The 42,925-nt window shown below is 73.6% G+C and carries 22 protein-coding genes, 1 tRNA gene and 1 rRNA gene; 20 read left to right on the forward strand and 4 right to left on the reverse strand.

Annotation, left to right across the window (positions count from 1 at the left end; all coding sequences use genetic code 11):
• The first annotated feature begins 147 nt into the window (after positions 1-147).
• From rrf to ACFWWQ_RS02590, 10 genes are all read left to right on the forward strand, one after another.
• Positions 148-264, forward strand: a 5S ribosomal RNA gene (rrf, locus tag ACFWWQ_RS02545).
• A 328-nt stretch (positions 265-592) separates the two neighbouring features.
• The gene (locus ACFWWQ_RS02550) at positions 593-2,767 is read left to right on the forward strand and encodes a tetratricopeptide repeat protein (protein ID WP_384588877.1); all 2,175 of its coding nucleotides are present in this window, start codon (positions 593-595) and stop codon (positions 2,765-2,767) included.
• A gap of 83 nt (positions 2,768-2,850) precedes the next feature.
• Complete coding sequence (locus ACFWWQ_RS02555) at positions 2,851-4,557, forward strand: hypothetical protein (protein ID WP_384589492.1); 1,707 nt, start codon at positions 2,851-2,853, stop codon at positions 4,555-4,557.
• A gap of 635 nt (positions 4,558-5,192) precedes the next feature.
• Positions 5,193-6,998, forward strand: a complete 1,806-nt coding sequence (locus ACFWWQ_RS02560; RefSeq protein ID WP_384588880.1) for an ATP-binding protein — start codon at positions 5,193-5,195, stop codon at positions 6,996-6,998.
• A complete protein-coding gene (locus tag ACFWWQ_RS02565; RefSeq protein WP_384588883.1) occupies positions 6,988-7,461 on the forward strand; it encodes a roadblock/LC7 domain-containing protein in 474 nt (157 codons plus the stop codon). Before ACFWWQ_RS02560 ends, ACFWWQ_RS02565 begins: the two co-directional genes overlap by 11 nt.
• A gap of 2 nt (positions 7,462-7,463) precedes the next feature.
• Complete coding sequence (locus tag ACFWWQ_RS02570; RefSeq protein ID WP_384588886.1) at positions 7,464-7,859, forward strand: DUF742 domain-containing protein; 396 nt, start codon at positions 7,464-7,466, stop codon at positions 7,857-7,859.
• Positions 7,837-8,454, forward strand: a complete 618-nt coding sequence (locus ACFWWQ_RS02575) for an ATP/GTP-binding protein (RefSeq protein ID WP_384588889.1) — start codon at positions 7,837-7,839, stop codon at positions 8,452-8,454. Before ACFWWQ_RS02570 ends, ACFWWQ_RS02575 begins: the two co-directional genes overlap by 23 nt.
• Entirely contained in the window at positions 8,451-9,029 is a 579-nt protein-coding gene (locus ACFWWQ_RS02580) for a GAF domain-containing protein (RefSeq protein ID WP_384588892.1), read from the forward strand. The genes ACFWWQ_RS02575 and ACFWWQ_RS02580 overlap by 4 nt, the downstream gene beginning before the upstream one ends.
• A 207-nt stretch (positions 9,030-9,236) precedes the next feature.
• Positions 9,237-10,160: an alpha/beta fold hydrolase gene (locus ACFWWQ_RS02585; RefSeq protein ID WP_384588895.1), complete on the forward strand. Its 924-nt coding sequence runs from the start codon at positions 9,237-9,239 to the stop codon at positions 10,158-10,160.
• A 156-nt stretch (positions 10,161-10,316) separates the two neighbouring features.
• Positions 10,317-10,390 (forward strand) — tRNA-Pro (locus ACFWWQ_RS02590).
• A gap of 170 nt (positions 10,391-10,560) precedes the next feature.
• Here ACFWWQ_RS02590 and ACFWWQ_RS02595 read toward each other — a convergent pair.
• The 4 genes from ACFWWQ_RS02595 to ACFWWQ_RS02610 form a co-directional block, all read right to left on the reverse strand.
• Positions 10,561-13,518 carry an AAA family ATPase gene (locus ACFWWQ_RS02595; protein ID WP_384588898.1) on the reverse strand — a complete coding sequence of 986 codons (2,958 nt, stop codon included), beginning with the start codon at positions 13,516-13,518 and terminating at the stop codon, positions 10,561-10,563.
• A 197-nt stretch (positions 13,519-13,715) separates the two neighbouring features.
• Positions 13,716-14,582, reverse strand: a complete 867-nt coding sequence (locus tag ACFWWQ_RS02600) for a LuxR C-terminal-related transcriptional regulator (RefSeq protein ID WP_384588900.1) — start codon at positions 14,580-14,582, stop codon at positions 13,716-13,718.
• Positions 14,579-15,598, reverse strand: a complete 1,020-nt coding sequence (locus ACFWWQ_RS02605) for a 2-phospho-L-lactate transferase CofD family protein (RefSeq protein WP_384588903.1) — start codon at positions 15,596-15,598, stop codon at positions 14,579-14,581. Before ACFWWQ_RS02605 ends, ACFWWQ_RS02600 begins: the two co-directional genes overlap by 4 nt.
• A 1-nt stretch (position 15,599) precedes the next feature.
• The gene (locus tag ACFWWQ_RS02610) at positions 15,600-16,838 is read right to left on the reverse strand and encodes an AMP-binding protein (RefSeq protein WP_384588906.1); all 1,239 of its coding nucleotides are present in this window, start codon (positions 16,836-16,838) and stop codon (positions 15,600-15,602) included.
• A 158-nt stretch (positions 16,839-16,996) separates the two neighbouring features.
• Between ACFWWQ_RS02610 and ACFWWQ_RS02615 the strand changes: the two genes are divergently transcribed.
• The 10 genes from ACFWWQ_RS02615 to ACFWWQ_RS02660 form a co-directional block, all read left to right on the forward strand.
• Complete coding sequence (locus tag ACFWWQ_RS02615; RefSeq protein WP_384588909.1) at positions 16,997-17,719, forward strand: response regulator transcription factor; 723 nt, start codon at positions 16,997-16,999, stop codon at positions 17,717-17,719.
• A 19-nt stretch (positions 17,720-17,738) separates the two neighbouring features.
• On the forward strand, positions 17,739-19,460 hold the full coding sequence (locus ACFWWQ_RS02620) for an ATP-binding protein (RefSeq protein ID WP_384588912.1): 1,722 nt from the start codon (positions 17,739-17,741) through the stop codon (positions 19,458-19,460).
• Between the two features lie 433 nt (positions 19,461-19,893).
• Positions 19,894-23,187, forward strand: a complete 3,294-nt coding sequence (locus ACFWWQ_RS02625) for a right-handed parallel beta-helix repeat-containing protein (protein WP_384588915.1) — start codon at positions 19,894-19,896, stop codon at positions 23,185-23,187.
• A gap of 239 nt (positions 23,188-23,426) precedes the next feature.
• Positions 23,427-24,770, forward strand: coding sequence for a S8 family serine peptidase (locus ACFWWQ_RS02630; protein ID WP_384588918.1), 1,344 nt, complete (start codon positions 23,427-23,429; stop codon positions 24,768-24,770).
• 600 nt (positions 24,771-25,370) lie between these two features.
• Positions 25,371-26,759, forward strand: coding sequence for a type VII secretion integral membrane protein EccD (gene eccD / locus ACFWWQ_RS02635; protein ID WP_384588921.1), 1,389 nt, complete (start codon positions 25,371-25,373; stop codon positions 26,757-26,759).
• 56 nt (positions 26,760-26,815) lie between these two features.
• Complete coding sequence (gene eccB, locus ACFWWQ_RS02640) at positions 26,816-28,285, forward strand: type VII secretion protein EccB (RefSeq protein ID WP_384588923.1); 1,470 nt, start codon at positions 26,816-26,818, stop codon at positions 28,283-28,285.
• 154 nt (positions 28,286-28,439) lie between these two features.
• Complete coding sequence (locus ACFWWQ_RS02645) at positions 28,440-28,820, forward strand: hypothetical protein (RefSeq protein ID WP_384588926.1); 381 nt, start codon at positions 28,440-28,442, stop codon at positions 28,818-28,820.
• Positions 28,821-29,019: 199 nt separating this feature from the next.
• Positions 29,020-40,752 (forward strand): hypothetical protein, encoded by an 11,733-nt coding sequence (locus ACFWWQ_RS02650; protein ID WP_384588928.1) that lies wholly within the window; start codon positions 29,020-29,022, stop codon positions 40,750-40,752.
• Between the two features lie 212 nt (positions 40,753-40,964).
• A complete protein-coding gene (locus ACFWWQ_RS02655) occupies positions 40,965-42,104 on the forward strand; it encodes a hypothetical protein (RefSeq protein WP_384588931.1) in 1,140 nt (379 codons plus the stop codon).
• Between the two features lie 565 nt (positions 42,105-42,669).
• On the forward strand, positions 42,670-42,925 hold a 256-nt coding region (locus ACFWWQ_RS02660), incomplete at its 3' end, for a beta-ketoacyl synthase N-terminal-like domain-containing protein (RefSeq protein ID WP_384589495.1).

A 42,925-nucleotide genomic window follows, 5' to 3' on the forward strand; every position in this document is an offset into this window, starting at 1 on the left:
GGTTGATAGGCCAGATATGGAAGCCGGGCAACCGGTGGAGTTGACTGGTACTAATAGGCCGAGGGCTTGTCCTCAGTTGCTCGCGTCCACTGTGTAGGTTCTGAAGTAACGACCTGTGTTTTGCCGGGTTGGTTAACTTCATAGTGTTTCGGTGGTCATTGCGTTAGGGAAACGCCCGGTTACATTTCGAACCCGGAAGCTAAGCCTTTCAGCGCCGATGGTACTGCAGAGGGGACTCTGTGGGAGAGTAGGACGCCGCCGAACAATTTTTGAGCTCCGGTCTCCGGAAACCAGTCAGTGGTTTCCGGAGACCGGAGCATTTTTGCGTTCAGGGTCCGGATTTCACTGGTCACTGGGCGGTGCCTGTTCAGGGCTTCTGCCCGTGGCCAGAGTGCACTTGATGCCGGCCGCACGGCAGCTCGTCGCGGAGCAGTAGGACGCCGCGCCGACTCACCCTGAGCAATGGGCACTTGGCGGGTCCGCCGCCCGCCGTTCGTCGTTCGTCGTCGACTTCGAGGGAAACCCGTACCCGTGTCCCCGGAGGGAATACGCTGGAGTCACAGGGGTGTGGGAGCGGCAGGAGGGAACGCCGGTGAACGACCGCCGGACGCGGGAGCCCGCGGACGTACGCAACACGGTGGCGGGGGACGCGGTGGTCAGCGGGCCGATCATCCAGGCGGGGCGCATCGAACAGCTCGCCGTGGCGGCCGCCGTGCCGTTCTGGGTGCCCCGGCAGGTGCCGCCGCCGCACCAGGGCTTCGTCAACCGCAGCAGCGAGCTGGCGCAGTTGCGCCGCGCCGCGGCCGTCCGGGAGAACGACGCGGGGCGGCCGGTGGAGCCCGCGCCGGTGATCGTGGTGACGGGGCTGGGCGGCGTCGGCAAGACCCAGCTCGTCTCCCAGTGGGTCGCCCGGGACCTCAGTGAGCACTGCCCCGGCCCGCAGCTCTACGTCGATCTCGCGGACCTGCGGCGGGACGGCGGCGTCCATGTCGCCGACGTTCTCGGCGGCTTTCTGCACGCGCTCGGCGTCCCGCACGACCTGATCCCCGCCGGGCTCGGCCCCCGTACCGTGTTGTTCCGCAGCGCCACCGCCGGGGGCCGGGTCCTGGTGGTGATCGACAACGCACAGCACGCAGCCGAGGTCCGCCCGCTCGTGCCCGCCTCCGGGCTGGCCGTGGTCACCAGCCGCACCCGCATGCCGGGCCTCCAGATGGACGGCGCCGCGCACGTCGTCGTCGACCCGTTGGACGAGGCGGCCGGTATTCAGCTGATCCGTGGCTGGCGGATCGCCGCGTCCGAGAGCGCGGCCGCCGAACTGGTGCGCCGGTGCGGCGGGTTGCCGCTCGCCCTGCGCGCCGCGGGGGAGTGGCTGGCGGGCCGCCCCCACCTCCAGGTCGGCGATGCCGTACGCCGCCTCGGCACGACCGGACCGCAGGGCGCCCGGCCCGCCGGCGCCGGGCAGGAACCGCCCACCGGCCCGGGCGGTGACGACGGCGCGTCCGCGGCCGGAGATCTGACGAGGACGGTGGGCAGGGTGTTCGACTCCGTACTGACCGAGCTGTCCGAGGACACCCGGCGGGTCTACCAGCTGCTCGGCTGTCTGCCAGGGACGACGTTCGTCCGCGCCGTTGTCACCGCCACCGGCACCCACGGCGTCGACGACGCGCTGGGGTCCCTCCTCACCTCCCATCTCGTCGTCCCCGCCGACCCGGACGGGGACGCCGCCGGGCCGCGCCGCTTCCGCATGCACGACCTGGCCCGCAGCCACGCCCGTGGGCTGGCCCAAGAGCTGCCCGCCGAGGAGGCGCGCGCGGTCCGCAGGGCGGTGACGGACTTCTACGTCGCCGCGGCCGCTCACGCCGACCGGGTCGCGTCGCCCGGCCGGTTCCGGATCCAGGAGGCCCCCGGCCGGACGCCAGAGGAACTGGCCGACGGCGTACCGCTGTTCACCGGCAAGGCGGAGGCGCTGGACTGGCTGGACGCCGAGCGCGGCAATCTGCTGGCCGTGATGCGGATGGCCGAGCAGGAGCGGTGGCACGACGCCGTGTGGCGCCTGTGCGAATCGCTGTGGCCGCTCTACCACGACCGCAAGCACCACGCCGACTCCATCGAGGCGCACCACCTGGGCATCGAGGCCGCCCAGTGGGAGCAGCGCCCCGGCGTCGAGGTACGGATGCGCAATCAGCTGGCGCGCGCCCAGTACCAGTTGGGGGAGTACGAGGAGGCCGAGCGGGAGCTGGCCCGCGCGCTGCCGCTGGCGGACGCGGTCGACGACAGCCGGGTGCGTGGCGTGATCCTGGAGAGCCAGGGGCTGGTGGCGCTCGCCCGCGGCCGTTGGGAGGACGCCCTCGGCCTGTTCCGCGAGGCGCTGGCGACCAACGCCGACGACCCGCACGGCACCGTCGTCCAGCGCTACAACATCGCCCAGGCGCACCTCGCGGGGGAGCGGTGGAAGCAGGCCCTCGACGTGCTCGTACGGGCCTGGGAGACCGCCGTGGCCACCGATGACGCCCTGATGCTGCCCGGTCTCGCGCTCGTGCGTTCCCGGGCCCACGAAGGGCTCGGGCGTCTCGACCGGGCGGTGGACGACGCGGTGTTCGCCGCCGAAACGGCCCTGAAGGCGGGGCGCACCGCCAAGCTGAACGGCGCGCTGGAACGGCTCGCCGTCCTCGCCGAGCGGACCGGTGACACCCGGCTGCGGACCGCCTGCCGTGACCAGCTGGCGCGGCTGCACCGCCGGGCTGACGTCCGCCCGCCGACAGGCTGACCCGCCGCCACCACCTGCCCCGACCCGCGCCCGCCGTAGCCCCGGAGTATCCGTTGTCCCTGCTGCCCAGACGTCTGCTGCCCGTGCCCTCGCACCGGTCCCGGCACCACGCACGGCGTCTGCTGCCCCGCTGGAACACGCTCTCCCCGGCCCGCGCCCACGTCCTCGGGGTCGCCCGCACCCTGACCTCCGCGACCAGGCTGCTGGACGTCCTCCCGCTGCTGCTGCGCGAGGACGGCATCGAGACGTACTACACCGTCAACCCCGGCTCGGCCTTCGACGCGGGACTGGACGCCTACCTGGAGACCCTCGGTCTCGGTGACCGCCTGCTGACCTGGGAGGAGGCGCTGCGGCGCCCCTTCGACCTGGCCGTGGCCTGCTCGCTGCACCGCTCCATGCGCCGCCTGGACGCCCCGCTGATGGTGATGCCGCACGGCGCCGGGTACAACCGCCTGGTGACCGAGTCGACCGGCGATCACGCCTCGCCGGTCGGCCTGTCCCGGTACGAACTCATGGCGCGCGGCAAGCTCGTTCCGGCCGCCATCGGCGTCTCCCACGAGGAGCAGCTGACCCGCCTCGCCCGGACCTGCCCCGAGGCGCTGCCGCGCGCCGCCGTCATCGGCGACCGCTGCATGGACCGGATCCGCCGCAGCCTCCCGCTGCGCGACCAGTACCGTGCCCGGCTCGGCGTCAGCGGCGGCCGCCGGCTGGTCGCCCTCCACTCCACCTGGAGCGAACACTCCCTCCTGGGCCGCCACCCCGACCTCCCGCTCCGGCTGGTCACCGCGCTCCCGGCGGACGAGTTCGCCGTCGCCGCCGTGCTGCACCCCAACGTCTGGGCCCGGCACAGCCACGCGGGCGTCCTCGCGCACCTCGAACCGGCGATGGCCGCCGGGCTCCTCGTCATCCCGCCGCAGGAGGGCTGGCGCGCGGCTATCGTGGCCAGCGATCTGGTCGTCGGGGACCACGGCAGCACCTCCCTGTACTCCGCGGCCGCGGAACGCGCCGTCCTCCTCGCCGCCACCGGTCTCGACGAGCTGGACCCGGACTCCCCGACGGCGGAGTTCGGCCGCCGCGCCGTCCGCCTCGACCCCACCGGCGACCTCCACGCCCAGCTGCGGGAGGCCGCGGAGAGCTACGACCCCGCGCTGCTGCAGCCCGTCATCGAACGGCAGTTGGGCGCGCCCCACCGCTCCGGCGAGCTGCTGCAACGGCAGATGTACGCCTTCTTCGCGCACCGCGGCATCGAGGGGCCGAGCCATACCCCCGCGCCCGCGCCGGTGCCCGCGCCGGAGCCGGTCCCGTACCGGCCGCCGACCACGTTCGACGTGACGGGGACGGCCCATCCGGACGGCGCGGTGGACCTGCGGCGGCGCCCGGTCGTCGCCCGCCATCACGACGCGGCCCGCGGCTTCTACGCCGTCGCGATGGAGGAGACCAATCTCCGCTGGCGGCAGAGCGCGGAGGTGCTGGCCCGCGCCACCGTCGATGCCGAACTCGACCCGCTCGACTGGGCCCGGCAGCAGACCGAACAGCTTCCGGGCCTCGGCGTGCTCGCCGCCGCGCTGGCCGAGGACCGGTGCCTGGTGCGGCTGCGGAACGGGTTCCTGCTGGAGGCGGTGGCCGAACGCCCCTGGGGCACCCCGCGCCCCCGCCTCGACCCGCTGCTGCTGGGCGCCGCCGTGAACCTCTGGCTGACCAGCGGCGTGGACCCGACGAGCCTGAAGAACGGCCTGCTGATCCGCACCGGCCACCGCCACGTCCGGGTGAACTTCGACCCCGGCCCGTAGAACACGCCACCGGATGCCCGCCTGCCATCCGGGCTGACGTTCCGTTACGAAGAGTTCCCGTGCGGCTGTCGGGTGCCCGCGTGTCCGGTTTATATGACGCTACGTCACATTGCTTTGCTCTTGCGGTGGTTCGGATTCGGTGAAACGGCGTGGCCGGGGGCTTCGCCCTCCGCCGAATGCCCCCGGTTCCTCGCGTGTGCGGACGGTCGCCGTCCGCCCTCCAGGCGCGGTGAGTGCCCTCTAGGCCCGGTCACCGTAAGGAATGTTTTCACCGCCCTTATACGAACGACGGTTCGTGTCGATTCGGGCTGGCGTGCGGGTGACGCCCTCGTAGGGAGGTGGCGAGGGGTGGCGAAAGGGGCAAGGTGGTCCGGACCCCACCCCGACAACAACTACCGTGCGTGCTTTGCGAACTGCCGATGGCCGATCCGGAGGGCACGATGCCTACCGCACTTCCCCAGGGGCACCCGATGTCTCAGGAAACGGGGTCCCACGGACCCGAGCCTTCCCCGGGGGCCGCCGCCGTACCCACCGGGGCGCGACGGAGGGACCGCGAGGGTGGCCGACACGGACGGGCCGCCTTCCCGGGCTCGGCCGCCGATGCGGTGATACGGGCCAGGCTGGTCCGCATCGCCGTGGTTCCCTGCGCCGTCGCCACCGCGGTCTGCGCGGCGGCCGTCGTCTGCCTCGTCCAGACCGGCGGCGCCACGTTCTCCGCGCCTGCCTGGCCGGTGCTGGCCGCCGGTCTGGTGCTGGTCTGCGGGGTCGCCGTCACCGCGGGCGCCGCGGCCAACTCCGAGGCGCGTGCCACTGCGGCCCGCTGCGCCTCGCTGCGCCGCCTCAGCGCCCGCAACCAGGCGGACCTCCAGGCGCTCGTGGACCGGGTGCGCCGGGGCGACCACCCCGAACACCACGGGCCCGAGCCGGAGTCCGCGCCGGACGGGGACGCCCTCGACCTGCTCGCCCACGAGATGGCGGTGGCCGGGCACGCCGCCTCGGCGGCCGTCGTCGAGGCGATCGACCTCACCCGGAGCGCCGCCGCCGGGGAGCAGAAGGTCGAGGTCTTCGTCAACCTCGCCCGGCGCCTGCAGTCCCTGGTGCACCGCGAGATCGAGCTGCTGGACGACCTGGAGGACCAGGTCGAGGACCCGGACCTGCTCAAGGGCCTGTTCCACGTCGACCACCTCGCCACCCGCACCCGGCGGCACGCGGAGAACCTCGCCGTCCTCGGCGGCGCGATCTCCCGCCGCCAGTGGAGCCGCCCGGTCGCCATGACGGAGGTGCTGCGGTCGGCCATCGCGGAGGTCGAGCAGTATCCGCGGATCAAGCTCGTCCCGCAGATCGAGGGCACGCTGCGCGGCCACGCCGTCGCCGACGTCATCCACCTCCTCGCCGAACTCGTCGAGAACGCCTCCGTCTACTCCGACCCGCAGACCCACGTCCTGCTGCGCGCCCAGCTCGTCACCTCCGGGCTCGCCGTCGAGGTCGAGGACCGGGGCCTGGGCATGACGCCGGACGAGCGGAAGCGGATGAACGGGCTGCTCGCCGACCCCGAACACGTCGACATGGACGAGCTGCTGGCCGACGGCCGGATCGGCCTGTTCGTCGTCTCCTCGCTCGCCCGGCGGCACGGCATCGTGGTCCGCCTGGAGAGCAACATCTACGGCGGCGTGCAGGCCGTCCTCGTCCTGCCCCGGGACCTGCTCGGACCGGAGTGCCAGGACGCCGGGGCGCTCGGCGACGGTACGCCCGACGTCCACGGCGACTCCCCGCTCGGCGTGCCCGACGGCGAACGCCCCGCCCTGGCGGCCGGACCCGGCCCGGGCCGCGGGTACGCGGCGAGAGGCCCGGGGCAGCCGTACCTCGCTGGGCCGGACGCTCTGCCCGGACCGGCCACGGGGTTCCCGGCCGCCATCCCGGCGGCGCGTGGACCGCTCCCCGCGCCGGGGGCGGCGCCCCGTACAGGACGGCCGCGCCCGGCCGGACCGAGAGGTTCCGCCGTGCCGCCGCCGGGTGACGTCCCGGCCGCCGGGAACGGCGAGCCGCGGACGGCCGGGCCCGCTGGACCGGCCGCACCGGAGAACGACGCCGCCGGGGCGCCGTCCGAGGAGCGGGCCGGCGGGCCCCGGCCCCGGCTGCCGCGCCGTCGGCGCCAGGAACATCTGGTGCCCGAATTGCGCGGTGAACCGATCCTGCGGCACACCGCCGGAGGCGGCGCGCCCGAACCGGAGCACGACCCGGGCCTGATGGCCGCGTTCCGGCGTGGCATCAGCCTCTCCGACGACGCCTTCGAGGCCGGGCACTCGGCCGGGGGCGACGCCTTCCGCCCCGCCCTGCACCCGGCCCTCGACGGGCCGGACACCACCGACCCCCGCCCCATCACCGACCCCGAGGCCCCGACGGCCCGCCCCCGAGGAGACGAGCCCCATCATGGTGAGTGATCTGCGCACACCGACCCACGCACCGACGCACACCCCGGCGCATGCCCCGCTGCACGCCGGTCCGCAGCCGGACCTCTCGTGGCTGCTGACCGGTCTCGTCCAGCGCGTCCCGCACGCCCGCAGCGCGCTCCTGCTGTCCTCCGACGGTCTGGTCAAGGCCGCCCACGGCTTCGACCCCGACAGCGCCGACCACCTGGCGGCCCTCTCCTGCGGCCTCTACTCGCTGGCCCGCAGCGCCGGGGTCCGCTTCGGCGAGGGCGACGACGTCCTCCAGGTCGTCGTCGAGCTGGAGTCCGCCTTCCTCTTCGTCTCCACCGCCGGATCGGGCACCTGCCTGGCCGTCCTGGCCGGTCGCGAGGCCGATGTGGCGGTGCTCGGTTACGAGATGGGGATGCTGGTCAAAAGCGTCCGCCCGTACCTGATCACCCCCGCGCGGCGGCAGGCTCCGGCGGGTGGACGCTGACGATGGCGCTGCGCCACCGCAGCCGCGACGGCGGCCGGGAGCCCGCGTGGTACGACGACGCGGCGGGCCGTCTGGTCCGCCCGTACACCGTCAGCAACGGACGGACCCGGCCCACCGCCCCGTTCGATCTGCTGACGCTGGTCCGGGCAACCGGGCGGCGGGCCGACGCGCAGGGGCCGGAGCACGCCCGGGCGCTCGTGCTGTGCCGGGTGCCGGTCTCCGTCGCCGAGATCGCCGGCCAGCTGCGGCTGCCCGTCGTGGTCACCAAGGTGCTCCTCGCCGACCTCGTCGACTGCGGTGCGCTCACCGCCCACGCCCCCGCGACCGCGGGACCCGCACCCCGGACCGACCGAGCCCTTCTGGAGGCGGTGCTGCATGGACTGCGCACCCGACTGTGAATCCCCGACCCCGACCGACGACGGGGCCGTCTTCCCGACCGCCGTGAAAGTCCTGGTCGCGGGCGGCTTCGGGGTCGGCAAGACCACCTTCGTCGGAGCGGTCAGCGAGATCGAACCGCTCAGCACCGAGGAGCTGCTCACCCAGATCAGTGTGGGTTACGACGACCTGCTCGGCGTCGAGGACAAGGACACCACCACCGTCGCCATGGACTTCGGCCGGATCACCCTCGACCGGTCGCACATCCTCTACCTCTTCGGCACGCCTGGCCAGGAACGCTTCTGGTTCATGTGGGACGAGCTGTCGCACGGCGCGCTCGGCGCGGTGGTCCTCGCCGACACCCGGCGCCTGGACCACTGCTTCGCCGCCGTCGACTTCTTCGAACGCCGCTCCATCCCGTTCGTCGTCGCCGTCAACGAGTTCGAGGGCTCCCACCACTACGCCCCCGAGGAGGTGCGCACCGCCGTCGACCTGGGGCCGGACGTGCCCGTCGTGGTCTGCGACGCCCGGCGCTGCGCCTCGGCCACCCATGTCCTGGTCGCCCTCGTCCAGCACCTGCTCACCCCCGTGCCCGCCGCGACCTGGGAGCTGCCGTGAGCCGGTCCGCCGGGTACGCCCCGAACCGGCATCTGCTGCGGACCCCGGTCGACACCGAGGCGCCGCGGCGCGCGGCCCGGCTGCGGGAGCTGGGCATCGGCGACGCCCCGGTGCCCGCCTTCGACACGTACGCCCACGAGGTGGCCCGCACGCTGCGGGCGCCGTACGGCGTGGTGAACCTCCTCGACGAGGACCGGCAGTACCTCGCCGGGCTGTTCACCCCCCGCGGCCGGGTGCCGGGCGCGCCGCGCGCCTGCGGCGGAGACCTCCGGGTGATCGCCCGCGACCACGGCTACTGCCCGCACGTCGTCGTCCGTCGCAAGGCCCTGGTCCTGGAGGACGTCCGCGACTATCCGCGGTTCGCCGGGAATCCGGTCGTCGATGCGTCCGGCATCCGCGCCTACCTCGGCGCACCGCTGATCGACCGTACGGGCCTGGCGCTGGGCACGGTCTGTGTGGTGGACCTCGAACCGCGGCGGTGGGGCCGGGAGGGCCTGGAGATGATCAAGAAGGCGGCCTCCGATCTGGTCGCCCGCATCCACCGCAGGGAGGACGAGCTGAGCGACACCTTCTGACCTGGGGCGTCCCGCACCCGGCGCACCCCGGTGGCCGGGGACACGCACCGGGCCGGGGCCCTTGGCGGGGTGCGGCCGGGGAGGGGAGAGTGGCGACCGGCGGGGCCCCGGTCCGGTGGCCGGAATCCGGCGCGGTCGGCACGGGCGCCCCGCCGACGCGGCCGCCGGACCGGGCGGCCCCGCCCCGCAGTCAGGAGACGATGCCCCATGCAGGCCCCCCAGCCGGAGTTCCACGAGGCCCCCGACGGCGCCCGGATCGCCGCGTACACCTGGCTGCCGGAGACCGGGCGGCCCCGGGCCCTGGTCCAGATCGTGCACGGCGCGGCGGAACACGCCCGGCGCTACGACCGGTTCGCCCGTTTCCTGGCCGCCCGCGGCTACGGCGTCCTCGCCTCGGACCACCGCGGGCACGGCGCCACCGCCGCGTCCACCGGCGGCCGCGGGGTGGTGGGCGAGGACGCCTGGCGGGCGATCGTCGCCGACCTCAAGCGCCTCGGCGACCACACGGCCGCCGAGCACCCCGGCGTCCCGCTGGTGCTGCTGGGCCACAGCCTGGGCTCGATGCTCGCCCGCGACTACGCTCAGGAGTACGGCGCCGACCTCGCCGGGCTGATCCTCTCCGGTACGTTCCGGACCCTGCCCGGCATGGAAATCGACTCCACCATCGCGGAGTTGGAGGCCGAGATCGCCGAGAAGGGCCGCACCGCGCCGTCCGCCTTCCTCCCACGCGCCTTCAGCTCCTTCAACGACGCCTTCACCCACCGCACCGGCTACGAATGGCTCTCCCGCGACACCGCCGAGGTCGACCGGTACGCCGCAGACGAGGACTGTGGCTTCCCGTTCTGCGCCGGGCTCGTCCTGGACTGGGTACGCGCGGTCCGCAAGGTCAACGACCCGGCGCACCTCGCCCGGGTGCCCCGCGGCCTGCCGGTGCACCTCGCGGTCGGCGCCGAGGACCCCTGCAACCAGAGCCTGACGCAGGTCAGCGAGATGCTGGAGGACTACCGCTACCACGGCGTCCAGGACCTGACCTGGCACGCGTACCCGGGCGCCCGCCACGAGATCCTCAACGAGACGAACCGCGACGAGGTCCAGCGGGACCTGCTGGCCTGGCTCGACGCCCGTGTCTGAGCGACCGGGGCGCCACGGACCGGCGGGCGGTCGTCGGCCTGGTCGCGGCGGTCCGCCCGGGGCATGCGCCACCGTCCGGAATATGGCAACGCGCACCCTCTGACATGCGGTATTGTTCTCGTGCGCGGTCAGCCGGGGAACCGGCCGGGCGAGCATCGGGACGTGGCGCAGCTTGGTAGCGCACTTGACTGGGGGTCAAGGGGTCGCAGGTTCAAATCCTGTCGTCCCGACAGTTGTCGGAAAGCCCGTCGATCAGGGGAAACCTGGATCGACGGGCTTTTTCGCATGTTCAGTGTCCGGAATGCGGGGGACGGGGCGGCTGGTCGCGACAGGGGCCGCCGCACGCGGGATCACACCCGTCGTGCGGCGTCCCTCCCGGCACGTGACGCCGGTGTGCCGCTCAGTGCGCGGCTGAGTCCTGCCCTTGCGGAGCATGCCCGTTCGCCGCGTGGGCGAGGGCCGCAGTGCGGGGGCGCAGCATCGCCGCGAGGTCGGTGCGGCGCTTGACGTGGAGTTTGCGGTAGACGCGGGTCAGGTGCTGTTCAACGGTGCTGACGGTGATGTAGAGCCGGGCCGCGATCTGGCGGTTGCTGTGGCCGCCGGCCGCGAGTTCGGCCACCCGGCGCTCCGCGTCGCTCAGGTTCGCCTGTATAAGGGACTCGCCGTCCGGCCGGGCGCCGTGCGGGGGGCGCACGGTGGGGACGAACGGCTGCTGCCGCGGCGCGGTGGCCGTGGTGCGGGGCGAGGGCGCCGTCTGCCCGGGGCGGGGTCTGCTCCGCTGCGCGGACGTCGTCGCGGAGCGGCCGCGCGGTGCCGCCTCCGACTCCTTTGGCTCGACTTCCTGACGCTCCATCACCGTCTGCCACTCTCCCAACGTGCTCAGCTCTTTCCGTTGCTCGATTCCGTCCAGTTCCCTCTGCACAGCCGCCCGGTCGTGCAGTGCCCCGCACTCCGCGAACGCCGTCGCGGCCTCCTCCAGCAGGGCGGTCCGCCGCTCCGCCGGGCCGCAGGCGGCGAGCGCATGCAGCGCCTCGCCGCGCGCCCGGGCCTGGAGCGCGGTGCACCGCCCCAGCTGCGCCTGCGCCAGGGCGCGGGCGCGGGTCCGGTCGCCGAGGGCCAGGCACGCCCACGCGGCCTCGCTGCGCCACGGCACCAGCGCCGGGACGTCCATCGCCCACTCCGCCATCAGCGCGCCGATGGCGGTGAACTCGTCCAGCGCCGCCTGCGGCTGCCCCGTCGCGAGATGGTGGCGGCCGCGGGCCCGCAGATAGTGCAGCCCGATCGGCGTTTCGAAGAGCGTGTCCGGCACCGGCACCCGCAGCGCCCGCCGAGCGATCTCCAGCTGCCCCGACGCGATCCCCGCCATGATCAGGGTGCCCAGCGGCATCCCGATGCCCACGCCCCAGCTGTCCTGCGAGATCGTCGACAGGGCGGTGTGCGCCAGCTGGATGGTGTCAGCCAACTTGCCTCGTTTCAGGGCGAGTTCGGCGCGTACGGCGGTGAAGAGTGCCTGCCAGTTCTGTGCCGGGATGCGCTGCGCCTCGGCGGTCAGCCGACGGCAGGCCGCGTCGGCGGCGTCCAGCCGGTCCGAGTAGAGCAGCGTGATCAGCGCGGAGAGCAGGACCGCGAAGCTGCGCTCGTTGAGCCGGTAGCGCCGCAGCAGCCGCTCGGCCTCGTCGGCGAGGGCCGTGTCGGGGCCGGTCCCGCTCAACCGGCTCAGCAGCACCGCCCCTTGGACCTCCGGGCTCAGCGGATCGGCGAAGGGCGTCGTGGGGGCCGGGCCCTCCGTTACGTCGACCGTCTCCCACCGGCCCGTCGCGGACGGGTAGCCCAGCCGCAGCCACTGCAACGACGCCTGGACATGGGCCGCCGCGCCCGGCGCGTACACCTCCGGCGCGGCGTTGATCCGCTGGAGTCCCGCGACGGCCGACTCCACATCGTCCAGCCAGAGGGGGACGGCGGCCCGCAGGCCCTCGTCCGTCCCGTCCAGGCCGTCGGGGGCGGGCGCCAGCGCCGGGAGGCCGCGGACGGCGGCGCACGGATCGGTCCGCCACTCGATGTCGAACAGCGTGGCCGTGATGGAGGCCCGCAGCTTCTCGTCGGACGGCTCCAGCTCCCGGGCGCGCACCAGGCAGTCGTGCGCCAGGTCCGGTTCGCCGCCGCGCAGCGCCGTCCGGGCGGCCTCGTCGAGGATCTCCGCCGCCCAGTCGCCGTCCGGTACGGGCGAGGCGGCCAGCAGCTGACGGGCGATGGTGACGGGCGCCGCGCCGCCGCGGTACAGCACCTCCGCGACCCGGCCGCGCAGCGCGGCCCGCAGCGACGGAGCGGTGTTGTCCAGCACCGCGGCCCGTGCCTTCGCGTGCCGGAAGCGGCTGCCCGACAAGACCCCCGCGTTGTTGAGGGTGTTGACGGTCCGCATCAGCGTGGTGGTGTCGACACCGGCGAGCTGGGTGAGGACGCGGGTACTGGCCGGGTCGTCGAGGAGGGCGATGTGCCGGGCCAGCGCCTGCGCCTCGTCGCCGCAGCGGTGCAGACACGACAGGACGGCCGCGGTGTACCCGGAATCGACGGCCGGTGCCCCGTCCGCCGGGTCCGACCACCGGTTGTCGGCGATCAGCCCGTGGACCTGGAGCGGGTTGCCCGCCGTGATGTCGTAGCAGGCGTCGGAGAGCCGTTCGGCCGCCGCCGCGCCCAGGTGTTCGGTCAGCAGATCCCGTACGGCCGGACGGGACAGCGGCCGCAGCCGCAGCCGCCGGGAGTGCGGCTCCAGGGGCAGTTCGGCCTGGAGCACGGCCTGCGCCGACGGGAGGTCGGGGGCCTCGCCCAGGACGATCAGCACGGGCTTCGCGCCGAGCCGCCGGGCCACCGCCGCCAGGCACTGGAGGGACACCGCGTCGGCGTGCTGGAAGTCGTCGATGCCGAGCACGACCGGGCCGGGCAGTCGCTCGACGGCGTCCAGCAGCGGCAGGCAGAGGGTGTTGACGACCTGCGCCGACAGCGGGACGGTGCCGTCGCCCGGGGCCTCGCCCGCCGCGGCGTGGCGCTGCGCACCGTCCAGCAGGCCGGCCGCGTCGCCGTTGCCGGGCAGCAGGAAGGCCGCGCCGCGGAAGAGCTGCGCCCAGACGCCGAACGGCACCAGATGCTCGGTCCGCGACGCCGTCGCGCCGAGGTAGGTACCGCCGTCGTGGGTGACCTGGCGGGCGAAGGTGCGCAGCAGCTCCGACTTACCGCAGCCGGTCGGCCCGGAGAGGAAGGCGAACCGCGCCGGGCCCAGCCGGTCGTCCGTCAGCAGCTGCCGGAGCGCCGCGAGGTCATCCGCGCGCTCCTGCAGGACGGGGAAGACGGCCTGGGCGTTCATCGCTGCTCACTCAGTCGTTGCGAAAAACCGGGATATTCCTTCACGTTTCTTCCTGGACGTCCTGGCGGCGCGCGCCCTGCCGATGGCGCCGACGCTCCGGGGGAGGGAGGGCGGGGAGGTGTTCCGCACCGGTGCGTGCCCGCGGGGGCCCGCCGGGCCGGTACGGACGTGCCCTAAGCCGGGCGCGGAGGCCGTGTTCACAGCGGGATTCCCAGCTCACGGGCGCGGGCGATGGCCTCCACGCGGTTGCGGGCGTTCAGCTTCTGCAGCACGTTCTGCAGATAGCTCTTGACGGTGTTGCGGGAGATGTACATGGCGGTGGCGATCTCCGGATTGCTCTGGCCGAGCGCGACCCGGCGCAGCACCTCGTGTTCGCGGGGGGTGAGGAAACCCTCCCCGGCGGACGCGGCGGGCTGCCGGGCCGGAGCCTCGGCGGGGCGGGGGGCGGCCGTGGCGGGCGTCACCCGTTCGACGACTATGCCGTACCGGGCGACCGGCGCCGCCCAGTCCGGATGGCAGGTCAGCAACGCGATCCGGGAGAGGCCGAGCGCGATCAGCATCTCGGCGACGACCCGGCTGCCGTTCTCCCGCTCCGCGCGGTACTGCGGGGCGGCCACCGACGACTGCCGCCGGGCACAGGTGTCGAGGGCGCCGACGGCACCGAAGTCCCGGCCGGTCTGCCGCAGATAGAGCAGGACACCGCCGGCGTCGTGCACGGCACGGATGGTCTGCTGGAGGCGGGCCGCGCAGTCGCAGTGCAGCGCGCCCAGCACCTGCCCGCTGAGGCATTCGCTGTGCACGCCGACCAGCGGCACCCGGCCGCCCGCCGGTACCGCGCCGAAGCCGAGCGCCACATGCTCGCCGCCGTGCGACAGACCGCTGAAGGTGAACGACGTGCCGACCGCGGTGCCGCCGCCCTGCAGGCCGACCTGGAGGTCACCGGTGGCCCGCACCCGCGGCCGCGGCGGCGGCGTGGGCAGCGGCCGCTCCCGCTCACCGCGCGGCCGTCCGTCGGGCCGCTGTCGCCGCGTGGCCGCCGGGTTCTCCGGGCTGACGAGGGTCATCGCCGCACGCCCCCGATCGCAGCGCCGCGGACGGGGCGGCCGGCGTTCACCGTGTCGAGCACGGCGTCGGCCAGCGACCTCGGGACCCGGCCGCCGTGCGCCAGCGTCGGGGTGACCAGCACCTCGGGGCCGAGCGCCCGGATCGCGTCCGCCTCCTGGGCGTCGGCGGTGTCCAGGACGAAGACGTCGCACACGTCGCGGATCAGTTCCGCCGCGCCGGTGGCGGTGGCGGTCATGCCCCGGGACTCCATGAGGCGTTGCCTGCTGTCCGCCCGTCGCGCTTCGCCCGGATCCTCGAACGGCACCCGGCTGACGGTGGGGGTGACCGCCACCACCGGACAGCGCACGTCCCGCAGCGCCTCCCGCATCCCCGGCACCGCCAGCACCGGGCCGAGGCTCGCCACCGGGTTGCTCGGGCCCAGGACGACCAGGTCGGCGGCGGCCAGCGCGTCCAGCACACCGGGCGCCGGGCGGGACGCGGAGATGCCCGCGTACGTCACCTCGTGCACTCGCGGCGCGGCGGCGTCCCGGACCAGGAACTCCTGGTAGCTGCGGCGCTCGCCGTCGGTGCACAACAGCTGGGTGCCGACGGGCTGTTCGGTGGCGGGCAGCACCCGGCAGCGCAGGCCCATGCCCGCCGCCAGCCGCCGCGTCACCTCGGCCAGGCCCACGCCGTCGCGCAGCCACGAGGTCCGCAGCAGATGGGTGGCGAGATCGGTGTCGCCGAGGTTGAACCACACGTCGTTGCCGAGCTCGCGCAGGGTCTCCATGCACCGCCAGGTCTCGCCCCTGGTGCCCCAGCCGCGTTCCACGTCCTGGCGGCCGCTGAGCGCGTACAGCGTGGTGTCGAGGTCCGGACAGACCCGCACGCCGTGTGCCCAGAGATCGTCCCCGGTGTTGACCACCAGGGTCAGGGGGGAGGGCAGCCCCGGTGTCGCCTCGTCCAGTGCCTCGTTCAGGGTGAGCCACAGGCGCGATGCACCGATGCCGCCGCCGATACCCACAACGTTGACCATGTCACTCCGCCTCAGCGCGCTCATTCGGCCGCCGGCAGCCGGCGGCACTCAGGGACGACAGCAGGTCGGCGCGGGAGTCCGCCGACCGGATCTCACATGATCTTCCCGGTAGCCCGCCCACTGCCGGAGGGCGGCCCACCCGGACGTGCCCTAACCGGGCACCGGCTCGCCGGGCCCCGTCCGGACCGGTGCGGCCGCCCAGCCCCCGCCGCGTGGGGGCGCCGCGCTCCCGCTTACGGCGTCTGGCCTGCGCGGACGCCAGCACCGGGGCGACGGTCTCCTGCATTCCGTACAGCTGGAGCAGGGAGACCTGGAACCGCTTCTCGAACGAGGTGGTCCGCTCCTCGGACACCTTCTGCGTGGCGATCACCGCCCGCAGACCGTGCGCGGTGTCCCAAACGCTCTCCTCCCGCGCCAGCAGCATGCACAGCGGCGCGGGCAGCAGCCCGGCGAGCGTCGCCCGCAGCGTGGCGGCCTGACCGGCCCAGCGCGCGGCGGTGAAGCTCGGCGTGAGCGCGATCGAACCGCCGCTGACCAGCGCCGACATCGACGCGTACTGCTGGGAGTTGCCGCGGAACAGCGGCAGCACGATCAGCTGACGGTCGTCGGGCCGCATCCGCAGCCGGCCGGCGATGTTCCGCCCGGCGCCCAGATACGCGGCGTGGCTGAGCCGCACCTCCTCGGCGGGACCCGGGCCCGACGCGGCGTGCAGCACCCCGAGGAGGTCGTGCGGACCGGGGCCCGCGCCGTCCCGCTCCGGGTCCCACGGCGCGTCCGACTGCGCGTCGCGCGCGGTGTGGAACGCGTCGTGCCCGTCCCCGCCGATGACCAGCAGATGGCGGCTGTCCGGCGCCTGGACGCAGGCGCGTGCGGTGGTGTCCCGCAAAGAAGCCTGGGCGACGGTGACATGGCAGCGGGAGCGGGCGAGCAGATACCCCAGCTCGTCCGGGGTGTGCAGCGGATCGCTCGGGACGAGTACGGCACCCATCCGCGCCGCGCCGAACCACAGGTCGTAGAACTCCGGGCAGTTGGCCGTGTGCGCGTTGAGCCGGTCGCCGATCCGCAGCCCGAGCGAGCGCAGCAGCCGCGCCGTCCGGGTCGCCCGTGCGTCCATCTCGGCCCAGCTGACCGACAGTTGACCGCCCTCCGGGGTCTCGGCGACGAGGAAGGTCTCGGCGCCGTGGCGGGCGGCTCCCTGGGCCAGTGCGGCTGCGACGGTATCCGCGGTTCTCGTACTCACGGCAGTGACTCTTGTGCGGCCACCTCACTTGGACCGCAACGGTTCATCAAATATTGCTTAACTGCTCGCTCAAGGTGATCGCGTGGTGACGCGAAGGGGTGAACAATGAGATGATCGACACCCCGCGCAGTGCGGTTCGATCGATGCGGGGAGGCGCTTTGCCGAGCACTGGCACGCATGCTCACGTCCTGGTGGTGGACGACGACGAGGATGTCCGGACGCTGGCCAGATGGCAACTGGAATCCGAGGGCTTCGAGGTGCTGACGGCCGCCGACGGCCAGGCGGCGCTCGACGCCGTCGCGGAGGGACGGCCCGACGTCGTCCTCCTCGACCTCACCCTCCCGCTCGTCGCGGGCCTGGACGTCCTCACCCACATCCGGCGCTGCTCCGCCGACCTCCCGGTGATCGTCGTCTCCGGCAGGTCCGGCGAGACGGACCGCATCATCGGCCTCGACCTCGGCGCCGACGACTACGTCGTCAAACCCTTCTCCCCGGCCGAACTCGCCGCGCGGGTCCGCTCGGTGCTGCGCCGCAGCCGCCGGGCCGAGACCGCGCCCGTCCAGAAACCGGTCGCCGAACCGTCGCGCGCCCGCAGGGGCCTGGTCATCGACCGGGTGACGCGGACGGTCACGGTGCGTGGCGACGCGGTGGAGCTGACCGCCCGCGAGTTCGACCTGCTGGCCTTCCTCGCCGCTTCGCCCCGCCACGTCTACACCCGCGACCAACTCCTCGAACACGTCTGGCAGTCCTCCAGCGACTGGCAGGAGCCGGCCACGGTGACCCAGCATGTCCACCGGCTGCGACGCAAGCTGGAACGCGACCCGGACCGCCCGCACTGGCTGCGCACGGTCCGTGGTGTCGGCTACCGCTTCGAGCCCTGAAAACCGAGAAGGTGTCACGTTGCGCGAATTCGACCGGCGCGCCTCCCTCGGGGCGGGCCCGGGCGCCGAGGCCATGCCGCAGCTGCTCGTCCACCACGCCCAGGTGCTGGAGATGATGGCGGAGGGCGCACCGCTGCGGCCCGTCCTGGACGCCGTCACCGGCGCCCTGGAGGACCTGCTGCCCGGCACGAAGTGTTCGGTGCTGCTCCTCGACGAGCGTTCCGGGCGGCTGCACCACGGCGCGGCCCCCAGCATGCCGCAGGAGTACATCGAGCTGATCGACGGCATGGACACCGGCCCCAGCGCGGGCTCGTGCGGCACCGCCGCGTACACCGCGGTGCCCGTCGTGGTACCCGACATCCACCGCAGTGCCCTGTGGGACGACTTCCGTCCGGCCGCCGCCGTCGCCGGGGTCCGGGCCTGCTGGTCGACGCCCATACCCGGCAAGGACGGCCAGGTGCTCGGCACGTTCGCGGTCTACCACGACACCCCGCACACCCCCACCGAGTACGAACGCCATCTCGTCGAACGCTTCACCCACCTCGCCGCCGTCGCCATCGACCACGACCGGCTCTTCGGCAGCCTGGCGCAGAGTGAGGAACGCTTCCGCCGCGCCTTCGACGACAACGCCGCCGGGATGGCGCTGCTCGGCCTCGACGGGCGGGTGCTGCGGGTCAACCGCGCCCTGTGCGCCCTGCTGCGCAGGGAGGCGTCCGACCTGGTCGGACGCTACTTCCAGGATCTGGTGGAGGCCGAGGACCGTGCCTCCCTGCTGCACGGCGTCGCCGCCGAGACCGACGACCGGCACCGCTTCGAACTCCGCTTCCGCCGCCTCGACGACGAGCCGATCGTCACCTCGACGACGTACTCCGGTGTCCGCGACGCCTACGGCAACATCGCCTCCTGGTGCGTCAACCTCGTCGACGAGACCGACCGCAAGGCCGCCGAGGAGGAGCGGCGGGCGCGCGCCGAGGCGGAGATCGCGCAGCGCCACGCGGAGGAGAACAGCCGCACCAAGTCGCAGTTCATGACCGCGCTGGGGCACGAGATCCGCACCCCGCTGCACGCCGTGGTCGGCTTCGGGGAGATGCTGCGCTCCGGCAATCTCACTCCGGAGCGCAGCGCGGAGGCGCTGGAGCGGATGAGCTCCGCCGCCAGGCACCTCGTGGATCTCGTCGACGACCTCAGCGACGTCGCCGCCATCGAGGCCCGCGCGCTGCGGCTGCGGGCCGAGCCGGTGCCGGTCGGACCGCTCCTCGCCGATGTGCACGGGCTGCTGGCCACCGCGGCGGACGAGGCGTCGGTGACGTTCGACGCCGAGCTGCCGGAGGGCGCACCGGCCGTCATAGGCGACGAACGGCGACTGCGGCAGGTCCTGTTGAACCTCGCCACCAACGCCATCAAGTACAACCACCCCGGCGGCCGCGTCGTCCTGGGCACCGCCCGGGCCGACGGCGACCGGCTCTCCCTGGTCGTCACCGACGACGGCCCCGGCATCCCCCGCCATCTCCAGCACCGGCTGTTCGTCCCGTTCGACCGGCTGGGCGCGGAACGCGGGAAGAACCCGGGCTCGGGCCTCGGTCTGCACGTCACCAAGGGACTGGTCGACGGCATGGGCGGCGAACTCGCCATCGAGAGCGGGGGACCGGTCCCCGGCACCGTGGCCCGCGTCACCCTGCCGACCCCCGGCGACACCGCGTCCCGGCCACCCGGGGGCCGTTCCGCACCCCGGGACGTATGACGGGACGGAACGGGTCAATTCCCTGCGTACGGCGCTCAGCGCCCGTTCCCCGTAAGGGAATTGCGCGTACACTTCGCGGCGGCAGCAGCGCGGCGCACCCGGTGCGCCCGCTGCACAGGCCGTCGGGGCAGCCCCCGGCGCGCCGGGGCCGGGCGGGCCCGCTGCCGCAGTCTCATCAGGGAACAACACCGGCCCACGGCCGCACCCTTGGGGTGTGCCGTGCCGGGGTTTCGTCAGCACGGCGGAGCCCGGACGGTACGCCGCACCCGGCGCCGCTCCGGAGCCCTCCGCCGCCACCGGCCGACGCGCCGCCCGGCCTCCCCGGCCCCGGGCGCGGACGGCCCGAACACATCACACCGAATCAGGGAGCCGACCCGCCCCGGTGCACGACCGGTACGGTCGCCGACCCGATCCAGACGAAGGGGGAGCGGCGTTGGCCCGCCACCTGCTGATCGTGGACCCGGACGGGGTCGACGGACACCGCACCATCGCAGAAGCCATCCAGGCGGCCCGCAGCGGCGCCGTCATCAGTGTGCGGGCCGGGCGCTACGAGGAGAATCTCGTGGTGACCAAGATGGTCACGCTCGTCGCCCACGAGGCCGGGGCGGCCGTCGACATCGCGCCCCGCACCGGCAGCGCCGTCCAGGTGCTGGCCGAGGCCGTCAAACTCTCCGGACTGCGGCTGCGCAGCGACGACACGGAACTGCCGGTCGTCGATGTGCCGCGCGGTCAGGCCGCCCTGGACGACTGCGAGATCACCGGCGCGTCCTGGACGGCGCTGCTCTCCCGCGAGGAGGGCTCCCTGGCGATGCGCAACTGCCATGTCGTCAACCAGGCGGGCGCCGGGATCGTCGACATCTCCCGCGCCCCCAGCATCATCGAGAACTGCCTCCTCGAACGCCTCGGCAGCTCCGGCGTGGTGATCGGCGAGGACGCCGACCCGGTCGTGCGGGGCTGCACCGTGCGCGACGCCCGCGGCAACGGCGTCCTCGCCAACGGCCGGGCCCGCGGCACCGTCGAGGACTGCACCCTGATCACCACCGGCAAACCGGCCGTCGCGCTGGAGGAGGACAGTGCCACCCGCATCGCCCGGTGCCACCTGCGCGACACCGTCATCGGCCTGCATCTGTCCACCACCTCCCAGGCCACGGTCGAGGAGTGCACGGTCAGCGGCACCTCCAGCCACGGCGTGACGCTCGGCGGCGACACCGACCCCGTTCTGCGCGGCGTACGCGTCGAGCGCAGCGACGGCCACGGCATCGTCGTCACCGGGCACGCCCGCGGCACCTTCACCGACTGCGCCGTCGAGGACGCCGCGGGCTCCGGCGTGGTGGCCGAGGAGTCCGCCGCGCCGGTCCTCACCGGTCTCACGCTCCGCGGCTGCGCGGCGGAGAGCCTGTTGCTCGCCGGGGACGGCGCGGCCCGCGTGGACCGCGCCGAGATCACCGCCGCGAAGGGCACCGGCATCCTCATCGACGGACAGGCCGCGCCGGTGCTGCGCCGGGTGACCGTCACCGACCCGGAGGGCCATGCCCTGGAGGTGCGGTCCACCGGCCGTGCCCAGATCGAGGACGGCGAGCTGACCGGCGCGGGCCGGTGCGGCGTCTCCCTCGCCGAGGGCGCCCGGCCCACCCTCCAGGCCACCGCCGTACGCGGCGCCAAACGCGCCGGTGTCCTCGTCGGGCCGCGGGCCTCCGCCACCCTTCTCGACTGCGAGATCGCCGCCGCCGGGGAGGACGGCGTCGCCCTGGAGGAGGAGGCCGAACTGACCGCCGTCCGCACCTGGGTGCACGACGCCAAGGCCAACGGCGTACGGGTCGGCCCGAAGGCGCGCGGCGCGCTCAACGGCTGCCGCCTCACCGACAACGCCGGGGACGGCGCCCGCGTCGAGACCGACAAGCGGGTCCGGGTGACCGGCTGCACCGCCACCGGCAACGGCGGCGCGGGCGTCCGCCAGACCTCACCCGACGGCGAGATCAGCGTCGAGGACCTGACCAGCGGCGACAACGCCGACCCGGACATCTGGGGCGCGGCCGTGGCGGCCGCGGGCCCGGGCGGCGGCGCCGACACCCGGGGGCCGCTGGCCAAGCTCGACGCACTGGTCGGCCTCCAGGGCGTCAAGGAGCAGGTCACCATGCTCGTCAACCTCAACCGGCTGGCCCGCCGCCGCCGCGAGGCCGGGCTGCCGGTGCCGAACAACTCCCGCCATGTGGTCTTCGCGGGCCCGCCCGGCACCGGCAAGACCACCGTCGCCCGGCTCTACGGCTCGATCCTCGCCGCGCTCGGCGTGCTGCGCTCCGGCCATCTGGTGGAGGTCTCCCGCGCCGACCTGGTCGCCAAGATCGTCGGCGGTACGGCGCTGAAGACCACCGAGGTCTTCGAGAAGGCGATGGGCGGCGTCCTCTTCATCGACGAGGCGTACACCCTCACCGCCCAGGAGGGCAGCGGCGCCAACTTCGGCCAGGAGGCCGTCGACACCCTCGTCAAGCTGATGGAGGACCACCGCGACGACGTGGTGGTCATCGCCGCCGGATACACCTCCCAGATGAGCAACTTCCTCGACTCCAACCCGGGCCTGGGCTCGCGCTTCAGCCGCACCATCGAGTTCGAGAACTACACCGTCCCCGAGCTGGTCACCATCGTGCGCAACCAGTGCGAGGCGCACCGCTACACCCTCGCGGAGGAGACGGAGAAGGCGCTCGCGGTGCACTTCGAGCGGATGCACAAGGACGAGTCGTTCGGCAATGCGCGCGCCGCCCGCAAGGTGTTCGAGGAGATGGTGGACCGGCAGGCGTTCCGGCTCGCGGAGATGGCCGAGGTGTCCCAGGACGATCTGACGACCTTCGTCCCGTCCGACGTCGGCAAGCAGGCGGCCGCCGCGGTCGGCGCGGGCACCGTCCAGCACGACAACGAGGCACTGGACGACGTGCTGGGACGGCTGCGCGCCATGACCGGCCTGGAAGCGGTCAAGAACGAGGTCGAGGACCTGGTCAACCTCCTCGGCACGGCGCGCCGGAGGCAGGCGGCCGGACTGCCCGCCACGTCCGTCGGCCACCACCTGATCTTCGCCGGACCGCCCGGCACGGGAAAGACCACCGTCGCCCGGCTCTACGGTGAACTCCTCGGCTCCCTCGGCGTGTTGCCACGCGGCCAGCTCGTGGAGGTGGCCCGCGCCGACCTCGTCGGCCGGTACGTGGGCCACACCGCACAACTGACCCGCGACGTCTTCTCCCGGGCCCGCGGCGGCGTCCTCTTCATCGACGAGGCGTACACCCTCACCCCGTCCGGCGGCGCCTCCAACGACTTCGGGCAGGAGGCGGTGGACACCCTCGTCAAGCTGATGGAGGACCACCGCGGTGACGTCGCGGTGGTCGCCGCCGGATACTCCGGCGAGATGGAGCGCTTCCTCGCCTCCAACCCGGGCCTGGCGTCCCGCTTCTCCCGTACCGTCCACTTCGAGGACTACACCACCGACGAACTCCTCTCCATCGTCCTCGGCACCTGCGAACGGGACGGCTACGCATGCGTCCCCGAAACGGTGGAGGGCCTGCGCCGCCACTTCGAGCTGGTCGAACGCGGCGAGGACTTCGGCAACGCCCGCTACGCCCGCAAGGTGATGGAGGCGATGGTCACCCGGCAGGCGGGCCGGCTGAGCCGGATGCCGGAGGCGGGGGTGGAGGAGCTGCGGCGACTGCTGCCGGAGGATTTGGCGAGTGCCCATCTCTGAACCGCCGGGTTCGCTGTCACCTCCGGTGCCCGCCCGCCGTCCACCGCGGGCGGGCACCGGACACCCCGACCGGAAATCGCCGCTCCATACCCCCCACTTGTAGGTGGTGGCGGGCGGCCCGGAACTGGGTGAATGGGGGTCCGTGGCGGACGGGGACCGCGTCCCGCCCACGGTCACGACCGCGCGCCTCGCGCAGGGATGCGCGGCGACGGGTGACGACTACGTAGGGAACACCGCTGGTGGACAACTGCCGCGAGAGCACTGCCCGGTTCACCGCCCGCGGGGGCATCCGCCCCCGGCTCACGGGCGGGCGACGGGCCCTGACGCTCCTCGCCGCCTTCGGCCTGCTGGCCGCAGCCGCCGCCCCGGCTGCGGCCGACGGGCCCGGAGACGTCTCGCTGCCGCCCATCCCCCGGGGACTGGAGGGCAGCTCCTGCACCAAGCCCTCCGCCAAGAAGATCTCGGGGCGTCCATGGGCGCAGAACGTGCTCCGCCCCGAACTGGCCTGGGACCTGACCGAGGGCGACGGCGCGACCGTCGCCGTCATCGACACCGGCGTCGACGCGCACGGCACGCCCGCGCTGGCCGGCCGGGTCGAGGCCGGTCCCGATGTCGCCGGAGGCGGTTCGGCCGGCAAGGACTGCGTCGGCCACGGCACGTTCGTCGCGGGGCTGATCGCCGCCGCGAAACCGGACGACGCGGGCTTCGCCGGGATCGCACCCAGTACGCACATCCTGTCCGTCCGCGCGACCGCCGACAACGGCACCACCACCCCCGACCACCTCGCCGCCGGGATCGACGCCGCCGTCGCGGGCGGCGCGCAGGTGATCGAGGTGCCGGTGGCGCTGGCGTCCGGCAGCGCCGAGCTGACGGCGTCGGTGCAGGCGGCCCGCGCCAAGGACGTCCTGATCGTCGCCCCGGCCTACGGGAACCAGCAGCTCGACAGCGGCAAGGCGGCGCCCGCCGCCTACCCGGCACAGCTGCCCGGCGTGGTGGCCGTGGCCGCCCTCGCCCCGCCCGACGGCCTGCCCGACCAGCAACAGCCGCCGCGTACCGCGCCGGACCTCGCGGCCCCTGGCGACAACGTCGTGAGCGTCGGGCCGCGCGGCGGGGGCCACTTCACCGGCAGCGGAGCCGACTACGCCTCGGCCGTCGTGGCGGGTGCCGCTGCGCTGGTCCGGTCCTACCGGCCGGATCTGACGGCGCCACAGGTCCTGTCGCGGCTGCAGCGGACGGCGTACCACTACCAGGGCGCGGTCTCCCTGGTCGGCTCGGGCACCGTGGACCCCGGCTCGGCGGTCACCGCCAGCCTCGGCGCGGGCCGCGACGACGGCGCCGATCCCGCCATGGCGCTGCGGCTGCCCGCACCGCCCTCGCGCGACGCCGAGCACCGCGCCTGGACGATCGCCGGGGTGTCGGCGGGGCTGATCGCGCTGCTGGGCCTCGCCGCCGCCGCCGTTCCGCGCGGGCAGCGGCGCGGCTGGCGCCCTGGCAGGCTGTCGGCCCCCGCTCCGGACGCCACCACCGGCGACACGGGCCCGGCCTCCGCAGGTGACACGGGCCTGGCCTCCGCAGGTGCCTGACCGCCATGGCCCGGACACCGGGTACGGTCCCCGGCCCTGCCCGCCCCCGCGGCATCTCCCGTGGGGGCGCTTTTCTGCAGCATGTCTATTCCCCGCCCTCTCTTCACGCCATTTCTTGCCCCTTCGTGCCGAGAATTCGCCACCCCAAACCCTCCATCTGGGGGTGGTGCACAGCGGCTTTTCTCACCCGTCTTCCCGTGCGGCGCAGGAAAGGTTTCCCCTTTCGATGTCAGTGGGGCTGGGGGAGCGGAAGGAAAGGGGTCTCTGTGTGCTTGAGCAAAGAGGTGGAGGAGTGTCGCTCCGGGGGTGAGGGGGATGGTGCGGGAGTGAGTGGGGCCGGTGTGAACGGCGTTGTGGCGCCTGATGTCGGAGGGGATGGGTGTACTCCACCTCGCCTCGATGCGGGAGAATTCGCATACGCACCTTTACGAAAAGCCCGCTCCCGGTGGAGTTCCTCATGTGGTGGAACGGGGCCTCGCGAATTTCCTTGCACCCCCCGGGAGTACCCTCTGTAGCCGCTCAACCGATAACCAGTAGCGATAGTCTTCCCTCAATCCGTGCCGGCCCGGAGGGTTTTCCGGGCGAAGAGAGCGAGCCGCCGTGAGCGACACCACTGTCGGCCTGTGCCGACTCACCGTCCGATCCTCCGACAGGGCCTTCGACATCGGCGTCCCCGTCGATGTGCCCGTCGCCGACCTGCTGCCGGTGCTCGTCGACTACGCGGGCGACGACCTCCACGAAAAGGGCCTGGAGCAGGGGGGTTGGGCCGTCCAGCGTCTGGGCGGGCCCCCGCTGGACGACGAGGGCACCCCGCGCACCCTGGAACTGCGCGACGGCGAGACCCTCTACCTCCGCCCGCGCAACGAGACGCTGCCCGAGGTCGCCTACGACGACCTCGTCGACGGGGTGGGCGAGGCGCTGCGTAAGCGCTCCGACTCCTGGCGGCCCGAACTCACCCGCCGACTGCTCCTCGGCTTCGCCGCGACCGCGCTCGCCGTCGGCCTGGTCATCCTCGCGCTGCCCGGAACGGGCGTGCTGCGTGCCGTGATCGGCGCCGGTCTGGCGCTGCTGCTCATCGTCTGCGCCGGTGCCGCCTCCCGTGCCGTCGGCGACGCCGCCGCGGGCGCGGTGCTCGGCATCATGGCCGTGCCCTACATGACGCTCGCCGGGGCACTGGTGCCGTCCGGTGGCGAGCCCGAAGTCCTGCTGGGCGCACGGTTGCTGGCGGCGGGCGCGGCCGGGGCCGGTGCCTCCGTGCTGGCACTGTCGGCGGTCGCGGCGTGCGCCCCGCTGTTCCTCGGCGCGCTGACCACCACCCTCTTCGTCGCCGTCGGCGGTGCCGGAGTCGTCGCCGGGCTGCCGCTCGCGCACGCCGCCGGTATCGCCGTCCTCTGCGTCCTGGTCTGCGGTGGCCTGGTGCCCGGCCTCGGCTTCCGGCTGTCGGGGCTGCGGCTGCCGGTCCTGCCCTCCAACGCCGACCAGCTCCAGGAGGGCATCGCCCCGCACCCCGCCGAGCAGGTCGCCTCCCGGGCCGTCCTCGCCGACAGCTACATGACCGGTCTCTACGCGGCCCTGGGCCTGGTCTCCGTCGCCTGCCTGACGACCCTCCTCACCGCCCCGGCCGCGGACGGCTGGCCGCCCCGGGCCTGTGCCTGCGTGCTGAGCGTGCTTCTGCTGCTGCACTCCCGCCACTTCGGCAGCCTGTGGCAGCGGCTGGCGATGGTGGTGCCCGGTGTCTACGGACTCGCCCTGGCCGCCACCCTCACCGCGGCGGGCGTCGCCCTTCCCGCGCGGCTCATGCTGGCCGCGGCGCTGCTCACTGCGGGCGCCGTCTCCGCCGTCGCCGCCTGGACGGTGCCGGGCCGCCGCCTGGTGCCGTACTGGGGCCGCATCGGCGATGTGCTGCACACCCTGACCGCCGTCGTCCTCGTTCCGCTGACGATCCTCGTCGCCGGCATCTACCAGCAACTGCGCGCCATCAAGGGCTGATCCGGCCGCATCGGCGACCGCCGGCCGCGCCATGCGGCCGGGGAAGGGGAAATGACATGCAATCCAGGCGGGACCAGGTCCAGGCCCACCTGTTCGTGAGGAGTCGGCTCTCGGCGGGCATGCTCCGCGTCGAACCCGACGCCCCGGACGCGCCCAGCGCCCGCACCAAGCGCGGTCTGCTCGGCGGCGCCGTCGTCGCGGTGCTCGCCGCCATCGGCGTCACCCTCTACGGGGTCGTCTCCCCGGGCGGTGCCACCGCGTGGAAGACACCGGGCACCCTCGTCCTCGTCGACGATTCCACCAGCCGCTACCTCTACGCGAACGGCGCCCTGCACCCGGTGCTCAATGAGGCGTCGGCGAAGCTCATCGCCGGCACCCGGATGACCGTGCAGCACGTCAGCGCCGCCTCCCTCGGCGGCACCCCGCACGGCGCCCCCGTCGGCATCGTCGGCGCACCCGACTCCGTCCCCGCACCCGACGCCCTGGACACCGGTGCCTGGCTGGCGTGCTCCGGGAGCGCCACCGACGCGTACGGCAAGAAACGGACGCTGCTGAGCGTCGCCGTCGGCGGCACGGAAACGGGCCAGGCCCTCGATGACGGCACCGGGACCCTCGTGACGGCGCCGTCGGGCGGCGTGCAGCTCCTCTGGCACGGCACGCGGCACCGCATCGACACCGAGCACGGTGCGCACTCCGCCCTGGGCTGGGCCGACGAGGACCCCCTGCCGGTCAAGGACGACTTCCTCAACACCTTGACCGCGGGCACCGACGTCGCGTCGCCCCCGGTGCCGGGCCGCGGCGGCGACGGCCCTGAGCTGGCCGGTGCGCCCAGCCGCGTCGGCCAGCTCTTCACCGGCTCCGGCGGCCAGCGCTACCTGCTGCGCGAGGAAGGGCTCGTGCCGCTGACACCGCTCCTCTTCGACCTGCTGCGCGGCGACCCCCGTACGCAGAAGGAGGCGTACGACGGCGCCACCGTCGAGGTGCGTGGCATCGGCCCCGCCGATCTCCAGGCCCACCAGGCGTCCTCCGGCCTGGGCAACGCGCTCGCCCAGGGCCTGCCCGCGACGGCGCCGCGCCTGGCGGTGGCGGACCGTACGCAGGACGTCTGCGCCAAGGTCACCCCGGGCGACGGCACCAAGGGCCCGACGACCGGCATCGCCGTCCTGGACGCGAAGGACGTCCCGGCCGGTGCCCCCAACGACCAGCCCGGTGTCCAGGCGGGCTGCCTGCCGTCGGACCGGGTCTGGGTGCGGCCGGGCGGCGGCGCACTGGTGCGGGCGCTGTCCTCGGCGGGTGCCGGGGCCTCCGACTACCTCGTCACCGACTCCGGCACGGTCTACCCGCTTCCCCCGGCGGCGGCCAAGCAGCTGGGCTACGACAACGCCCGGCCGGTAACCGTCCCGGGCCCGCTGGTGCAGCTGCTGCCCACCGGGCCGAGCCTGGACCCGGCCGGTCTCGCCAAGGGCGGCGTCGTGCCCGCAGCGGCGTCCGCGTCCGCGAACTGCCCTGCCGGAAGCGGCACATGAGCACGGCGCGCCGGGGACGGCGGCGCCGCCCGGCGGGCCCCCCGGGGCGGTCGCGGTGCAGACCCGCGCCCGCCCCGAGCCGGTGCGACGACCACGAGGACGGAACCCGTGACGGAGAGAGGACGGAACCCGTGACGGAGAGAGGACGGAACCCGTGACAGAGATCAGGACCACCCGGGATCTCCGGCGGATCTTCGCCGAGTACCCGGAACTGGCCGCGCAGATCGACACCCTGCGCGCCGACGTCGAGCAGATCGCCACGCTGAACAAGAACGGGGCGGGGACGAACGACGAGATCCACGACCAGTACACGAAGATCGCCGACCCGGCCACGGAGGTGCTGCGGAAGGTCGTCTCGCTGATGTCCGACGTCTCGGCCAAGACCGGCGAGGACGGCGACGACGTCATGCGGCTCTTCGAAGCGGCCGAGAACGACAGTCAGCAGCTCGCCAAGGCGTGGGACGTGCTGGAGGCGGCTCAGGACGACGGGCGGCGCGCGGACCCTCGCCTCGCGGCAGGTGACGCGGAGACGTGACCCGGGGGTGCCTGCACCTCGGCTCCGTTCGTCCGGCGCCGCCCCGATCCGGACGGCCGGAGCGAGCGGCGCGGGCGCCCCCTGACGCACCGTCCGAAGCGTTCCCCGACGCGCCCTCTCCCGCACTCCTGCCGCGTTCCGCCATGCTCCACGCGGCGGGCCCCGCCCGCGACACAGCAGCACCAGAAAGGGATCCGCTGTGGCCCTCATGCCGTCCCAGGACGTCATCGACTTCCTCAACGCCATCGGCATGAAATGGCCGCAGGCCGACGAGGACGTGCTCCGCGAGGCCGAGGCCGCCTACCGGAAGACGGCGGGGGACTTCCGGCAGGCCGGGGAGTACTTCATCGAGGTCGCCCAGCGGATCAACGGGGAGTTCAGCGGGGCGAGCGCGGACCAGTTCGGCAACTGGGTGGAGTACCTCTCCTCCGGAGACCACCCGATCCTCGCGGCCGCCGCGGCACAGTGCGAGCAGCTCGCCACGAACGCCGGTGACACCGCCACGGACGTGGAGCACACGAAGTGGTCGATCATCGGCCAGGCCATCGCGATGATCGCGATCCAGGCCGCGATGGCCGCTCTCAGCTTCTTCTTCGGCCCCGGCGTGATGCTCGGTCTGAGCTTCGAGTACGCGATGGTCCAGGAATTCATCATGAACGCGATCGCGGCGTTGCTGCGCTCCATCGCGGCGCAGGCCGTGATCGGTGCCGGAGTGGGCGGCGCGGTCGACCTCGTGATCCAGGGCATCCAGATCGGCCAGGGCCACCGCGACGCCATCGACACGGACCTCCTGAGCCAGGCCACGGTGGCCGGGGCCATCGGCGGCGCCGTCGCCGCGCCGTTCGACCTGATCGGCGTCGGCATCGGCAAGTGGATCGGCAACCGCATCGGCACCGGCGTCAAGGGCGCGCTCGGCAAGGAGTTCGGCCACCTCTTCGAGGGCGCGACCGTCACCCCCGTCGGCCGGCTCGGCAAGGCCGAACGGCAGGCGTTCGCCAAGGACTTCGCCGGTCTCGTCGGCAACACCCAGAACGAACTGGCCAACGGTTTCGGGAAGGGCCTGTTCAGCAAGGGCCCCCTCGGCAGGGGCACCGAGGGCGGCAAGGGCAGCATCGCGCACGCCTTCACCGAGAAGACCGGTGATCTGTTCGCCAAGCACCTCGGCGGCACACCCGTGTCGGCCGGGGGCAGGGCGATGACCGCGGACGAGGCCAGGGCATTCGGCAAGGAGTGGGCGCAGGCATATATCGGCGAGGTGCGCGGGGGCGCCGCCAAGGGCGTGGGCAAGGGCGTGGAGCCCGGCGCGGCCACGGGACTCGGGGCGGGCGCCGGGAAGGAGCTGCCGCTCTCGGCGGAAGAGGTGGCCGCCAAGCACCTCGGCGCCGAGGGCAAGGCGCTCTTCGGCGAGGGCGTCCCCCAGGCCATCCGCGACGTGCTCGGCACCCACCTCGAAGGTGATCTCCGCTACCGCCTCGCCGGACTGGCCGCGGGCACCATGACCGACGGCGCCAACAACGCGCTCTCCGACGCCGTGGTCAACTACACCTACAACGGCACGTTCGAGACGACGGGCGGGGCGTTCCTCGGCGGCATGGTGACGGGCGCCGCGGGCCGTGGCCTGGGTGAGTACGTCATGCCGCCGATCACCCAGCACGCCATCCACCCGGCGATGGCGGCGGTCGGCGGCGGTCTGAAGGCCGTCCACGACCAGGTCGTCAACCCGGCGGTGACGGCCGTGGGCGGGGGCCTGAAGGCCGCCAAGGAGAGCCTGTTCGGCTCGCCTGTGGTGAACGACGAGACCGCTCCGCTGCTGTCGGACACGGGCAGCATCGCCACGACCAGTACCTCGGACTCCGTCACCCTGACCGGGGCGGAGGACGGCAAGGAGTTCTTCGGCAAGGACTCCGGGGGAGACAAGGACGACTCCGGTGCCGGGTTCCCGGGCGCGGGCACGGGCGGTTCCGCCGACAGCGACACCTTCAGCACGGTCTCCCACACCGACACGGTCTTCACCACCCACAGTTCGGACGACGGCTTCACCGGACCGGACGGTGACACTCCCGCGACGCACCTCACCGGCGCCGCGGGGGCGCCCCCGTCGGAGCAGCACGTCGGCGCCCCCGGCCGGAGCGCCGCACCGTCGGCGAACACTCCGCAGAGCGGCGCACCGCACCCGCAGCGGACCGCTTCGCAGGCCGACGCGGGCCACGACCCTGTCCGCACCGGCGCCACGCCCAGGCCGGGCCAGGACGCCGCGGCGGTGCCGTCACCCAAGAAGGTCGCCACCACCGGCAGCAGCACGCAGGGGAAGCCCCCCACCACCGGCGACCACACCCCGCCCACCGCCGCCACCACGCCGCAGCCGCCCACGGCTCACGCCACGGAAAGCGGCACATCGGCGCCCACCGCCGGGAACAACGTCACACCGGCCCAGGGCACCGCGCAGCACACGCCGTCCACGCGCGTCCCGCACCCCGTCACCACCGACTCCGGCACGCCCCTGCCGGCCACCGGGCACCCCACCGCCACCGGACCCGGCACCGAGGTCCTGCCGGACCCCGCCACCGACCTGGTGGACCGGATGATCCGGATCCGCGCGGCCCGGCACACCGCCGGCGTCACCGACGCCCCGGGCGGCGAACCGCACGGCTCCGGGACCTTGTGGGAGGCGGTGTTCGGCGCCGACGGCCCGCTCGCCGGTCACTTCGGCGGCGACACCTCGCCGACCGGCCTGCCGCACGACGACAGCGGCCCGCTGCGCCCGCTGACCGACGGGGAGCGGCAGGAGTGGGTCCAGGAGCAGCTGCTGGCCGCCCAGCGGCCGCTGCCCGCGCCCGAAGAGGTCCTCCGCCGGCATCTGGACGACTTCCTCACCACGCTCCACTCCGACCTGCTGACGGAGTTCACCGCGTCCGAGGAGGCCGCGCGCCACTTCACCCCGGCACCGACGTGGGCGGAGCATTCCGATGCCGCGAAGCGCGCCGGCGACTGGCGCGCGGAGCAGCGCCGGATGGCCGGCGCGTACGAGGGCGAACTGTCGCAGGCGCAGCGGGCCGAGGCCCGGGCGGAGTTCTTCACGAGCGTCTTCGACCAGTGGGCCGGCGACCGGTTCGGCTCCGCCCGGAGCGGGGGCGGAGCCGTCCCCACCGACGCACACCGGCTGATCCCGCACCAGCGGCAGGGCCGGGGCGGCGCGTCGCAGGCCGAGGCCGAGCAGCACTCCGCCGTCCTCCGGCGCCTCCACGACCAGGTGCGGGAACTCGCCGCACGCCACCTCACCCTCGACCGCCACGACCCGCTGTCCTCCCCCGAGAACCTCCGTGCCCACCTCGACCGCGCCTGGGTGATCGAGCACGGCGTGGAGCACCTGAGCACCTGGTCCGAGGCGGCGTTCGGCAACTGGCGCGACGGCCTCACCCCGGAGTCCCGGGCCCTGCTGGACGAGACCGAAACCGGTGCCGCCACCTCGCACCCCGACGACGCCCACCTCCTGCACCTGCCGCAGACCCGAGGGGAGACCCTGCTCACCGAGGCACAGCACGCCTTCGAGCAGCAGGCCCGCGCCCTCCTGGAACAACTCCTCGGCACCGGACCGCTGCGTACCGGCCCGCAGCAGCTGATCGCCACCCTTGACGCACTGAGCGAGGGCGCGTTCCGTGCCGAGGTACTGACCGAACACCTGGGGGCACAGGCGGAGCCGGTGGGCGCGGCGCTCGACACGGCCCTGACCACACTGCACCACACCCTCGACGAGACCCTTCGGGACGCCGTCCACCGCCGGGGCGCGGAGGAGTACGTCGAGCGGACGCTCCGGTCCGTCACCCGTAGCGCCGGGCCCGTGGCCCGGGAGACGGAGTCGGACGCGCCGTCGCCGCTCTCCGACGGCGGCCGCGAACGGCTCCGCCGCCGGTGGTGGGACGCGTACGACCGGGACCGGCAGGAGCTGTACGGCCCTCCGGGCAGCAGGAAGCGGCCCACCGAGGGCGACCCGGAGCAGGACAGCTGGTACGCCCGACGCCGGGCCCGCGAGGTGGAGCTGCACCGCGAGGTGGAGCTGCAGATCGCCAAGGAGACCGCGGCGAAGGACGCCGTCACGGCGGTCGAGCAGGCCGCGGACACCTGGCAGCAGGCCCTGGAGGTGGTACCCGAGGAGATCAAGGCGAAGTTCGGGGGAGCGTTTGCGCTGCACGGACAGCAGCCCGCCTCGATGGAGGCACGGCGCACCGCCGCGCGCACGCTCGGCGCCGCGCTCCACCAGCGACTCGACGCCTGGGCCCAGGACAAGAACCGCGACCCCGCAGAGATCGGCCACCTGCTGGAGGAGTACACCCGGCCGGAGACGGTACGGCGCCGGATCGCGCTCGCGACGGCCCGCGCCGAGGCGGCCCGCGCCGCCCGCGCGGAGGCCGAACAGCTCGCCGCCGACGAGGCCGAGTACCTGGCACCGGACGCCCGGGACCGCTTCGTCACCGAGCACGTCGACCGCGTCACCGCACAGTTCGACGCCCTCTTCACCCCCGACACGGTCTTCGGCACGGCTCGGCAGACACCCTCCCGGCTGCTGACGGACCCGACCGCCGCCGGCCCTGACGGCCCTGACGGCCCTGACGGCACGAACGGTACGAACGGCACGACGGGTACGGAGAGCGGGGCCGCGGACACCGCCTCCGAGGGGCCGGGAGCGAAGTACGGCACGGCGGGGACGGAGCACGGTGCGCCGGAGGCGGAGCGCGACGCGCGCTCCTTCCACGAGGCGTTCGCCGCTTGGACGGACGGCCACGGCAGCCTCAGCGGTGAGCTGAAGACCCGGCTGCTCTTCGAGGTCAGCGCCACCGACGGCCTGGGGGCCTGGGCCGATGGCTTCGGCGGCGCGGCAGCCGGACGCGCCGTCCCCCAGGACGAGTTGCGGCACATCGGGTCCCGCACCCGCGAGGACTGGTTCACCACGTTCCGGAAGACCTGGGGCCCCGACGACCTCGACGCCGCACGTTGGCTCGCCCACGAACGCGCACACAAGGACCGCTTCGGCGTCGCCACCGCCTCCGCCCAGGAGACGGGGGCCGCCCTCACCCACGCCGGCCCCCACCCGGACCCCGATGAGATCTTCGGGCTGCTCACCGAGCAGAACCGGACGGACGACGGCACACGCACCACGGAGCCCGGGGCCCGGGACACCGAGCCCCGGAGCGAGGAGGAACAGGAGGCGCTGCGCGAGCTGCACGGGCAGGTGGCCCGGCCCGGAGAAGTCCTCGACCGCGCGCGCAGGACCGGGATGTCCGCACAGGAGCTGGTGGAGCAGATCATGAGCCGGCGCCGGGCGCCGGACGACCCGGCCCACGCGCAGCTGCTCTCCCTGGCGGACGCCCTCCTGAAATGGCCGCCGGTGATCGTCGAGGGCGGTGTGGGGACGCCCGAGACCCGTGCCCGGCGCGAGGCCACACGCCTGGCACGCCAAGAGGTGCTGGACGCTCTGCTCGACGAGGGGGCGGAGGCCGCACGGCAGCGTGCCTACGAACTTTCCGAGCGCGAACGGGAGAGGGCGCTGGCGCTGCTCCCGAAGGAGCGGCAGGACGAACTGGCCACAGCCCGCGGCGGAGAGACGGAGCAGGAGCAGCAGGAGCGGCGGCGGGCCGCGACGTGGATCGACTCGGAGGGGCGCCGCCTGACCCGCGTGCCGGGCGGCATGTCGCAGCGGCCTTCCGGGGGTGGTGGTTCCCAGGGCCCCGGGCCGGGGGAAGCGGGGCCGTCGTCCTCGCGGTCGGCACCGGTGCCGCGCGTCACCGAGGGCTTTCTGCATCGCCTCCGGCACGGTGATGCGGCCCGCGGCGTCCCCGCCCGGACGCTCCCGAACGCCGACGACCGGGACAGCGGCGGCTTCGCGTACCAGCCGCGCAAGAAGGGGGACCCGGCAACGCGGCAGTGGGTGCCCTGGGAGGACGCGAACGGCGTGGTGAAGGTCCGGGTGCGGCAGCTGCCCCCGCCGGCCGCGGCCGCGGAACCGTCCGGCTCGGAGAGCGCCCCGGTCGGGGAGCACGCCCCCGACCGGGGGGAGCTGATCGAGTTCTTCCCGGTGCGGTGGTCGTCCGAAGAGCTGGAATCGGCTCTGGAACGGGGACATGCCCATGCGCTGGAGACGGGGGAGGTCACCCCGCACCACGGCGGCTACCTCTGGCGCGGTATCGGAAACGGCGTGCGCATCGACGGGTTCGTGCGCGACGGGGAACACGTCTGGGCCCGGCCGTCCCGCCACGCCCTGCAGCCGACCGGCCGGTGGGACGCCCGCAACGCCGCCGCGAACAGTGCCCCGACGCGGGTGTGGCTGTCGCCGCACCGCGACGTGCCCGGCGCGATCCGGTATGTGCTGTCGCCGGACGGCGACCTCGGCATGGAGCTGTCCGTCACGGTGCCCCGGCCTCCGGCGGAAAGCGGCATCGACGACGCGCAGTACCGCTCCGCCGTGCAGAAGCTGCGGGAGCATCTCCACGAGGTGCACCACACGGTGACGGGCACCGAGCTCCCCCTGACCTTCACGGTGGACGAGGCGCTGCCCGGCACCGGGACCGACACCAGCCTCCACGCCTTCTTCCGGCAGGAGAACGGCGTGGACCTCGACGACGTGGCGTACCACCTGTTCCGCATGGAGCCGAGCGCCGTGCAGATCGACGAGAACCTGAGGTTTCTGCGCCGGAAGGCCCCGGTGCCCACGCGCGAGGACCAGTGGCACACGCTCCGTCAGGGACTGCGGGACAGGGCGGTGCAGCGCTGGAAGGCGGCAGGCATCGCCGCCCTGGGCCGCGACAAGGAGTTCAGCGCTCTCGCGGACGCCTCGCACGAAACGGCCGGCCACGCCGGTGCGCCGGGCACGGACGGCCCCCAGGAACCGGGCACCCCGGGCGGCGGCAGCGGGCCGGGCAACGGCGGCCCCGGCACCGGTGGATCACCCGCGCCCGGTGCGGCGCCGCACCGCCCGGCGTCCGCCGCGGGCCACGCGAACGAGACGCTCCGCAGCTCCGCGACGGCTGCCACGCCGGCGCCGCCCGCCCAGTCCGCCACCGCGGCGACGTTCCCCGGCCCGGAGGTGCCCTTCCCGCTGAGCCAGGAGCTGGAACCGCGTCCCACTCCGGACGAGTGGGCGCAGGGCGACCTCACCCGTTCCCACGACGCGCGGCGTCAGCTCCGCACCCACCTGGCGACCTGGGAGCAGTCGCGGCAGCCGGAGACCGCCCGGACCCTTTCGCCGCGGCTGCCCGGCGAGGGACACGTCTCGTACTGGAAGCGCAAGCAGCAGCTGGACGCGTTCCTCGACGCGCACTCCGCGCTCATCGACGGCTGGGACGGCCCGCACCGCGACACCGCCGTGGCCCGCTTCCTGGCCGAGCAGGTGACGCCGTGGACGGTCAAGGGGACCGGACCGTCCGGGAAAAAGGCCACGCCCCCGCCCGTCCCGGCCCTGAGGGAACTGCGCCGCTCCGGGGCCGGCCCCGAGCAATTGCTCGACCATCTCCAGCGAACGGCCGACCCCGAACTCGCCCGGACGCTCCTGGGCATTGCTTACTCCCAGGACTCCCTGCTGGAATTCCGGACGGAACAGGCCGTCAAGCGGGCCCGGCAATTCCTGCGGCTGGTGGGGCCGCCCACCGGCGAGGACGCCGGGCGGGCCCTGCCCGTGGACGCGCTGCTGACCGCGACGCTGCTGGAAGATGCCGAGGTGCGGATCGACGACAACTTCGAGCGGTTGCCGGTCGAGGAGGTCTTCTCCTCGCTGAGCGACGTCTTCGGCGGCAAGGAAGCCGTCCGCACGGCGCTGGAGGCGCTCGACGCCCGCCGCGTGTTCGATGCGTATTTCAGGGGTGCCGCCGGACCGCAGGACGTCTTCCAGCACCTCGTGTCCGTCGAGTCCCGGCTCTCCGGCCGGGACGACGACAACATCCCCACCGCGCTCCCGGACACCCTGGCGGACCGTCTGCGCGATCTCTTCCACGAACTCCACCAGTTCTTCCAGGCGTACGCCTCCGTGCCGTACGCGGACGGCGAGCTCACCCCGGACGCCGCCGTGCACACGGCCGGCCCGGAGTTCGCCTCCACCTGGTACGCGAACGGCAATCGCAGCCTGGCCCGCACGCACGACGTCGTCGGGCTGTTCCGCTACGAGGGTGTCCACCAGGAGCGCTACGAAGAGCTGGCGCGGCTGTTCGCGACGCGGGATCAGATCCGCCAGGGGTACCAGGCCCTGAAGGGGGAGCAGATCCTTGAGCAGCGCTGGCGCCAGGGCTGGCTGCTCGCCGATGATCCGCTGACCCGCCTCACCAGGGACGATGTGCTCGACGCGTACGACTACAGGCGGCTCTATCTGCGGATGGGTGACCCGCAACGCGGCACAGCCGACCGGCTGGGGCAGGGCACGGCGGCGCCCGGGGCCGGGGTTGCGCTGACCGCCGTCGCCCAATTGGCCGTCAAAGCCCTCCCGCACGACTTCCGGGAGCTGCTCGCCGAGCGCGACCTCGACGCCGTGGCCACCGCCTCCGTCGCCGCGGCCGGTATGCGGCTGCTGCCCACCCGTACCGGGCCCGTCAAGCGGCTGATGTCCGTCCGGCAGATGCCGTTCCACGTCGGCGAGGAGCTGAATCTGGAGTTCGACACCGCGGTACCGGCACAGGACCCGGCCCCCGGGCAGCACGGTCCGGGGCAGTCGGCGCACAGCCCTTCCGGGAACATGGAGGTCACTTTCGAGGGTTTCGACACCGTCGATACGTCCGCCCTGTTCCGGGAAGGTGTCACGGGGCCGGTGCTGTTCCGCCCGGGTACCCGCGGTGTGATCGTCTCCTCGGAGAGGGCACCGGACCTCGATCGCACGGTCACGCCGGAAGGGGGTGGCCAGGTGGTGTTCTACCCCGGCATCCGGTTCAAGGCGGTGCCGCTCGTCGCCGCGCTCCCGCCCCTCCAGGTGCACGCTCCCTCGGTGACGTTCTGGCGGTGGATGACCTCGCTCGGCCCGATAGTCGCCCAGCGCTTCGAACTGCGGCGCTTCGAGCTGGGCGACGGCAGCCGGCTCAGCCGCCTTGCCATCCGGGCGCGACTCACCCGCCACGAGGGGGTCACCCCGCAGGAAGCGGAGCGGAAGAAGGACCAGTCCGCGGTCGCGCTGATGCTGTACCACAACGTCGGGCACCGCTTCCCCAACGGTGACCTGGTGCATTTCACCGTGGAGTTCGTCGGGGAGAAGGCCGTCGCCCACCATCAGGTGCATCTGTATCCGGGCTCCGGCCGGGAGAACAACACCACGTGGTTCGCGAACACCAGGACGGACGTGATCGCGCACGAGTGGGGGCACGACTTCGGCGCCGCGGACTGGTACCGGGACACGCGGATCCGCCCCACGGACGAGGACGGCTCGCTCATGTCGTCGACCTTCGTCGACAAGTGGGACCGCGTCCCGAGCTCGGAGCTGCCGTCCGCGATCCATCGGACGACCCCGAACCTGCGGTGGTCGTCGTACGACCTCGCGATGCTCTGGGCATCCTGCGTACGGGCGGAGCTCGCCCAGGCACGCAGGACGGGCGAGGAACACCCCTCGTCGGGCTGGAGCGACTCTCTGACCGGCTTCTTGACGCGGGGCGTGGTCCCGACGGAGGCGCTGCTGCTCTCGCCCGAGGAGGTGAACGCCGCGGTGGGCGACACCCCCGGGTCCGGGCCCTCCGCCCCCGGCGGGGGCACCGTTCCGCTGGAGGTGCGGCACAAGGTGCTGTGGGGCGATCCCGACGCCAACCGGCCCGGACGGCTGGCGCCGCGCAACCACTCGACGTTCCGCGCACGTCCGCGGCGCGTCGCTGGGTCGATGCGGCCCAACCACACCTACCTGGCGACGTTCCGGAGCCGACCGTCGGGCGCCAAGGACCACGTCGCCCACCACAGCGCGGCCGGCGACCTCCTGAGCCCCTCGGCCAAGCCGGAAGAGCAGCCGGAAGAGTCGGATGTGACGGTGCTGATGTTCCCCGACACCATGACCGAGGACGAGGTCGTCCACACGGCCCGTCAGGCATATCTCGACTGGCGCAGGCGGGGCGGCACCCCCGACACGACCACCGACGAGACCGAGTTCGACGGCATCTACCACGGCCTGCGCATCCGCGGCGTGGTCGATGCCACCGGCACCCTCCTCGACTTCGTGCCGCACGAGGACCAGACCGACCCGGGCACCGGGCGCCCCCTCCAGGCGCCCCTCTTCCGAGACGAACTGCCCGCTTCCCTGCCCCACGACATGCCGCGCATCACTCCCACCCTGGAAAAGTTCGTCCTCTACGGAGACCGCGGCAAGGGCGTCGGCGGCCACCACTTCTTCCACGACACCATCCCGATGGCGAAAGGCATCTGGTACGAAGAGCCGTCGGCCGGTAACCAGAACGGCACCGTCTTCACCGTGGTGCGGTTCCTCAAGGCGACCATCCGCCCCGCCACCGAGAAGGCCGACGCCACGCCGTGGCACCCGGCCGCCGATGCCGACAGGAGTGGGCGGCACCTCCTCTTCCCGCGGGACTGGGATGCGGACACGCTGTGGAACGCGGTCCAGGACGCCCACACCAGGGCCCTGGACAGTGGCCGGTTCCTCTGGCAGATGGGCCAACTCGACCGGCCCCACGCCGGATACCTGTGGACGGGCGAGAGCAACGGCGTCCGTATCCAGGGCTACACCCTTGAAGGCCGGCACGTCTGGGTACGGCCCGCCCCGCACCAACCGCGGCTGACCTGGGAGTCCAGGGGCAGCGAAGAGAACGTGTGCGCGGAGCGGCAGCCTCTCACGCTGCCGCTCCAGGACGGGACGACACTCGACTTCTCCGTCTCGCACGTCGCGCTCCACGACGGCGACCTGGCCCTGCTGTTCGAAGCCGCACTGCCCGTGCCGGAATCCCTTCCCGGGAGCTACAGTCGCTCGGTGGCCGAGCTGGTGCAGCAGGCCCAGGCCACGGTCGACCGGACGTACAACCAGGAGCGCCGGGGCGACGGGTACCCGCTGATCCGCTTCAAGATCGTCATGGCCGGCAGGCCCGGTGACCTGCAGGATGAGACGTTCTGGAAACTCAGGGGCCTCCTTGAGGAGCAGCATCAGCCGGAGCAGAACGCCGAACGTCTTCTGGGCTTCGCGTTGACCCGACCGAGCATCGGGGCTCTGCTGGCCGCCGCCCTCCAGCAGACACCGATGCCGGATCCGGCCCAGCCAGGAGGCTGGCGGTCCGACGACGACCGGGAGGCGGTCGTCGAAGCGCTGTTCAACCGTTCTGTGGAGAGTCTCACCACAGATCCGCAGGTGGCGCTGTTGCTGGACGCCTACCCGGCCGACAAGGAAGCGCCGCACGCCACCCGCCACGACACCGTCACGTACCTGCTCGCCCAGCGGCGGCACAAGTTCAGTACGCATGCATGGGACAAGACGGAGGCCGATCTGAAGGACCTGCCCGCCGGGCTCACCGCGGACGATGCCCGCCTCCTCGCCTTCCGTGTGGCCCGTCGGGGCCGGGCCTGGAACACGACACCCGAGTACCACACCGATGAGGTGCCGGGCCACGACGACCTGTCGATCAAGGTGCAGGTGGATACCGCCGGAATCGTCCGCGACTTCTGGATCGAGAAGGACGGAGCGGAGCCGTCCTCTCCCGCCGCGGCTGCCTCCCACGGCGACGGCGCCGACGCTGACATCGAGATGTCCGACCGGGGGACGGGGCAGGGCGGCGCCGACATCTTCGAGGTGCTGAGCGGTGGCCCGTCGACGCCCGACGCGGGGTCCGAGCCCTCACCGGTAGGGGGAGACTCCGGGCCCGGGGCCACGGATCCGGTGGACCAGGAGACCACTGACATGGACCTGGACAGCCCCGAGCCGCCTGACGGCGATGTCACCCCGCACCGCACCAAGCGGCGGAGGTACGAAGATGGGCCCTGACACCCACCGCGTGCCGTACGGGGTCGGCCGGTTGTGCGCGGGCAGTGGCGCGCGGGCGGTGGCGCGCGCGTCGCGGGAGTCCGGCCGCTGCCCGAGCGGCGCACCACGGCAGGTCCCGGACGCGTCCCGTAGGGGACGGCCGCCCGGCCCTCCCCGTCCGTACGTCCACACATCCACGCAGAGCAACAGCAGAAGAGGAGATGATGGCGCCCATGGAGCCGGAAGAGTCCCGTAAGGGGGGCGGCGCGCAGCGGAATTCGGCCGATGTGCCGGCGGCGGACGGCGAGGCCACCGCCGTCGAAGCGGCCGCGGCGGACGTGCCCGCCGCGCCGTCGGCCAGGGGAGTCGGCAGGCCGCCCGCCACGGACGGCGCGACCGTGCCCGTCGTCTCCGCGGACCCCACGTCCGCCGCCCGGCGCCTCCCCGACGCCGCCTCGCGTGCCGCGACCGCGGGGGCGACGGAGACGGCGGCCGGCTCCGGCCGGGCGACGGCTGCCACGTCCGCCGCGTCGACCGTCGCGTCGGCCGAGTCCGACACCGCGACGGGCCTGGTGGCGACGGGCGGCCGGTTGTCCAAACCGATGGTGGCCGCCGCAGGCATCGCCGGCGCGCTGCTCCTCTGTTCCCCCTTCCTCATCTCCCAGTTGACCGGTCACCACGACGACGACGGGAAGCCGCCGGCCGCCGCGTCCGAGTACGACGGGCAGGGCCATGGCGCCGGAGTGGTGCCGGGTGCCGATCAGCCGCAGGGCCATCAGGGGCAGCCCGACGGCGGTGCGGCGTCGGGCGGTTCCGGTGACGGCGGGCAGGGCGGAGCCCCGGCGGGCGGCGACTCCGCCACTTATACCGCGATGGCCGGGCCGGGCTGCACCGACAAGTCCACCGGCTACAAGGAGCACGGCACCTACGCCGACGGCGACGCGGGGTGGACGACGCACAAGAGCGGCGGCTGGAAGAAGGACGGTTGCGACGGCTCGTTCGTCTCCGTGCCGATGGCCGGTGACAAGGGTGACGACGGCAACTACACGCTGTGGACCTTCGCCACCGGGCCGGTGACGTCCGGGAGTTGCCAGGTGCGGGTCCACGTGCCCAAGGACGACGACATGAAGCATGTCGGCGGGCACCCGACCCACTATTCGGTGTTCGCTTCCGGCGCCGCGACCGGTACGGCGCTGGGGGACTTCACCGTCGACCAGACCAAGAAGCGCGGTGACTGGGCGTCCGGTGGCACCTTCCAGGTCAGCGGCGGTCACCTCGCCGTCAAACTCCACACCCAGGGCGTCGACTTCGGCTCCGGCTTCGACGGCGCCCACCACGCGGCGTCCGCCGTCGCCGTGCGGTGCACCGGCTGACGCCCGTATCGCGCCCGGTTGCCGGGCCGTCCCCGACGTCCGCCGTGGCGTCGGGGACGGCGGCGCCGAGGGGCGGGACGCCGATCCGCCGGCGCGTGCCGGGTGGTGACACCTCTTCAGGGGACACCCTCTGTTCACCTGGAATTTATAGGGGTCGGTAGGGGTGGGAGTGCGCTGTGTGGCGGGTTCGGGGGCTGGAACAATGGTGGGGGACGACCAGGGCCGCGCGGTGAGCGGGCGGCCGGGCCCGTACCACGGTGGTCCCGCCCGGGCCGGAAACGGAACACCGCCGGGCGACCGGAGGGCGGAGCGCTCCGGGGAACCACGGGGCGGCGGGACGGCCGCAGGAGACGGTGCGACGCCTTCGGGCGGAGCCTTTCCCACCTGGTGCGGAGGCAACCGAATCGGGCCGACGGCGGTCCTGATCACCGAGTTGGGCGAGCGGGGCGCGAGCCGTCCCGGAACACGGACACAGCGGCGGGCGGGTACAAGCGGAACGGCGGCAGGGCGGCCGGTCCGCCCGCCGGACATCCGGCCGCGGCGCGCGGCGAGCGAGAGGAATGAGATGGGTATCGCTTCCGAGGCGGACACGGACGCGGGGCGGACCGCGCCGGAGGAGGCCGACGCCATCGCGGTCGTCGGAATGTCCTGCCGATTCCCCGGGGTGGACGGCCCCGACACTTTCTGGCGGCTGCTCCACGACGGCCCGGGGGCGTCCGGCGGGCCGGGGGGGGGGGGGGGCGGGGGCGCGCCCCCGGGGCCCCCCGCGCCGCCCGGGCCCCGCCCCGCCCCCCCCCGCCCGCGGCCGCCGCCCCCCCCCC

It is taken from the genome of Streptomyces sp. NPDC059080 (assembly GCF_042739975.1).
Classification (GTDB): Bacteria; Actinomycetota; Actinomycetes; order Streptomycetales; family Streptomycetaceae; genus Streptomyces; species Streptomyces benahoarensis.

Bases quoted from the DNA above. Each gene is read 5' to 3' on its own strand.
- ACFWWQ_RS02655 (WP_384588931.1), top strand. From the start codon at position 40,965: ATGGAGCCGGAAGAGTCCCGTAAGGGGGGCGGCGCGCAGCGGAATTCG.
- ACFWWQ_RS02605 (WP_384588903.1), bottom strand. From the start codon at position 15,598: ATGGTCAACGTTGTGGGTATCGGCGGCGGCATCGGTGCATCGCGCCTG.
- ACFWWQ_RS02570 (WP_384588886.1), top strand. From the start codon at position 7,464: ATGGCGCTGCGCCACCGCAGCCGCGACGGCGGCCGGGAGCCCGCGTGG.
- ACFWWQ_RS02600 (WP_384588900.1), bottom strand. From the start codon at position 14,582: ATGACCCTCGTCAGCCCGGAGAACCCGGCGGCCACGCGGCGACAGCGG.
- eccB (WP_384588923.1), top strand. From the start codon at position 26,816: ATGCAATCCAGGCGGGACCAGGTCCAGGCCCACCTGTTCGTGAGGAGT.
- ACFWWQ_RS02595 (WP_384588898.1), bottom strand. From the start codon at position 13,518: ATGAACGCCCAGGCCGTCTTCCCCGTCCTGCAGGAGCGCGCGGATGAC.
- ACFWWQ_RS02565 (WP_384588883.1), top strand. From the start codon at position 6,988: ATGGTGAGTGATCTGCGCACACCGACCCACGCACCGACGCACACCCCG.
- ACFWWQ_RS02575 (WP_384588889.1), top strand. From the start codon at position 7,837: ATGGACTGCGCACCCGACTGTGAATCCCCGACCCCGACCGACGACGGG.
- ACFWWQ_RS02585 (WP_384588895.1), top strand. From the start codon at position 9,237: ATGCAGGCCCCCCAGCCGGAGTTCCACGAGGCCCCCGACGGCGCCCGG.